Here is a 44,633-nt window from a genome sequence, read left to right as displayed (position 1 = left end):
TCAGCTCGCCCCGCTCCTCCGGCGCCCGCCGGCCCGGCGCCGAGCGCCTCCGGCGGCCAGCTGCGCGGCCCAGCGCCCCCCGCGGTCACCCCCGCGGCAGCGTCAGGCCCCACGCCTCAGGCCGCACCGTCCAGGTGCGTCGGCGGACCGGGCCCGAGAGGACCGTGTCCGCGCGGTAGCGGAAATCCGGGCCCGAGACCGTCACCGCCGTCGCCACCGCCCGAAGCGGTGAGCCCGCGGGCGGGCGGACCACCACCTCCGCGCGGCCCGACGTGGAGCGGACGCTCACCGCCTCCACCGGCTTGTCCACATCGCTCAGCAGCACCCCGTCCGCCTCCACCCGCAACCGGTGAGTACGCACCGCCGCCAGGACCGGCGTGGGGCGCACCAGCGTGCGTACCAGCGAGCGGCAGGTGTCCCAGACCGACGGGGGATGGTCGGACGACGAGCCCGGCGAGCCGGTCGTCGCCGGGATCCGCAGCCCGCCGACCACCACCCCGTCGCTCTCGTCGACGAGCAGGTCCAGCCGCCGGGCGGACCCCTCCAGCACCGTCCGCGCCGCCGCCACCGCGCCCATCGGCACGCCGAGCGAACGGGCGATTTCCAGCGAGCCCGCCGCCCCCACCGGAACCATCGACAGCGCCCCAGCCGACAGCTCCCGCTCCCGGTGCAGCAGGGTCACCATCCGCAGCAGCGACCCGTCGTCACCGATGACGACGGGCCTGCGCGAACCCCGGCGCGCCAAGGCTCTCGCGTACTCCTGCGGGCCGTCCGGGAAGCAGATCTTCGCCGACGATCCGGCACTCAGGACATCCTTCGCGATCCGTACGGATTCGCCGTCGCTGCGGCGCGCGACCGGGTCGATGACCACCAGGAGCTGGTCGGGAGCCGACACCTCGGTCCTTCCTCGGGTAGCATCTTTGTGCAAGAGCCCCTTGCGCTATTGCGCCAGGGGCTTCGTCTATTCCGGGGCAACCGGTTCGACGGCTCAGGCTGTGTCGTACACCGTCGTACGACGTTTTACTGCCCCCTGACCTTGGACATGCCCCACCCGGAAGGGGTGTACGCCTGTGCCCGCACTTGTGCTGCTCGGTGCTCAGTGGGGTGACGAGGGCAAGGGAAAGGCCACCGACCTCCTCGGTGGATCCGTTGACTATGTGGTGCGCTACCAGGGCGGCAACAACGCCGGCCACACGGTCGTCGTAGGCGACCAGAAGTATGCGCTGCATCTGCTCCCTTCCGGAATCCTCTCGCCGGGATGTACTCCGGTCATCGGCAACGGTGTCGTCGTGGACCCGGCGGTCCTGCTCTCCGAGCTGAGCGGGCTCAATGACCGCGGCGTCGACACGTCCAAGCTGCTGATCAGCGGAAACGCCCACCTGATCACGCCGTACAACGTCACCCTCGACAAGGTGACGGAGCGCTTCCTCGGCAAGCGGAAGATCGGCACCACCGGCCGCGGCATCGGCCCGACCTACGCGGACAAGATCAACCGCGTCGGCATCCGCGTCCAGGACCTCTACGACGAGTCGATCCTGGAGCAGAAGGTCGAGGCGGCCCTGGAGCAGAAGAACCAGCTCCTCGCCAAGGTCTTCAACCGCCGCGCCATCGAGCCCGGCAAGATCGTCGAGGAGATGCTCCAGTACGCGGAGCAGATCCGGCCGTACGTCGCGGACACCACCCTGATCCTCAACAACGCCATCGACGAGGGCAAGGTCGTCCTCTTCGAGGGCGGCCAGGGCACCCTCCTCGACGTCGACCACGGCACGTACCCCTTCGTCACCTCCTCGAACCCGACCTCGGGCGGTGCCTGCACCGGCGCCGGTGTCGGCCCGACGAAGATCAGCCGGGTCATCGGCATCCTGAAGGCGTACACGACCCGCGTCGGCGCCGGCCCGTTCCCGACGGAGCTGTTCGACGAGGACGGCGAGGCGCTGCGCCGCATCGGTGGCGAGCGGGGTGTCACCACCGGCCGTGACCGCCGCTGCGGCTGGTTCGACGCGGTCATCGCCCGCTACGCGACCCGCGTCAACGGCCTGACGGACTTCTTCCTCACCAAGCTGGACGTGCTCACCGGCTGGGAGCAGATCCCGGTCTGTGTCGCGTACGAGATCGACGGCAAGCGCGTCGAGGAGCTGCCGTACTCGCAGACCGACTTCCACCACGCGAAGCCGGTGTACGAGATGCTGCCGGGCTGGTCCGAGGACATCAGCAAGGCGAAGACCTTCGCCGAGCTGCCGAAGAACGCGCAGGCGTACGTGAAGGCGCTGGAGGAGATGTCGGGCGCGCCGATCTCCGCGATCGGCGTCGGCCCGGGCCGGGACGAGACGATCGAGATCAACTCGTTCCTCTAGACCCGCGGCCCTCGGGCACACGTGGACGAAGGGCGTCCGGCTTCCGAGCCGGGCGCCCTTCGCGCGTACCCGTACCTCCTACAGGCGGAAGAACTCGCCCGGCTCCCCGTCCGACCCCATCCCGTACACCAGCAGCCGCTCCTTACCCTGGTAGCGGTCGACCCGGAGGTTCGAGGCGGGCGATTCGGCGCACTCCGGGTCCCAGGCGTCCGGGTCCCGGGTCGTCGGGCCCACGACCAGCAGCGACCCGGCCGCGCCGACGACCGCGGTGCTCGCGCAGTGGACCGTGCCCGCCACCGGGGCGCCGGTCTCCTCGTCCCGCTTCGGGAAGGTCTGCTCGAACCGGACGAGCGGGGCGCCGACCGGGCCCTGGGTGACGGTGACCCGGTAGTCGTAGCGCTCGGCGTCCTTCTTGGACATCTCGGCGAACGCCGGCGCCTTCCAGTGGCCGACCAGCGACGCCGGGACGATGTCGGGGCCCGTCTTCGCCCGGCGGAACGCCGTGGTGACCGCCCCGGAGGTCCAGTCCAGGACGTCGGGGGAACGGAACGTCAGCGTCTGGTGGGCGGCCGGGGTGCAGCGGGTCGCCGGGACGCTGGTGGTCACGTCGCTCTCGCCGAACACGATCCGGTTCTCGTCCGCGGAGACGAGCGTGGCACGGCCCATGCAGAGCCGCTCGCCGGTGATGTGGGTGTAGACGGCCGTCTTCGCGCCCGTGCGGCCCTGGGTGATCTCGATCCGTACGGTCTCGTGCGGGATGTCGGCGGTGCCCTTCAGCACCCCTTCCCACGCGCCGATGAACGCGGCCGGCACGACACCGGCGGGCTTCGCCGACGACGAGGAGGAGCCGCCCCCCTTGCCCTCGGGCGACTGCCGGCCGTCCTTCGGCCAGTACGTCGCCGTCAGCGCCCCGGCGGCGGCCAGCACCAGCGCCACCGCCCCCGCCACGAACGCGGTGCGCCGCCGGCCCCCGCCGCGGGGCGGGCGCGGCGCCCCCGGCACCGGAGTGACCGGCGTGTCGGCCGCCTCGCCGGAGACCGCGCCGACGGCCGTGCCCACGCCCGTGCCGTCACCGGATCCGTCTCCGGCGCCATCGGTGTCCAGGATCCGGGCCGCGTGCCGGCCGAGCGCGGCGAGGACCCCGGCCGGCAGCCAGGGGTCGGCGACGGGGTGCGCCGAGGCGATCTCCTCCGCGCTCGGCCGGTCGCCGGGGCTCTTGGCGAGACACGCCCGGACCAGCCCCTGGAGCTCGTCGGGCAGCCCCTCCAGATCCGGCTCGTCATGGGCGATCCGGAACATCGTGGCGTGCACCCCGCTGTCGGCCGTGCCGAACGGGGAGCGTCCCGTCGCCGCGTACGCCAGCACCGAGCCCAGGCAGAAGATGTCCGACGCGGAGGTGAGCTTCTCGCCCCGTACCTGCTCGGGCGACATGAACCCGGGCGAACCGACCACGGCGCCGGTGCTGGTCAGCCCGCCGTCGGTGACCGTGTCGACGGCCCGGGCGATCCCGAAGTCGATCAGCCGTGGCCCGTCGACGGTGAGGAGGATGTTGGAGGGCTTCAGATCGCGGTGGACGAGCCCGGCGCTGTGGACGTGGCCGAGCGCCCGGGCGAGGCCGGCGGCCAGCGACCGTACCGACTCCGGCGGCAGCGGCCCGTGCTCGTCGGCCACCACGGCCCGCAGCGACGGACCCGGTACGTATCCGATGGCGACCCAGGGCGGTTCGGCGTCGGTGTCCGCGCCGAGGACGGGGGTGGTGCCGGTCCCGCCGACCCGTCTCAGCGCCTCGACCTCCCGGGCGAAGCGTCTGCGGAACTCGTCCTGGGCGGCGAGTTCGCCGTGCACGACCTTCACGGCGACCGTACGGCCGCCCGCGGACCGGGCGAGATAGACCCGCCCCATCCCGCCCACGCCGAGCCGCCCGAGGAGGCGGAACGGTCCGACGGCGGCCGGGTCTTCACCAAGCAAGGGCTCCACGCGAAGAGAGCATGCCAGACCCGGGTCACCGGCCGGTCTCGGTCGCCGTCCCCGCCACGCCCGGTGCTCCGGTCATCGGTCCTCGCCGCAGATCCGCAGCCCCTTCGGGGTCGCGCACGGCAGATGGCCGTGTGTACGGATCACGTCCTGGCCGCTGCCCCGGCTCAGATAGGTCAGGAAGCTGGAGGTGAGCGAGTCCGCCGGCGGCTGCCCGTAGGTGTAGGCGTACTCGATCTCCCGGTACGGGTACGTGCTCTCGCCGATCTCGTCCACATCGGCCACCCGTCCGTCGATCCCGACCCGGTGCAGGCCCTTCAGCCCGCTGCCGGTGCGCAGTTCGCTGTAGCCGATCGCGCCGGGGAGCTTGGCCACGGTGCCCAGGACCTGTTCGGTGGAGTCGAGCTCGCAGCGGACGACCCGGGCCTGGAGGTCGTCCTTGGTGGCGCAGTCGCGGGAGGAATGGGCGGGTTCGTTGCGGCCGAGGACCCGGCGCTGGAAGACCTCCCTGGTCCCGGAGTTGGCGTCCCGGCTCACCAGCAGGACGTCCAGGTCGGGCCCGCCGAGCTGCTTCCAGTTGGTGACGTCGCCGCTGTAGAGCCGGCGGACGGCGTCGAGGGAGAGGTTCTTGAGCGGGACCTTGTCGTTGACGACGAGGGTGAAGAGCGAGACCGCGATGCGGCTCTCGCGCAGCTGCGGATGACCGCCGGGCTTGGGCCCGTCGGAGAGCGCCACCAAGGCCGGCGCCCCGCCGCCCTTCTTCGCGCCCTTCTCCGCCAGCTCCCTTATCCCGGCGGTGGAGCCATGGGCGTCGACCACGACGGTCGCGCCCTCGCAGTCCCGTTCGTACTTTTTCGCCAGCTCGCGCAGGACCGGCGCGAAGGCGGTCGAGCCGGTGACGGTCAGCGTGCCCCGGGCGCAGCCCATCGGCGGCGGCGAGTCGTCCCGTACGACGATGATCGAGGCGAGGGCGATGACGCAGGCGGTGAGGACGACCGTGATGGTCCGGGCCGCCCGGCTGAACACCGGCGGCTTGTCGTCGGGCAGGATCGCGTGGTTGGGCCGGACCTGTCCGTCCCGTATGCCGCCCGTGACGGTGACGGCGCCGCCGACGCCGGAGCCGGTGAGCAGTACGAGGAGCTTGAAGTGCTCGCCCTGGTTGAGCGGGACGCGCGGCAGGTGGATGGTGGAGCCGCTGTGCCGCAGCCCGGCGGCGGCCGTGAAATGGTCCATGAGGTGGGCGGCGCCGGGCGGCTGGGTGACGGCGATGCCCCGGACGGTCCGGCCGTGGAACTCCGCGGTGAGGCCGTGCGTGCCGCGCCCGGTGTAGTCGTCGCCTGCGATGGACAGGGCGCCGTCGTTCTCGATCCGGAGCAGGACGAGGGTGGCGTCGGACATGTCGGGGGTCTCGTTGAAGAGCCCGAGCCGGACGTTGGCCCGGCCTCCGCCTCCGGCGTCCCCGCCGCTGCCGATGGGGGTGTCGAGCTGGACGCGGTAGCCGATGCGCTTGCGGCGGGGGACACGCCGCTCGTACCAGAGCACACCGGAGGAGACGAGCACGCCCAGCAGGGCGGTCAGGACGGCGATGGTGTTCTCGGGGTTGACCCACTCCACGGCGCCACCGTAGGCACGTTGGGGGCGTGCGGGCGCGTGAAGTGGGCTTGTGCCGTGTGGAATTCGCCCTTCGTTCAGCTCGGCCGGCCGGGTTCCCGGGCCCGTACGTAACGAGATCTGGTCTAGACCTTGACAGGTCCATACCAATCGCGGTTCCTTGGGCTTTCCCCCACACGGAAGGAACCGCGCATGTTGCGTCGTCTCTTGAGCCTTCTCGCCGTACTCGCCACGGCGATCGGACTGGCCGTGCTCCTCCCCGCCACCGCGTCCGCGGCGGCGTGCGCCGGCGCCTGGAACGCGTCGAGCGTCTACTGGGGCGGCAACACCGCCTCGTACAACGGCCGCAACTGGCAGGCCAAGTGGTGGACCCAGAACGAGCGGCCGGGCAGCGCCGACGTCTGGGGCGACAAGGGCGCCTGCGGCGGTACGGATCCGGGCCCCGGCCCGAACCCGTCCGGATTCGTCGTCTCCGAGGCGCAGTTCAACCAGATGTTCCCGAACCGGAACTCCTTCTACACCTACAGCGGCCTGACCGCCGCGCTCAGCGCCTACCCCGGCTTCGCCACCACCGGCAGCGACACGGTGAAGAAGCAGGAGGCGGCCGCCTTCCTCGCCAACGTCAGCCACGAGACGGGCGGCCTCGTCCACATCGTGGAGCAGAACACCGCCAACTACCCCCACTACTGCGACGCGGGACAGCCCTACGGCTGCCCGGCCGGCCAGGCCGCGTACTACGGCCGCGGCCCCATCCAGCTCAGCTGGAACTTCAATTACAAGGCGGCCGGTGACGCCCTCGGCATCGACCTCCTGCGCGATCCGTACCGCGTCGAGCGCGACGCGGCCGTCGCCTGGAAGACCGGCCTGTGGTACTGGAACACCCAGAACGGCCCCGGCACGATGACCGCCCACAACGCCATGGTCAACCAGGCCGGCTTCGGCCACACCATCCGCTCCATCAACGGATCCCTGGAATGCGACGGCAAGAACCCGGCGCAGGTCCAGAGCCGCGTGAACAACTACCAGCGCTTCACCCAGATCCTCGGCGTCGCACCGGGCGGCAACCTCTACTGCTGACGGGCGGGCCTGCCGGGGCCGCCCCCGTACGCCCCCGGCAGGCACCGGCGCCGGTAGTAGGCGAAGGTGAGCGCGAGCAGGAGAGGACCGATCAGGCTGAACAGGCCACTGACGGTCATCGCCAGCTCGTACCAGCCGTCGTCGTACGGAGGCCGGACGTAGTCGCCGATCCGCAGGAACGATCGCAGCCAGTCCACGAACAGCCAGGTCAGGCCGAGCGCCGCGAGCGTCGAGGGCACGAGCGCGACGGCGGGCGGTATGCGCCGCCCGCCCAGTCCTGGCACCCAGGCGGGCACGGTCTCCCCCCACGGGCGCACCAGCCCGGAACAGAGCAGGCAGAACACTTCCGACAGCACGCTCAGTCCGAAGACGTACGGGATCATCCACCACTGCCAGGGCCCCAGCTCCTGGGTGCTGCCCATGTCGTAACCGAAGGCGTACGGCAGGCGCCAGAGACAGACGGGCAGGGCGAGCAGCGGGATGGCACGCGCGGCGGCGAAAGCCCACGGCGGGACGGTTCGTTCGGTCATACGGCCAGCCTCGTCGCCGCCCACGCGCGCGTGATCACGCCGCCGGACGAACCGGCTCCCCCGGAAGGGGGACACGTCGTCCGCCTCGAAGCCGCGCCGGGATCCACTTCTGAGCCACCGCCCGCCCGGGGCGGCCTCCGGGCCGCTTCCGCGGCGCGGTGGGAAAATTGGCCCCATGGGCCTGGCCCCCGTGACGCTGCTGCTCAGCGGCGATGTGATGCCGGGCCGGGGTGTCGACCAGATCCTCGCGCACCCCGGCGATCCGGCGCTGCGGGAGGCGTACGTCCGGGACGCCCGCGACTACGTGGCCCTGGCCGAGGCCGCCAACGGCCCGATCCCCCGGCCCGTCGGCCCCGCCTGGCCCTGGGGGGACGCCCTGGAGGTGTGCGAGGCGGTCGCCCCCGACGTCCGGGTGATCAACCTGGAGACCAGCGTCACCACCAGCGACCACTTCGACCCCGGCAAGGCCGTGAACTACCGCATGCACCCGGCCAACGTCGACTGCCTCACCGTCGCGCGCCCCGACGTCTGCGCCCTCGCCAACAACCACGTGCTGGACTTCGGCCCGCGCGGCCTGGAGGAGACCCTCGACGTGCTGCGCGCCGCCGGCCTGCGGACCGCGGGGGCCGGGCGGGACGACCGCGAGGCGCGGCGCCCCGCCGTCGTCCCCACCGACGGCGGACGCGTCGTCGTGCTGTCCTGCGGGATGGCCTCCAGCGGGATCCCCTCCCGCTGGGCGGCCGCCGAGGACCGGCCGGGCGTGGACTTCGTGCCTGACCTCTCCGTCCGGAGCGCCGACGCCCTCGTACGCCGCCTGCGGGCGGTCCGCCGGGACGGCGACCTGATCGTCGTGTCCATCCACTGGGGCACGAACTGGGGCTACGCCGTGCCCGGGAACCAGGCCACCTTCGCGCGGCGGCTCGTCGACGGCGGCGTGGACGTCGTGCACGGCCACTCCTCGCACCACCCGCGCCCCATCGAGGTCCACCACGGCCGGCTCATCCTGTACGGCTGCGGAGACCTCGTCGACGACTACGAGGGCATCACCGGCTACGAGCGCTACCGTGACGACCTGCGGCTGCTCTACTTCCCCACCCTGGACGCCGCCACCGGCGAGCTGACCGGGCTGCGCATGGCCCCGCTCCGGGCCCGCCGGATGTCGCTGCGCCACGCCCCGGAGGCCGACGCCGACTGGCTGTGCCGGGTGCTCAGCCGGGCGGGCCGGGAGTTCGGCACGACGGTGGAGCCCGAGCCGGGCTCCGACGGATTCCTGACCCTGCGCTGGGCCCGCCCGTAGCGCCGCCGTACGCCGTCGCGACCGGCCGGCCCCGGCGGAAAAACCGGCGCGGCAGGGCCGGTGCGCGCGGTTGACTGGCCCGTATGACGACCGAACGCACCGAACACACCGAACGGAAAACCGTCGAACGGACCGCCCCGCCCCTCACCGGCGGCGAACGCGAAACCCTGCGCGCCTACCTCGACTTCCACCGGGCCACTCTCGCGATGAAGTGCGAAGGGCTCACCGACGAGGAGCTGCGCCGGCGCTCGATGCCGCCGTCGACGCTCAGCCTGCTGGGGCTCGTCCGGCACATGGCCGAGGTGGAGCGGACGTGGTTCCGCAAGGTGATCAACGGTGAGGACATCCCGCTGGTCTGGTCCGACGAGGGCGACTACCAGATGGCGTACGACGCGCGCACCTCCACGCGCGCCGAGGCGTTCGACGCCTGGCAGGCGGAGGTCGAGCACGCCCGGCGGATCGAGGCGGCGGCGGAGTCCCTGGACGTCACGGTCCACGCCGCGCGCTGGGGCGAGGACGTCTCGCTGCGCCTCGTCATGTTCCATGTGCTGCACGAGTACGCACGCCACAACGGCCACGCGGACTTCCTCCGGGAGGGCGTCGACGGCACCGTCGGGGTATGAACCGCGGCGCCGGCTCGGCCGGGACCCGTCCCCACGAGGACGGCCAATGAGGACAGGGCCTGACCCATTTGTCTTCTAGCGTTGCGGTCACGTCGCATCCGGCCCACGTCAGGAGCTCCCATGCCCGAGGTCAAGCCCGTCCCCGACGGCTACACCACCGTGACCCCCTGGATCATCAGCCACGACACCGCCGGGCTGATCGACTACCTCCAGCGCGCCTTCGACGCCGAGGACCTCGGCCGCTTCGTCCTTGAGGACGGCACGATCGGCCACGCCGAACTGCGCATCGGCGACGCGCGCGTGATGGCCTTCGACAGCCCCAAGGGGTGGCCGGTCACGCCCGCGTTCCTGCGGCTGTACGTCGAGGACGCGGACGCGACCCACCGCCGCGCGGTCGAGGCCGGCGGGACGTCCGTCACCGAGGTCACGCATCTGTACTTCGGCGACCGGGTGGGCCGCGTACGGGACCCGTTCGGCAACCTGTGGTGGATCCAGACGCATGTGGAGGACGTCGAGGAGGGCGAGCTGGACCGGCGCCTGTCCGACCCCGAGTTCACCGAGGCCATGCGCTACGTCACGGGGACGCTGTACCAGCCGCCCGCCGCTCCGTGACCGCGTCCAGGGCCGCGGAGAGCCGCTCCAGGACCCGTACGGTCTCGTCGAACGCCTCCTGACCGCCCAGTTCGGCGGCGAGCTCGGCCGCGAGTGCCGCGTGGCCCGGGTCGATCCTGCTGATCGCCGCCCGGCCCTCGGCGGTGGCCGCGAGGAGCTTGGCGCGCCGGTGGGCCGGGTTGGGGGCGTACTCCGCGAGACCCTGGTCCACCAGCAGGTCGGCGATCCGCTGCACGCTCTGCCGTGTGATGCCCATGGCGCGGGCGATCCCGGCGACGGGCAGCGGCTCGGCGAGCACGGCCCCCAGGACCTGCCACCAGGCGGCGGTCAGGCCGGCCGGCCGGGCCAGTTCCTCGGACACGCCGAGGAACTGGCCGTTCAGCCGGAACACGCCGAGCGCGGTCCTGCTCAGCGCGTCCTGCTCGGAGCGGCTCACGCGTTCAGTTCCTCGTAGGCGGCCGGGTCCGAGTCGTGGAAGAGGCGGTACCACGCGTCGAGCTTCGCGCCCTCGAACGCGCCGAGCCTGCCGAGGACCTCACGGCCGAAGGCGACCGGCTCGGTCGGCCCGGCGGTGATCAGGTCGCCGTCGGTGACGGCGTCCGCGTCGACGTAGTGCTCGCCGCCCTGGTAGCCGGTGGCGGACAGGTAGAACGACACCGCGCTGGTGTGCCGGCGGTCGTCGAGCAGCCCTTCCCGGGCCAGCCCGGCCGTCGCCCCGCAGATCGCGGCGACCGGCACCTTCGCGTCCAGGAACTCCCGGGCCTTGGCGGCGAACGGCGCCAGATCGTCGCCCTCGTCCCACAGGTCGCCGCCGGGCAGGATCAGCAGGGCGCTGTCCTCGGGCGTCAGCTCTTCGAGCGCGAGGTCGGGCGTGATGCGCAGCCCGCCGATGCTGGTGACGGGCGCGGTGCTCGGCCCGACCGTCCGGATCTCGAACCCGGAGCGGGCGAGCCAGGCGGTGGCGTGGCCTGTCTCCCAGTCGGCGAGGGCGTCGTACACGGCGAGGTGGACGGTCTTGCGGGGTGCGGTGCTGGTCATGGCGGCCTCCCGATCGCTTATGACAGCATCCTGCCATGATGACAGAATGCTGTCAATGGAGGGCGGGGTCAGCTCCCCGGAGCGAATCCGCCGCCCCGTCTCGATGTCCCTCTCCAGCGCACTCAGCCGCGGCGGCGTCCTGGACGCGTCCAGGACCACCACATGCAGCCGGTCGCCCACCTCCGGCGGCGGCACCTCCTCCGACCACCAGGACGGATGCATGACCTGATCGATGAACCCCTCGACGCCTTCGGCGGTCTCGATCGTCACGAACGACCCCACCATGGTCACCGCCTTGACGACCACGTCGAATTCCTCGTTGTCCCTGATCATTCCGTCACCCCTGTCCGCCGTACGGAATCATGAAGTTGATCCTTTCGATCGCCGGGCCGCCCCTCCACCTGGGTTGCTCCCGGATGGAGGGGCGGCGCGAGGGGTGCATCGGGTCGGATGTCGCGCGCTTATGGTGCTCCCCAGGGCGCCGGCCCGACCCGCAGGCGAATCTGCTGGTCCCGGTCGACCAGGCTCACCACGGTCCCCTCGACCGTTTCACCGACATCCGGGAGTGCCACCGGAGTCTCCCCGCCCGGGTTGTACGAAACGATGTCGACGAACCCTTTCACCGCGGGCGCTTCCTGCAGTTCCAGGAATACGCCGAAGTTGAAACGGGCTTTGACGACGCCCCGCGCGATGGAGCCGACGGGGTACTTCTCCTTGGCTTTCTGCCAGGCTTCTGCATCGGTCACTTGTGCCGGATCCTCGAGCTGACCGTCGTCGGCGAGATCGTCCGCGAACTCCCGTAGCGCATCCGCCATGTCCCGGTAGGCGTCCTCGTCCACATTTGGCCAGTTCACCCCCACCAGATCCAGCAGCGTGTCAGCCCAGTCCGGAACCGTGACAGCCCATGACCCCAAAGCCCCCGTTGCTCATTGCGGCCAGCAAAGATCCAACACACTAGTCGTACGAACCGCCGAAGCCCGGAAGATTCCCTTGTCGGAGGCCGACATCCTGCCGACGAAAGTGGCTCACTCCATACAAGGTGGCCATGTCCGCCCCGGTCCGCGCGTCCCTACCCTGGGCATATGACCCCTCATGTCGAACCCGATCCCCAGGCCGGCGCGGCCGTGAAGGCCGCCGACCGCGCGCATGTGTTCCACTCCTGGTCCGCCCAGGGCCTGATCGATCCGCTCGCCGTCGCCGGCGCCGAGGGTTCGTACTTCTGGGACTACGACGGCAACCGCTACCTCGACTTCACCAGCGGCCTCGTCTACACCAACATCGGCTACCAGCACCCCACGGTCGTCGCCGCCATCCAGGAGCAGGCCGGGAAGCTCACCACCTTCGCGCCCGCCTTCGCCGTCGACGTCCGCTCCGAGGCCGCCCGCCTCATCGCCGAGCGCACCCCCGGCGACCTGGACAAGATCTTCTTCACCAACGGCGGCGCCGAGGCCGTCGAGAACGCCGTACGGATGGCCCGGCTGCACACCGGCCGCCACAAGGTGCTCTCCGCCTTCCGCTCGTACCACGGCGCCACCTCCACCGCGATCAACCTCACCGGTGACCCGCGCCGCTGGGCCTCCGACACCGGTTCCGCGGGCGTCGTACGGTTCTGGGCGCCGTTCCTCTACCGCTCGCCGTTCTACGCCGAGACCGAGGCCCAGGAGTGCGAGCGCGCCCTCGCGCACCTGGAGGACACGATCGCCTTCGAGGGCCCCCAGACCATCGCCGCGATCATCCTGGAGACCGTGCCCGGCACCGCGGGCATCATGACGCCGCCGCCCGGCTACCTCGCCGGCGTCCGTGCGATCTGCGACAAGTACGGCATCGTCTTCGTCCTCGACGAGGTCATGGCCGGCTTCGGCCGTACGGGCAAGTGGTTCGCCGCCGAGCACTTCGACGTCATCCCCGACCTGCTGACCTTCGCCAAGGGCGTCAATTCCGGCTACGTACCGCTCGGCGGCGTCGCCATCAGCGAGAAGATCGCGGCGACCTTCGACAAGCGCCCCTACCCCGGCGGCCTGACCTACTCCGGCCACCCGCTCGCCTGCGCCGCCGCGATCGCCACGATCCAGGTGATGGAGGACGAGAAGGTCGTCGAGCACGCCGCCCACATCGGCGAGCACGTCCTCGGCCCCGGCCTGCGCGAGCTGGCCGAGCGCCACCCCTCGGTCGGCGAGGTCCGCGGTCTCGGCGTCTTCTGGGCACTCGACCTCGTACGGAACAAGGAGACGCGCGAGCCGCTCGTCCCGTACAACGCCGCGGGCGAGGCCAACGCCCCCATGGCCGCCTTCGGCGCCGAGGCCAAGAAGCACGGCCTGTGGCCCTTCATCAACATGAACCGCACGCACGCCGTCCCGGCCTGCAACATCACCGAGGCCGAGGCGAAGGAAGGCCTGGCCGCCCTGGACGCCGCGCTGAGCGTCGCCGACGAACACACGGTGTAATCATCGTCACGGTGGGGGTCCTTTCCGGCTGGTCTAGGGTGTGCCGAAAGCCGGACGGAGGGGACCACACCATGCCCGCGAGCGGAGCTGTGACCCGCAACACCTTGCGGCAGCAGATCGCGGACGCGCTGCGTGATGAGATCCTCGCAGGGCGTCTGCAGCCCGGTGAGGAGTTCACCGTCAAGCAGATCGCCGACCAGTACGGGGTGTCCGCGACGCCCGTACGTGAAGCGATGGTCGACCTCTCCGCGCAAGGGCTCCTCGATTCCGACCAGCACAAAGGTTTCCGCGTCCACCAGTTCTCGGTGGACGACTACCGCGGCATGGTCGAGGCCCGCTCGCTCATCGTCGACGGCGTCTTCCGCCGGATCGAGGAACGCGGCGAGGGCCAGCTGCCGTTCGGCCTCACCGGCCCCGCCCTCGTCTCCGTGCGCCGCCGCGCCGAAGAGGCCGCGCGGGCGGCCCGCGGCGGCGATCTGGACATCCTCATCGGCTACGACCTGCGCTTCTGGCGCGAACTCGGCGCCCTGATAGCCAACCGCTACATCGCCGACTTCCTGCACCGACTGCGCGTGCAGGCCTGGGTCTTCGCGGTGCCCTTCCTCCGCCACGACCGCGACATGCTCGCCTGGCTGTGGGGCGGCCACGAGGATCTCGTCGACGCGATCACGCTGGGGGACGTGCCCGCCGCGCTCTCCGTCATCGACGCGTACAACACGCACGCCCTCAGGTGGGCGGACCGGCTCTCCGCTGGGTAAGGGCCTGCCAGGACTGTTGTGACGACCGTGCTGACGACTGTGCGGAGCGGAGGCATGGCACTACGCTGTGCCGACCATCGTACGAACCGCACTTGACGGAGAGCGAGCCTCCCTTGGCCTGTGACCTGTGGCTGGTCCCCCTCGTCGACGTGCTGTGCCACAGCCCCGACAACCCCTTCGCCGAAGAGATCGCCGCCTACGACAAGGCACTTACGGAGTCCGGCCTGCCGACGGTCCCCGTCTTCGCCTACATGCCCGGCCTGTCCGGCGACGTGGCGCCGGTCGCCGGATTCGACTACGACGCGCTGCACTTCCTGCGCCGCGCGTACCTGCTGCAGATCTGCGGACTGGCGGTCACCCCGGTGGACGAACTCGGCGGGGACTACGAACAGCTCCTGGAGATGTTCGAGACGACCGCGCAGCAGTCGCACCTGGTCTGGCACTACGACCACGCGGGTGCCTACGTGCCCGTGGACTTCCCCACGCCGCTGTCCACCGAGGAACTCCTGGAGGGCGGCGGCCCGCTGGGCTCGTCCCAAGGGCTGCTGCGCGAGCTGGAGTTCGTCGCCCCCTCCATCGGCATCGACCCCGCCAACCCCCCGGCCGCCCCGCTCCCCCCGGAACACCCCACGTCCCTGGAGGAACCCGCGGGCCCGATCCCGTACGACGAAAGCCCCTTCGCCCGCGAACGCCACGTGTGGCTGGGCCTGCACGCGGCGGCGACGCGGAGCCTGGGCCAAGGCTCGATGATCATCTTCAGCTGACGGCAGCCAACCCCCAGCGGGCTCGTACGGGCCCGCTTCGGGGCGCCGCCGACGGCCGTGCCCGTGCGTGTATCCGCGCAAGCCACCCCGGCCCGGACGCCGCCGACGGCCGTGCCCGTGCGTATCCGTGCACGCACCCCGGCCCGGGCCCAGGGCCCCGGCACGAGGGGCTCGCCCCGGACGGCCGGGCCGGCGCCGCCCGGCCGCTAGCGCGGCTCCGGCGGGCGCTGCCGGGGCATGTTCGGCCGTGTCCCCGGCGGCAGCGGCAGCCGCGTCGACGGATGCGACTCCGGCCGTCCGCCGCCGCCCGCCCCCATCGACTGCGTCACCAGCGGCGCGGGCCCGGAGCGGAACTCCACCATCCAGTCCGCCGTCTCGGCCCGTACGAGCTCGGTCACGTCCTCCGAGAACCGCCGCAGCACCCCCAGGCACCGCTCGGCGGCCTCGCTCGCCGTGCCCTCCGTCGGGCCCAGCACCTCCCGTACGCTCTCCGACGCCCAGTCGAACTGGAGCGCCTGGAGCCGGCGGTGCACGGCCTGCGCGGTCGCCACGTCCCGCATCCAGCCGGAGGTCAGCCCGAAGTACCGGTCGCAGGCCAGGAACGCCGCCGCGAGGAGTAGCGAGAGGTAGCCCCAGGTCGCGGCCCCGCCGAGCACCCCGGTCAGGTCCAGCAGCGGCAGCGCGGCGCCGGCGATGACCCCGAGGGCCGTACCCGCCCGCAGCGCCCGCGCGCAGCGGCGCTTCCAGACCCGGTCCGCGAGATACCACTCGGTCGTCCGCAGCGCGTTCGCCTCGACCCAGCGGTACAGCTCGTCCAGCCGCTCCGCGGGCTCCCCCCAGTCGCCGAGCGGAAACGGCCTCCCGGTCAGATCACCGTGCGGTGTGCGCGACACCCGGCGCGAGGCATGGGTGTCCCCCTCCTCCCGGGCGGGTCCCCCGGGCTGCATCTCCGGCTGGCTCACCGGGGCACTCCTCTGCTCAGCGTCAGCGTCAGCGCTCTGCGGCGGCGTGCTCGGCGCTCTCCTGTTACTTAGCGTGACCCGGGGGACACGCGTGCGTGCTGGTGCGCATGCTCGCGCACCCCTTCCTACCGCCGAATGGTGGGCCAGGGCCCACGAATCCCGGGATTTCCGCCCTCACGAGGGGCTTGATCAGGTAGTGGGGCCCTGAGTTTCTCACTCGAAAGAGTTGTGGCGCACGCCGGGCGGTGACCACGTAGGCTCGGCATACCGAACAATCGTCGTCGAAATGCCAGGAGTGACCGTGATTCCCGGTGGTGGCCAGCCCAACATGCAGCAGCTCCTCCAGCAGGCCCAGAAGATGCAGCAGGATCTCGCGCGGGCCCAGGAAGAGCTGGCCGCGACCGAGGTCGAGGGCCAGGCCGGCGGTGGCCTGGTCAAGGCCACGGTCACCGGCGCCGGCGAGCTGCGCGGCCTGGTGATCGACCCGAAGGCCGTGGACCCGGAGGACACCGAGACCCTCGCCGACCTCGTCGTCGCCGCGGTGAAGGCCGCCAACGACAACGCCCAGCAGCTCCAGCAGTCCAAGCTGGGGCCGCTGACCCAGGGCCTGGGCGGAATGCCGGGCCTTCCCTTCTAACCGGTACGCAGAGCAACTACCGTAAGAAGCACGAAGCACCAGGAGAGGCGTTCCGTTGTACGAAGGCGTGGTTCAGGACCTCATCGACGAACTGGGCAGACTGCCAGGCGTCGGTCCCAAGAGCGCCCAGCGGATCGCCTTCCACATCCTCCAGGCCGAGCCCACGGACGTACGCCGTCTCGCGCACGCGCTGCTGGAGGTCAAGGACAAGGTCCGTTTCTGCGCGGTCTGCGGAAACGTGGCGCAGCAGGAGCAGTGCAACATCTGCCGCGACCCGCGCCGCGACACCTCGGTGATCTGTGTCGTCGAGGAGCCGAAGGACGTCGTCGCGATCGAGCGGACCCGTGAGTTCCGTGGCCGCTACCACGTCCTCGGGGGCGCGATCAGCCCCATCGAGGGCGTCGGCCCGGACGACCTGCGGATCCGCGAGCTGCTCGCCCGGCTCGCCGACGGCTCGGTCACCGAGCTGATCCTGGCGACCGACCCCAACCTGGAAGGTGAGGCCACCGCGACGTACCTGGCGCGGATGATCAAGCCCATGGGCCTCAAGGTGACCCGCCTCGCCAGCGGTCTCCCCGTCGGCGGCGACCTCGAATACGCCGACGAGGTGACCCTGGGGCGTGCCTTCGAGGGGCGGCGACTGCTAGATGTATGACGACAGTCGTTCGACGCTGACAGGGCTCCGCGCGCTCAAGGGAGGCATCTCCGATGTCTGACGCCACACTGCACTCCGTGACCCAGAACCCCGACGACTTCGCGGTACAGATCGCCGACTCGATCGAGTCCTTCATCGTCGCCACCACGGAAGTGGCCAAGGGCGACGAGCCCGACAGCGCCGTACCGTTCATGCTCCTGGAGCTCTCCCAACTGCTCCTCACGGGCGGCCGGCTCGGCGCTCACGAGGACATCGTTCCCGAGGAGCGCTACGAGCCCGACACGGGCCCGGACCTGGACGTGGACGACCTGCGCGAGCGGTTCGCGGCGCTCCTGGACCCGGTGGACGTGTTCTCCGAGGTCTTCGACCCGTACGAGCCGCGCAAGGCGCCGGTGCCGTGCCGGATCTCGGACAACCTCGCCGACATCGTCACCGACTTGCGCCACGGCCTGGCCCACTACCGCGCGGGCCGGACCACCGAGGCGCTGTGGTGGTGGCAGTTCTCGTACTTCTCCAACTGGGGCCCGACCGCCTCGGCGACCCTCCGCGCCCTTCAGTCCCTCGTCGCCCATGTCCGCCTCGACCAGCCTCTTGAGGAGCTGGACGGCCTGGACACGGACGAGGACCTGACGGAGGACGTCCTCGCCGAGGAGGCCGGCCGTGTGATGGCGGAGGAGATCGCGGGACCCCTGGGGCTGCGTTCCGGCCGGTAGCCGCCCGTACGTGCCCGCCGACGCGTCATCATGGGGGCGTGGCGGGACAGACAGAGGCATCGGGTGACGGGGCCGTGGCCGTCGGCGGCAACGCCGGGCGGATCAACACCGGGGACCACGTCACCCAGGTGGAGCGCGCGACCCTGCTCCCCGCGGAAGCGCTGGCCCCGTCGGAGTGCCCGGCGGGGCTGGTCCACGTACCCCTGCGTACGGACACCTTCGTCGGCCGCGAGCGCGAACTGAGCTTGCTCGACGCGGCGTTGGGAGACGGCGCGGGCGGCGTGGTGGTCCAGGCCGTCCATGGCCTCGGCGGCATCGGCAAGTCGACGCTGGCGGCCCGGTGGGCCGCGACCCGGGCGGCCGACCACAACCCCGTCTGGTGGATCACGGCGGAGACCACAGCCGAACTCGACGCCGGACTGGCCGCGCTCGCGGTGGCCATGCAGCCGGCGCTCTCGGGCGTCCTCTCCCAGGAGGCGCTGAAAGAACGGGCGTTGCAGTGGCTCGCCACCCACGACGACTGGCTGCTGATCCTGGACAACGTCACCGACCCGGCGGACGTACGGCCCTTGCTGGCCCGGGCGACCAGGGGCCGGTTCCTCGTCACGACCCGCCGGGCGAGCGGCTGGCAGGGCATCGCCCGTACGGTCGCGCTGGACGTCCTCTCCCCGTCGGAGGCGGTCGAACTGTTCACCCGCATCCGGGGCGGGGGCGAGGCGGGGGCAGTTGAGGAGCTCTGCGCGGAGCTCGGGTTCCTGCCGCTGGCGGTGGAGCAGGCCGCCGCGTACTGCGCCGAGGCCGGCATCACGCCCGGCGCCTACCTGGACCTGCTGGCGCAGTACCCGGCGGAGGTCTTCGCGGGCACGGCCGAGGGCGGCGACGCGAGCCGCGCGGTGGCCCGGGTCTGGAGCGTGAGCCTGGACCGGCTCGCGGACACCCCGCTGGCGGAGAAGATCCTGCGGATCATCGCCTGGTGGTCCCCGGAGGGCATCCCCCGCCGGTTCCTGGACCCGCTGGGCACCCCGCTGGAGGTGACGGAGGCGGTACGGCGCCTGGCCGCCCACAGCCTGATCACCCTGCGGGACGGCGAGATCGCGGTGCACCGGCTGGTGCAGGCGGTGGCGCGGACGTCGGGGGAGGGGGTGGAGGAGGCGCGGGAACGCGCGTTGCTCCTGCTGGCGAGGGCGGCGAATCCCGGCCAGGGCGTGGAGACCGCGCGCGCGATGGCCGTGCAGGCGGAGGCGTTCGCGAGCCATACGCGTGCCGAGGACGACAGCGCCAACATGGCCATGCTCTTCCGGTTCGCCACGGCGCAGTTCGGCATGGACCTGGCGTACGACCGGGCCTTGCCGCTGGCCGCCCGGGCGGCGGAGTCCATGCTGCGGCTATGCGGCCCGGACGACGAACTGACGGTCAGTTCCTTCGACGACATCGCCAACCTCCTTGCCCTGTCGGGGCACACCCGCGAGGCCGTGCGGGCGTGCGAGGCGAACCTCTCGACGCATGTGCGCGTTCTCGGTCCGGACCACCGTCGCACGCTCGCCGCGCGCGAGCAGTTGGCGGACACGCTGCCGCCGGAGGAGCATGAACTGGCTGTGCGGCTGCGTGAGGAGAACGTCGAGCGTGCCCTGCGGGTCCGAGGCGCCCGGCACCCGGAGACGATCGCGGCCCGGCTGGCTCTGGCGGAGGCGTCCTGGGAGGGGGCCGGGGACCTGGGTGAGGCGGAACAGTTCCTCCGGGACGCGATGAACGCCGAGCCGCCGGACGAATTCCTGGTGCGCCGCATCCGGGACATGATGGTGTGGCAGCTGCTGGAAGCCGGCGCGGGCGAACAGGCCCTCGCCCTCGCCGAGAGGGTGGCCGAGGAGTCGCGCGTGCGCGACGGGGACACCAACGCCATGACGCTGACGGACCGTGCCGCGTTCGTCCACCTGCTGCGGAAGCTCGGCCACGAGGACCGCGCTCGCGCGCTGTGGCCCGCCCTTCTGGCCGACTGCGAACGCGCATTGGGCGAGAGTGAGTTGACCCGGCTCGTGCGCCGCCTCATGGACTGAGTGCCCGGTCGTGCGGGGGAATTCGGTCGACAGGAGCCCGACCCGGCCGGTGGGATGAGCCCCGGACATCGGCAGTCAGTCGTAGGGGGACCAGTGACCGGCGGGAAGACGCGCCAGAAGATGCACGCCGACGAGCTCGACATCGACGAGGAGCTCGTCGAGCGGCTCGTCGCGGCGCAGTTCCCGCAGTGGGCCGGCCTCCCGGTCGTACGCGTCGAGTCGGCCGGGACCGACAACGCGATGTACCGGCTCGGCGCCGACCTGGTCGTACGCCTTCCCCGGATACCCGGCGCCGCGCACCAGGTGGAGAAGGAGCAGCGGTGGCTGCCCAGGCTCGCTCCGGCGCTGCCGCTCCAGGTGCCGGTGCCGCTGTGCAAGGGGGTGCCCGGGGAGGGGTTCCCCATGGCATGGTCGGTGTACCGCTGGCTGGAGGGGGCGAACGCCTTCGACGAGCCGATCGCCGACCTCCCGCACGCGGCCGTCACGCTGGGCCGGTTCGTCGTGGCGTTGCGGAAGGTGGACGCGGACGGCGGCCCGCGGTCGTTCCGGGGCGGCCCGCTGAGCTCGCGGGACGACGACGTACGGCTCGCGATCCGCGACCTCGGCGCGGACGGCACGCTCGACGCGGCCGCCGCGACGGAGGCCTGGGAGACCGCGCTGGCGCTCCCGCAGTGGCAGGGCGCGCCCGTCTGGGTCCACGGTGACCTGCTGCCGGGCAACCTCCTGGCCAGGGGCGGCCGGCTGAGCGCCGTCATCGACTTCGGCGCGGTCGGCGTCGGCGACCCGGCCTGCGACACGATCCCCGCCTGGACGCTGCTGGACGCCGGGACGCGCGACCTGTTCCGCGCGGAGGCCGACGTCGACAACGCGACCTGGGGCCGCGGCCGCGGCTGGGCCCTCTGCTTCGGCCTCACCGCGTACCACTACTACCGCGTGACGAACCCGGCCCTCGCCGCCGTGGGCCTCCGCTCGGTCACGGAGATCCTGGCCGCCCGGGGCTGAGGGCCGGTGCCATGGCCCCGTTCCACCACCTCCGTGACCCCGCCCTCCGAGTGACATGCCGCACATCTCCGCGTACCGCCGCCCACCCCGGGCAGAGGGGCTCCTGCGGGCAGCCCCAGGAATCACACCAACCTCCCCGTGATCACTTCTTGAGCGGGACATCTCAGGATGCGATACGACGGGGGCGATTCCGGGCTGCTCGTTAGACTGAGCCGACCGCAAGTCTGCGGCGCCGAACAGCGGTGACCGCAGTACATGGACTGAGCGAGGAGCGCACGTGGGCCTTGTCGTGCAGAAGTACGGAGGCTCCTCCGTAGCCGATGCCGAGGGCATCAAGCGGGTCGCCAAGCGGATCGTCGATGCCAAGAAGAACGGCCACCAGGTGGTCGTCGTGGTCTCGGCGATGGGTGACACGACGGACGAGTTGATCGATCTCGCCGAGCAGGTATCCCCGATGCCTGCCGGGCGTGAGTTCGACATGCTGCTGACCGCCGGAGAGCGGATCTCCATGGCCCTGCTGGCCATGGCGATCAAAAACCTGGGCCACGAGGCCCAGTCGTTCACGGGCAGCCAGGCCGGTGTCATCACCGACTCGGTCCACAACAAAGCGCGCATCATCGATGTCACGCCGGGCCGGATCCGTACCGCCCTCGACGAGGGCAACATCGCCATCGTCGCCGGCTTCCAGGGTGTGTCCGCGGACAGCAAGGACATCACCACCCTCGGCCGCGGCGGATCCGACACCACGGCCGTGGCCCTCGCGGCCGCGCTCGACGCCGAGGTCTGCGAGATCTACACGGACGTCGACGGCGTCTTCACCGCCGACCCGCGCGTCGTGAAGAAGGCGAAGAAGATCGACTGGATCTCCTTCGAGGACATGCTGGAGCTCGCCGCCTCCGGCTCCAAGGTGCTGCTGCACCGGTGCGTCGAGTACGCACGCCGATACAACATCCCCATCCACGTCCGCTCGTCCTTCTCCGGACTGCCGGGCACATGGGTCAGCAACGAGCCGCTTGGAGATCAGCAGGTGGAGCACGCCATCATCTCCGGAGTCGCCCACGACGTCTCCGAAGCCAAGATCACGGTCGTCGGCGTGCCCGACAAGCCGGGCGAGGCCGCGGCCATCTTCCGCGCCGTCGCGGACGCCGAGATCAACATCGACATGATCGTGCAGAACGTGTCGGCCGCCTCCACCGGTCTCACGGACATCTCCTTCACCCTCCCCAAGGCCGAGGGCCACAAGGCCATCGACGCCCTGGAGAAGGCGAAGGGCGCGATCGGCTTCGACTCGCTGCGCTACGACGACCAGATCGGCAAGATCTCCCTGGTCGGCGCCGGTATGAAGACCAACCCGGGCGTCACCGCCTCCTTCTTCCAGGCGCTCTCCGACGCGGGCGTGAACATCGAGCTCATCTCGACCTCCGAGATCCGCATCTCGGTCGTCACCCGCGCCGACGACGTCAACGAGGCCGTCCGCGCCGTCCACACCGCCTTCGGCCTGGACAGCGACAGCGACGAGGCCGTCGTCTATGGAGGAACCGGCCGATGACCCGCCGGCCGACGCTCACGGTCGTGGGAGCGACCGGGGCCGTCGGCGCGGTGATGCTCCAGATCCTGTCGCAGCACGCCGACATCTGGGGCGAGATACGACTCGTCTCCTCCCCGCGTTCGGCCGGCCGCAAGCTGGCCGTGCGCGGGGAGGAGACCGAGGTCCTGGCGCTCTGCGAAGAGGCGCTGGAGGGCACGGACGTCGCGCTCTTCCTCGTACCCGAGGAGATCGCCGCCCAGTGGGCCCCGATCGCCGCCGCCAAGGGCGCGGTGGTCGTCGACAACTCGCCCGCGTTCCGGATGGATCCGGACGTGCCGCTGGTCGTGCCCGAGATCAACCCTCATGCCGTACGGGTCCGCCCGCGCGGCATCGTCGCGAGCCCGGGCTGTACGACCCTGGCCCTGATCGTCGCCGTCGGCGCGCTGCATGCCGAGTTCGGGGCGAGCGAGCTGGTCGTCTCCGCGTACCAGGCGGCCAGCGGCGCAGGACAGGACGGCGTTGCCGCACTGCGCGCCCAGCTGTCCGTGGTGGCCGGTACGGAACTGGGGTCGCACCCCGGAGACGTACGCCGCGCGGTCGGCGACGACACCGGCCCCTTCCCCGGTCCGCTCGCGCTCAACGTGGTGCCGTGGTCCGGGACGCCGGGCGAAGACGGCTGGTCCTCGGAGGAGCTGCGCATCCGCGAGGAGACCCGCAAGATCCTCGCCCTGCCGGAGCTGCGGGTGTCCGCGACATGCGTACGGGTGCCGGTCGTGACCGCCCACTCCGTCTCCGTGCACGCGCGGTTCGAGCGCCCGGTGACGGTCGCGCGGGCCCACGAGATCCTGGCCACCTCGCCGGGTGTGGTGCTCTACGACGACCCGGCGGCCGGGGACTTCCCGACCCCGGCCGATGTCGTGGGCACGGACCCCACCTGGGTGGGGCGGCTGCGGCGGGCGCTGGACGACGAGAACGCCCTGGAGTTCTTCGTCTGCGGCGACAACCTGCGCAAGGGCGCGGCCCTGAACACCGCGCAGATCGCCGAGGCCATCGGGGCGGAGCTCGCGGCCCCCTGATTTCCGCGACTTGATTTATACGTCCGGAATTCGATGCCGCCTGATCGGCAAGGTTTGTAGGATCTGTGAACGCCCTGTGAGCAAAACCCTGGTCTATGCCACTTGAACTGGGGCGATGGCATGTTCGACGATGCTCTTCCCCCTTTCTGCAACCGGTAGTTGGGCGGGGAGCGTCTATGCGGTCGCCCTTCGTGGTGTCGCGAAAAACGGGGCATTGGGGAAGAGCGGGTACGCATGAGGGCAATCTACGCACCGTCAAAAACGGTGGCGTACGCGTACAACCCTGACGGGGGGCAGCGTGTCCAACAGGCGTGGCAGAGGTACTCGACATCACGGCGGTGGTCCCGCTCCGCGGCGCGTCCGTGGTCCCGCTCCGGAGTGCGACAGCGGCTCCGGCCCGCGGTGCTTCCGTGCGCCCGCTCCGGCGGCCCCGTACGCCCGGCGGCATGCCGGTGATCGCTCCGATGCCCGCCACCCGGCCCGCCCGCGTACAGGCCCAGCGCGAGGGCGCTGACGCGGCCATGACCGGGACCATGACTGCGGGCACCACCGTCGACCACCTCACCGAGACCTACCGCGCCCACTACCGGTCGCTGCTCGGCCTCGCCGCGCTCCTCCTCGACGACACGGCCTCCTGCGAGGACGTCGTCCAGGAGGCCTTCATCCGGGTGCACTCGGCGCGCAACCGCGTACGGGACCCGGAGAAGACGCTCGCGTACCTCCGCCAGACCGTGGTGAACCTCTCGCGTTCCGCGCTGCGCCGCCGCATCCTCGGGCTGAAGCTGCTCTCCAAGCCGATGCCCGACATGGCGAGCGCCGAGGAAGGCGCCTACGACCAGCTGGAGCGCGACGCGCTGATCAAGGCGATGCGGGGGCTGCAGCGCCGGCAGCGCGAGGTGCTGGTCCTGCGGTACTTCGCCGACATGACCGAGGCGCAGGTCGCCGAGACGCTCGGCATATCGCTCGGGTCCGTGAAGGCTTACGGCTCGCGCGGCATCGCCGCTCTGCGCGTCGCCATGGAGGCGAACGCATGAACAGGCGCGCTGGCGGCAAAGGACCCGGGGGGACAGAGAGATACGGGCCGGACGGGCCGTTGGACGACGACCGGACTGGGAACGGAATTGTGAACGACGGGCCGGACAAGAAGCGGCACGGGCAGGACGGCCAGGTGGGCCCTGACGGCTTCGGCCATCCTGAGAGCCCGAGCGGGCCGGGTGGAGCGGGAGTTCCGGGAACTCCGGGAGGTCCGCGCGAGCCTGGCGGCTCTGACGGATCGGACGGACCGGACGAGCTCCGTGGAGTCACCGGACTCGCTGGACTTGGCGGACTCGCTGGACTCGGCAAGGCTGCCGGGGCGGGTGGCTCGGGCAGCGGGAGCGGTTCCGGCGGCTCGGACGGACTGGACGGATCGGACGGACCGGACGAGTTCCGTGGACTCGCTGGACTTGGCGGACTCGGCGCGGCTGCCGGGGCGGCTGGTTCCGGCGGCTCGGGCAGTGGCCTGGGTAGCTCGGGTGGCTTCGGTGGGCCCGGCGACGCGTTCGGGGACGAGCTGGCGCTGCGTCGGCTGCTCCATGAGGCCGTGGCCGATGTGGCGCCCTCCGAGGGGGCCCTGGACCACCTGCGCAAGGCCGTCCCGGCCCGCCGTGCCCGTAAGCGGCAGGCCGTGGTCGGCCTCGCCGCGGCGGTCGTACTGATCGGCACCGCCGTCCCCGCCTTCGTCCACGTCGCCGGCTCCGGCGGCCTCTCCTCCGACGACCGCCCGGTCAACGCCGGCCACGGCCAGGAGGCCCAGGGCGGTACGGGCGAGGGCGAGGAGCCCGAGAAGGACGACGCCGGCAAGCAGCCCGGCAGGCCCACCGCCGGGCCGTCCGCGTCGACGAGCGTCGCCCCCGGCGAGCAGAAGCCCGACGAGACGGCCTCCGGCATCGGCGGCGGTACGGCCGACGCGAGCGTGGCTCCGTCGGACTCCGCCGCGGTGTCGATCCCGGTCTGCGCCGCCGACCAGCTCGGCGTCGTCTCCGCGCAGGCGGACAAGCCCGACGCGGAGGGCAAGGTCTACGGCACCTTCCGGATCTCCAACATCTCCGGCATCGAGTGCGCGGTCAGCGGCGAGGGCAAGGTCGACTTCGAGGCCAAGGGCGCCGCGAACTCCGCGAAGATCAGTGTCGTGGCACACGCGGCGGGCGACGCGGCGACCGGCCTCCCGGACCCCTCCCAGGAGACCAGGACACTCGTCCTCAGGCCGGACACGGCGTACGAGGTGAAGTTCGCCTGGGTACCCACGGAGACCTGCCCGACGGTGAACCCCTCCCCGGACCCGTCCACGCCGACCGACGCGGGCGGCACGTCCACCGGCTCGACCGGCTCGACCGGATCGGACGCCGGCTCCACGGCTACGAACACGGCCCCGCAGCTCGGCACGGAGGACGGCACCCCGCAGGACGGCAGCGTCGCGGTCACCCACACCGCCGAACCGGGCGCCCCGTCCGCCGAGACCACGATCCCCAACGCCTGCGCCGGCACGATCTACCGGACCGGCGTCCTGGACGCCTCGTAGCGGATACGGGCTGTGGCGGCCGGGTCCCTGGGCGGACCCGGCCCGGCCCGGCCCGCCCGGCCCGCGTCTGGATCAGGCCGCGCCCGGATCCGGGTGCCTCTGGATCACACCGCGCCGGATCAGGCCGCGTCCGTCAGGCCCAGCGCCTCGTCGCGGGCCGCTTCCGCCTCGCGGCGCAGGAGGCGGAACCACATGAAGAGGACGAAGCCCGCGAAGACGAACCACTCCGCCGTGTAGCCCAGGTTCTGGAACGCCTTGATGTCGAGGCCCGTACCCGCCGCCACCTTCGCCGGGACCGGGGTCATCCCCTTCGGCGAGTCGGTGAGCGTGACCCAGGCGTCGTACACCTCACCCGGCACCACGTTCACCAGCGACGCCGCGCTGATGATGCCCAGCTGGCCATCCGGCAGGGCCCCGCCCCCATGGACGCCGGCGGCGCCCGCGCTCTCGGAGGCCTGGAGCGCGCCGACCACCGTGACCTCGCCGGCCGGCGGGGCCGGAGCCTTCGCACCGGCCGGGAGCCAGCCCCGTACCACCGGCAGCGACTTGCCCTCGTCGGTCGTCAGCAGGGTGAGGACGTACGCGCCCCGGCGGCCGTCCAGCTCACGGTCCGGTACGAGGAACTGTGCCCCGTACCGCCCGCTCGCCGACGCGTGGCGTCCCGACGTCTCCTTGTCGACCGGCAGCAGCTCGGCCAGGGGCCTGGCCGACAGCGTCCCGGGCTCGGGCCGCCGCTCGGCCTCCCGGTGGGTGTCGACCCGGTCCTCGAACTTGCCCAGCTGCCAGGTACCCATGAACACGCACACCGGGATCGCCAGCAGGACGAAGATGTTGATCCCCCACCAGCGGGGCGTTCTCAGGAACCCGTACACCCCTCCACGGTACGGAACGCGCTCACCTCCCTTCCGCCCGGGTCCCCGCCTGCCGCAGCTGCCGCAGCTGCCGCAGTGCGAAGTCGAGCTCCAGCCGGACCTGCTTGATCCGTTCGTCCACCACCAGCGAGCCGTGACCCGCGTCGTACCGGTACACCTCGTGCACCGCGCCCCGGGCCGCGAGCCGGTCCACGTAGTTCTCGACCTGGCGGATTGGGCAGCGCGGGTCGTTCACACCCGCCGAGATGTACACGGGCGCCTTCACCGCGTCCACGTACGTCAGCGGCGACGACGCCTCGAAACGCTCCGGCACCTCCTCCGGCGTACCGCCCAGGAGCGTGCGGTCCATCGCCTTCAGCGCCTCCATCTCGTCGTGGTACGCCGTGACGTAGTCGGCGACGGGGACCGCCGCCAGCCCCAGCGACCAGTCGTCCGGCTGCGTGCCGAGCCCGAGGAGGGTCAGATAGCCGCCCCACGAGCCGCCGGCGAGGACCAGCCGCGCCGGGTCGGCCAGGCCGGAGGCGACCGCCCACTCCCGGACCGCCGCGATGTCCTCCAGCTCGATCAGCCCGACCCGGTGCTTGAGGGCGTCCGTCCACTCCCGGCCGTATCCGGTGGACCCCCGGTAGTTGACCCGTACGACCGCGAAGCCGTGGTCCACCCAGGCCGCCGGGCCCGCCGCGAAGGCGTCGCTGTCGTGCCAGGTCGGCCCGCCGTGGATCTCGAAGACGGTCGGGTACGGCCCCTCTCCGGCCGCCGGCTTCTGCACGAGCGCGTGGATACGGCCGCCGGGCCCCTCCACCCACACATCCTCGACCGGCACCGACCCCGGAGCCGCCATCCCCGGGGCGTCGAGGACCACCCCTCCGGCCGTCGAACGCACCACCGGCGGATGCGCGGCCGACGACCAGAGGTACTCGACCGTCCCGTCCGGGCGGGCCGTGGCGTCCGTCACCGACCCGGCCGGGGTGTCCACCCGCACGAGCGCGCGGGTGGCGATGTCGTACCGGAACATCTCGCTGCGCGCCTCGTAGCTGTGCACGATCAACAGACCCGTGCCGTCCGGGTACCACTCCGCGGACACGTCGCCGGACAGCCCGAGGGCGAGATCGGTCTCCTCGCCCGTGCCGACGTCCCACAGCATCGGCTCCCAGCGGCCCCGCCGCTGGTGACCGACGAGCAGCCGGGTGTCCCCGTCGACCGGCGCGAAGCCCAGCACCGCGAGCCCCAGCTCCTCCTGGCCGCCCTTGGTGTCGTCCAGCTCGGCCACGACCGAGCTGTCCGCCCGCACCACCCGCAGCGCGGAGTGCATCGCGTCCCCGTGCTCGGTGTGCTCGACGGCGATCAGTGTCCCGTCGTGCGACAGGTCGCCGACCCCGGCGGACTCGCGGTGCCGGTAGATCTCCGCGGGCTCCTGGCCCGCCCGCGCCACATGGATCGTCGAGCCCTCCTCGTCGGTGGAGCGGCCGATCACCACCGTCCCGTCCCGCCCGATCGCCAGCCCCGCCGGGTAGGACGCAGCGAGGCCCGGCACCGCCGGCACGTCGTCCCCGCCGCCGAACGGCTGCTTCATCCAGACGCCGAACTCGTCGCCGTCCGTGTCCGAGAACCACCAGATCCACTCGCCGTCGGGCGACAGCGTGCCGTCCGTCGTGCCGTTCGGCCGGTCGGTCACCTGCCGTCGGCCGCCCGTCGCCCGGTCCCAGGCGTACAGCTCGTACGTGCCGGTCGCGTTGGAGACGAACAGCGAGCGGTCCGGTGCGTCCTCGGCCCACTCGGGGAGCGACACCCGCGGCGCCCGGAAGCGCTTCTCCCAATCCGGCATCTCGGTTGCGTCGTCAGCGCCGGTCACGTCGGTCATGTCGGGCTCAGTGCTCTCTGTCATGGGCCCCATGATGCTCCGCCCCTCCGACAAACCGCTCGCGTCGTCCGCAGCCTGTGGATAACCTCCCGGGCATGTACTCACCGACCCCGGCCGACTGGCGCGAGGCCAACCGCGCACGCTGGGACGAACGCGTCCCCATACACGTGGCGAGCGACTTCTACGAGGTCGAGGCGTTCCGGGCCGGCAAGGACGCGCTGCGCGACTTCGAGCTCACCGAGGTCGGCGATGTCACCGGCCGCTCGCTGCTGCACCTCCAGTGCCACATCGGCCTCGACACCCTCTCCTGGGCCCGCCGCGGGACCTCGCACGTCGTCGGCCTCGACTTCTCCGAGCCCGCCGTCGAAACCGCCCGCTCCCTCGCCGCGGAGATCGGACTCACCCCCGACCAGGCCGCCTTCGTGGCCGCCGACGTCTACGACGCCGCGCAGGCCGTCCCCGACAGCGCGTACGACATCGTGTACACGGGCTGCGGCGCGCTGAACTGGCTGCCCGACATCGAGCGCTGGGCCGAGACGGCCGCCTCCCTCGTGGCGCCGGGCGGTTTCCTCTACGTCAGCGAGTTCCACCCGCTGACCGACGCCCTCGACGACGCCGGTTCGCGGCTCACGTACGACTACTTCTCCCGCGACCCCTGGGTCGACGAGGCACCGGGGACGTACACCGACCGCGACGCGGGCACCGTCCACAACCGCAGTGTCGAGTGGACGCACACGATCGGCGACGTCGTCTCGGCGATCGCGGCGGCCGGGCTGCGGATCGAGCTCCTCCACGAGCACGACGTAACCCTCTTCGAGCGCTTCGACGGGCTGCGCCGCCACGACGACGGCTTCTACCGCTTCCCGGGCGACCGTCCGCGCATGCCGCTGATGTACTCGCTCAGGGCGTCCCGCCCCTCGGCGTAGCTCCCCGGGACTCCGATCAGAGCTGGGTGAGGCGGCGTTCCAGGGGCGTACGGAACCGAGGGGTGATGCGTGCGCCGCCGAGCCATGAGGCCAGCCGCCCCGCTTCGGCCTCGATGGCATCGAGCACCTCCCGGCCCTGCGGAGCGAAGAGGTGCCACACGATCTCGCCGTCGGCCGCCCGCTGAGCCCAGCTGCCGATGACGCGGCCGTTCCACCACACGGTGGGGCCGATGTTGCCGCTGCGGTCGAAGAGCTCGGCGCGGTGGTCGGGATCGAGGAACCAGTCCCGCTGCTGCCAGCCCATCGCGGTCGGATCGAGCGCGGGCAGCAGGGCGGCCCACGGCTCGGGCTCGGGGGCCTCCTCCGTGTCTCCCGCCAGTACGAACCCGGTGGTGCCGTCCTCCAAGCCGACGGCTTCGGCGCCGATCGCGGCGAGGGCCTTGCGTACGTCGGTGACCTTCCACCCCGTCCACCACTTGAGGTCGGCCTCGGTCGCCGGACCGCAGGTGGCGAGCCAGTGCCGCACGAGCTCCGACTGGGCATCGGCGGCGGGCAGTTCGGGCATCGGGGGAGCGATGGCCCAGCGGAACTGGCTGGAGGTCCAGCTCCCGAGCGGCCGCCCGCGCACCACTCGGCCCTCGGTCCCCAGTGTGCGCAGAAGCCTGGTCGATACGGACTGCGTCACCTCGCGCGCAGTCCCCGCCTCGTACACGAGCTTCTCCCTCAACCGCGGCACGTCCGACCCGAGTTGGACGGCCGTAGCCTCTCCCCGCGCGGCGAGCGCGGAGAGCGTCTCGCGCTCGGTCTGCTCCAGCCAATGAGCGTCGAATCCGCCGGCGGCCGCGAGGTGCTTCAGGAACACGGCGCGCTCGCGTACCGCGACGGCGTGAGTGGTGGAGGCCTGTACGACCGGCGCGATGCCGACCGGAAAGACGAAGAGGGTGTGCCGCATCCCATGCATCCGCGCCAGCGTCCGCTCCTCGTACAGCGCCCGCTCCACCGCGGCGACGGTCCCCCGGCTGTCCTGAAGCCGCGCCCCCACGGCGAGGAACACCGTCGCGGCATCGGTGGCGTGCAACGCCACGAGCGCCTCGGCCACGTCCTCGACACTCGGCCCCCGAGCCCCCGAGGCCAACCGGTGTCGCACCCCGACGCGCCGCCGCCGCTCCCCGTCCTCGATCAACCGCCGCGCAGCACCCACACCAGTCCCCTTCCCGTCCGCCACGCCACTCCCGTTCCGTACCGACTACGCCCCCTGCTTCCGCAGCCAGCGCACCACCTCCTCCGCGCCCGATTCGCGCGCGACGTCCAGGGGGGTCTTTCCGTCCCAGCCCACCCACCGGATGTCCGCGCCCCGGTCCCGCAGGTACCGCGCCGTTTCCAGTTGGCCTCCGTGGCAGGCGCCCCAGAACCCCTCGGTGATCTCCTGCGGGGTCGGCGACTGCTGCTCCGCCCCGCTGACGTACGCCTTCACCCGGTCGAGGAGACCGAGCGTCGCGGCGTCGTGGAAGTCGGCGTGTGCCCCGAGGGCGAGCAGCCGCCGGGCCGCCTCCCACTGGCCGAACCCCCGCGCGTCGGCCAGTGGCGTGCCGCCCCCGATGACCGCCCCGTCCGCCTCGACGTCCGCGCCGGCCTCGACCAGCGCGTCGAGCGCCGCGAGGTCGTTGGTGCTGGCGGCCCAGTGCAGCGGCGTCTCCCGGTGGTCGCCGGTGAAGCGGGCGCCGGGGTCGGCGCCCGCGCCGGCCAGGGTGGCCACCGTCGCCGCCACGCCGGGGAAGTGCCCCGGCCAGTCGGTGGCCACATGCAGCAGGCTCCGCGGCCCGATCCTGGCCGCGGCCAGGCCGGGGTGCCGGTCGAGGAGGTCCCGTAGCGTCCGGGTGTCGCCGCCCTGGATCGCTTCGCGGAGGGCGACGGCCAACGGCTCCTGCGGGTCGAGGATCTGCATGGTCAGCTCCTGCGGATGCGGCGGTCTGGGCGGCGTCGACGGCCCGCCGCGCCAGGGACGCCGGGCGCATTTCATCCTGCCGGACGCCACTGACAATCAGGCGGGCACAGGCGCCGCGCCCAGCTCCGACGCGGTCGTCCAGCGTCCTCAACTCCGGCCGGCCTCCCCGGCCCTGCCCGGCCGCTCCGGCCCAGCACCGCGACCGGCCTTCCTGGCCCAGGCCCGCTTGGCCGCCTCAGGACCGGCCCGCCGGCCGTCCTCCAGGCCGAGCCGCCCGGCCGCCTCCGGCTAGCCGCCGCCAGGCATCAGGACCCGGTACCGCACATGGGTGACCCCCGCCGCCGCGACCACCCGGTCCGGCTCCAGCCGCAGGTCCGTACGGACCCCGTCGAGCAGCCGGACGCCGTCGCCGAGCACGATCGGCGCGAGATGGATCTCAAGCTCGTCGACCAGCCCGGCGTCGAGGTACTCCCGTACGGTCTCCGCGCCGCCCGAGACCTGCACGTCCTTCGCCCCCGCGGCGGCACGCGCCCGGTCGAGGGCCGCCTCGATCCCGTCGGTGACGAAGAAGAAGGTCGTCCCGCCCTGCCGCACCCACGCCTCGCGCGCGTGGTGCGTGAGAACGAAGACCGGCGCCCGGAACGGCGGCGGGTCCGGCCACCCCAGCTCACCCTCGTCGAACATGCGCCGGCCCATCACATACGCGCCCGCCCGCGCGAAGTTCTCCTCGACGATCTCGCCGGACGGGTTGCTCGCCCCGCCCGTCATGCTCTGCCGCTCCCGCCAGGCCTCGACCTCGTAGAGCCACTGGTGGATGCGGGTGCCGCTGTCGCCGAGCGGGTTGCCGGGGCGGGCGTTCGGCCCGGCAACGTACCCGTCCAAGGTCATTCCGATCGATACGAACACCTTGCCCATGGCAACGCTCCCCGCCGACGTCGTGGTCGTGGTCCTGCCCGTCGAGCCTCCGGCCGATGGGACCGGCCGGCAACTCGACGCGGACGGACACCGCCCCGGCCGCGGTCAGCCGGTGAAGACCTCGACCAGGGACCAGATCGCCAGAGCGAGCATGCACATCCCGCCGATGCGCTGAACCGTCTTCAGCGGCACCCGCTTGGCGATGAACCGCCCCGCGACCAGCGCCAGCGCCGACACGCTCATCAGGGCGGCCAGCGAACCGATCGCGGTGGACCAGGTGCCGTTGGTGGCCGCCAGGTTGGCCGTGGTGATCTGCGTCAGATCGCCCCACTCGCTGATGAAGACGGCCATGAACGCGGTGGTGAAGACCGGCCAGAAGCCCGTCACCGTCTTCCCGGCCGTGTCCTCCCCCTCGCCCTCGTCACCACTGCCCCGCAGCAGCATGAAGGCGCCGAACCCGAAGAGCGTGGCCGACACCAGCTTCACGCTCCACCCGGGCAGCAGCCCCAGCAGCCCGCCCGCGGCAACCGCGATCGCCACGTGCGCCAGGAAGGCGGCGGACGTGCCGAACCATACGTACAGAGGGCGCATCCGCGTGCCCATGGCCAGCGACGCGAACATGGTCTTGTCAGGCAGTTCGGCGAGGAAGATCAGCCCGAAGGCGGTGATGATCGCCAGGGGGTCGAGAGACATCCGGGGGCTTTCTGTTCAGGGCCGGGCCCGGGCTTCGCTCGTCGCGCGGAGGCGACAGGAGGACCACTCGGCCCGGCATGTCAAAGTGCCGCCCGCCAAGGAATGACGGGCGTCTCATGCCGTAGCCGAAGGTCTCGTCCACCACCGCACCCAGTGCGGCGGCCCGGCAGCCGGGCCCCCCGAGGAGCCAGTATGTCGACCGACCGGCGATACGGGACTACTCCCCTTCGCTGCCCCAAAGGGTACCTGAGGCACACCGAAGAGGGTCTAGACCACGGACCGCTCAGACATCGGCCGCTCCACCCCGTCCATCTCGAACACGCACGCGGCGCGGAGGGGAGCCAGCCGCGGTTGACGGACCCGGACGTGGAAGAGCCGTGGCGGGTCCTCCGGCAGCTCGCCGGTCAGCACGGTCGTCCCGGTGTCATGGTGGCCCACATACCCGATGACCTTGCCGTTCACGAGCAGCTCGATCTCGCCGCTCCGGCCGGGACCGACGTTGACCGTGACCGAGTGGCCGCCCTGATCCAGGTGGAAATGGCGGGTCCGTGCCATGACTCACCTCCACGCCACGGGTGGTACGTCCAGGCTACGCGCCGAAGCGGAACGCGCGCCTCAGAGCGACCCCGCTCCCCGTCACCGCAGCCCGTAAGCATTTCGTCATCACCAGGAGCATGGCGCTCACACCCTCGGCCACGTTGAATGCGAGCCATGGACAACCGGCCAGGGAGGCAGGCAGTGACAGGTACGAAGCGGCGCGGCAAGGTCGTGACAGGGGTGCTCGTCGCCGCGGTCCTCTTGGTGGGCGCTGGGCTGTACTGGTTCCAGCCGTGGAAGCTGTGGCAGGACGACACGGTGAGCGAGGCCCTGCCGGCGGTGTCCGCACCCCCGAGCGCACCGGAACCGGCCACCTCCACCCCCGGCTCGCCCGCCGCTCCGGCCGCTCCGGCCGCTCCGGCCGCTCCGGCCGCTCCGGCGACCATCGCCGAGGGAAAGCTGATCAGCCACGAGCACACCACCACCGGTACGGCCAAGCTGATCCGGCTCGCCGACGGCAGCCACACCCTGCGCCTCGAGAACCTGGACACCAGCAACGGCCCCGACCTGCGCGTGTGGCTCACCGACGCCCCGGTCAAGGAGGGCACGGCCGGGTGGCGCGTCTTCGACGACGGCAAGTACGTCAGCCTGGGCAAGCTCAAGGGGAACAAGGGCGACCAGAACTACGCCATCCCTGCGGACGTGAAGCTCAGCGACTACAGCAGCGTCTCCATCTGGTGCGACCGCTTCGACGTCTCCTTCGGCGCCGCGCGTCTCGCGACCACCTGACACAGCACGCCCACCGCCCGTCCGGCGACAGCTGCCTTCCTCAGCGTTTTCCACAGGCCGAGCGCGTTCTCGGACCGGCGTGGCACCCTGATCACGGTTCGAACAACGCATCGTGGACAGGTCAGGATCGGGGGACAGCCGTGGTGAGCTCGGGGGCGATGGACCGCGAGGCGATGGACAGCCATGTGACGGGGTACGCCGAGATCCTGCGCAGCGCCTGCGCGACGGGCCGTCGGCTCACCCGCGCCGAGCTGGAATCCCGGCGTGCGCAGGGGGAGCGGGCCGCGGAAGCCGGGCTCGCCTGGCGCGCGCTGATAAGGGACCACTTGGCCGCGGCGCGGGACCTGCCGCCACATCTGGCCTCCGGCTCGACCGAGCACCTGCTCGCGGCCGTGGAGCAGGCGGTGGACGCCTTCGCGGAGGGATACGAACGGGCGCAGCACCACGCGATACGTCAGGAGGAGGCGGCACGCCGGGAGTTCATCGACGACCTGCTGCACGGGCGCAGTGACCTGGGCCGCCTCGCCGAGCGGGCCGAGCGGTTCGGGCTGCGGCTCGCCCAGGCGTACGCGGTGGCCGTCGCCACGGGCCCGGAGCCGTACGGCGACGGTGACCGCGTGGCCCGCCGGATCGAGGACTCCCTGCTGGCCAGATTCGGCAACCGGCGGATCCTGCTGGCGACGAAGGACGGCCGTCTGATCTGCGTCGCCCCGGGTGACGAGCCGGAGGTGCTCACCCACTTCGCCAAGCAGGCGTACGCGGCGACGGACGGCGGCCGGGTGGGCATAGGCCGTTCCCATCAGGGCGCGGGCGGGGTCGTCCGCTCGTACGAAGAGGCCCGCAACGCCCTCGACCTCGCGGAACGGATGGGGCTGGACGGCCCGGTGCTGCGCGCCGCCGATCTGCTGGTCTACCCGGTGCTCACCCGGGACCGGCAGGCCATGGCCGACCTGGTGGAGAGCGTTCTGGGCCCGCTCGCCGAGGCCCGCGGTGGTGCCCGGCCCCTCATCGACACGCTCATGGCGTATTTCGACAGCGGCTGTGTCGCCACCGAGGCCGCGCGCCGACTGTCCTTGAGCGTCCGGGCGCTGACGTACCGTCTGGAGCGCATTCACAGCCTCACGGGCGCGGATCCGGCCGACCCGCTGCACCGCTACACGCTGCAGACGGCAGTGATAGGGGCCCGCCTGCTGGGCTGGCCGGCCAACGAGTCCTGACGCCCGGCGGCCGACGCTTCAGGCGCGTCAAAGAGGCGTCAAGATTGCCGACCGCAGGCAATGTGCGCGGGGTGGTGGCTTTGACACGATGCCCTCGTCCGGCGGAAACGCCAGTCAGATGAGGGAGGGCGGTCATGGGTCTGTTTCTGGGTCTCGGCATAGCCGGGGTCATCCTCCTGGTCTGCTCGCTGGTGTTCGACGGCGTGCTGGAAGGCCTCTTCGACGGTGCCCTCGACGGCCTCCTCGACGGCTGGCTGTCGCTCCCGGTCGTCGCCGGCTTCGTCTCGATGCTCGGCTTCAGCGGAGCTCTCGTCCTCGGGATCACTGGCCTGGGGCCGGTCCCGGCCACTGCCGCGGGGGCCGTGGCCGGGGCGGGCGCCGGCTGGCTGACCTACCGGCTGAGCCGCGTGCTCATACGGGACCGCAGCGGCGCCGCGCCGCGCCAGGACGAGCTCGTGGGAACAGCGGGGACGGTCGTCACCGCCATCCCTGCGGGCGGCTACGGCGAGGTGCTGCTACGGCTGGCCGGGCAGCCCGTGAAGTACGCGGCGACCGCCGACGGACCACTCGCCCGCGGCGCCGAAGTCTGGGTGACGGCGACGCCGTCCGCCACCTCGGTCGACGTCCGGGCCGTCGAGCGCTGAAACGCGCCCTCACCCGGCCCGTCACCGTCCCCACATCTGTCAGTCCATAGTCGATCTGCTCCCTCGGGGGAGGCAGGGAGGATCCAGCATGAGTCCAGTCGTCATCGCGGTCGTGGGAGTGGTCGTACTCCTCGTCCTGCTCGCCCTGGTCGTCGTCACCCGCTACAAGGTCGCCGGACCCAGCGAGGCATTCATCATCACCGGCCGGCGGGGCAAGAAGTCCACCGACCCGGAGACCGGGCGGATATCGACGGACAACAGCGGCCAGAAGGTCGTGGTCGGCGGCGGGGTGTTCGTCGTCCCGTTCGTGCAGCAGCGCTACACCCTCGAACTGTCCAGCCGGCACATTCCGATCGCAGTCCGCGGCGCCGTCACCCTTCGCGGCATCAAGGCGAACCTCGAGGGCGTGGCGATCGTCAAGGTCGGCGGTAACGAGGACGCCATCCGCGCCGCCGCCCAGCGCTTCCTCCAGCAGCAGGACGGCATCGTCGGCTTCACTCAGGAAGTACTGTCCGGCGCCCTGCGGGCCATCGTGGGCCGGATGTCGGTGGAGGACATCATCCGCGACCGCGCCGCCTTCGCCGGGCAGGTCGCCGAAGAGGCCGAGGCCAGCCTCTCCGGGCAGGGCCTCGTCCTCGACGCCTTCCAGATCCAGGACATCACGACCGAGGGCTCGTACCTGGAGGACCTCGGCCGGCCGGAGGCCGCCCGCGCCAAGCAGGAGGCGGACATCGCCGAGGCCAACGCCCGCCAGGCGGCCGAGCAGGCGCGCCTCAAGGCGGAGGAGGAGATAGCCGTCGCCCAGCGCACGCTGTACCTGCGCCAGGCGGAGATCAAGGCGGAGACCGACGCGGCCGCGGCCCAGGCCAACGCCGCGGGCCCGCTCGCCGAGGCCGACCGTCAGCAGCAGATCCTGACCGAGCAGGAGAAGGTGGCCGAGCGCCAGGCGGCCCTCACCGACCGCCAGCTCGACACCCAGGTCCGTAAGCCCGCCGACGCCCGGCGCTATGAGGCCGAGCAGGAGGCCGAGGCCAAGCGTGTCGCCCGGGTCAAGCAGGCCGAGGCCGAGCGCCTCGCGGCCATCGCCGCCGCCGAGGCGGAGGCCGAGCGTGCCCGCCTGACAGGTGAGGGTGAGAAGCAGCGCCGTTCCGCCCTCGCCGAGGCGGAGGCCATCGAGGGCGCCAAGCGCGGCGAGGCCGAGCGGGCCCGGCGCGCGGCCATCGCCGACGCCGTCCGCCTGGAGGGCGACGCGGAAGCCGCTGCCATCGCCGCCAGGGGCACCGCCGAGGCCGAGGCGATGCAGAAGAAGGCAGACGCCTTCAGCCGCTACGGCGAGGCGGCCCGGCTCCAGATGGTCGTCGACGTGCTGCCGCAGGTCGTCGCCAAGGCCGCCGAACCGCTGACCGCCATCGACAAGATGACCGTCATATCCACCGACGGCGCCTCGAAGCTGTCCCGGACCGTCGCCGACAACGTCGCCCAGGGCATGGAACTCATCGGCTCCACCACCGGCGTCGACCTGGCCGGGCTCCTGAAGCAGCTCACCCCCACGGAGCCGGTCCCCGCCCAGGCCCCCGCCCCGGCTTCGCCCAACGGCACGATCGCCATCACCGACTAGTCACGACGACGGAGGCCAGGGGTTCCCGCCACGGGGGTGCGGGAACCCCCGCCGTCCGTGGGCCGCCCGTCAGTGGCCGGCCGCGAGTTCGCCGCTGAGCTTGCCGTGCAGGTGGGCACTGGGGTCGTTGAGGCCGGTGATCTCGACCTTCTTGCCGCGCTGGGCGTACTTCGTCTCGATGGCATCGAGGGCGGCGACGGAGGAGGCGTCCCAGATGTGGGCGGCGGACAGGTCGATGACGACCCGGTCGGGGTCGGTGGCGTAGTTGAACTGGCCGACCAGATCGTTGGAGGAGGCGAAGAACAGCTCGCCGGTCACCCGGTAGACGACGGTGGTGTGGTCCGGGTCGGTGACGGCCGTGACTTCGGCTAGGTGGGCCACTCGCATGGCGAAAATGACCATGGCGGTCACCGACCCGGCGACCACACCCACGGCGAGATTGTGGGTCGCGACCACACACGCCACGGTCACCACCATGACGGTGGTCTCCCCGACCGGCATCCGCTTCAGCGTCTTCGGCGCGATCGAGTGCCAGTCGAAGGTCGCGAAGCAGACCATGACCATGACGGCCACCAGAGCGGCCATCGGGATCTCGGAGACGACGGGCCCGAAGACGATGCACAGCACCATCAGAAAGACACCGGCGAGAAAAGTCGACAACCGCGTGCGGGCCCCGGACACCTTCACGTTGATCATCGTCTGGCCGATCATCGCGCAGCCGCCCATGCCGCCGAAGAACCCGGTGACGATGTTCGCGACGCCCTGACCGACGGACTCGCGCGTCTTGCTGGAGGGGGTGTCGGTGATGTCATCGACGAGCTTCGCCGTCATCAGGGACTCCATCAGCCCGACCAGCGCCATGGCGAAGGCGTACGGAGCGACGGTCGTCAGGGTGTCCATGGTGAACGGCACGTCGGGCAGCCCGGGCACAGGCAGCGCCGACGGCAGGGCGCCCTTGTCCCCGACGGTCGGTACGGCGATCCCGGCCGCGACCGTGATGGTGGTGAGGATGACGATCGACACCAGGGGCGCGGGGACCACCGTGGTGACCTTCGGGAAGAACACCATGAGTGCCAGACCGGCCGCCACCAGCGGATACACGGCCCACGGCACGTCCCGCAGTTCCGGCACCTGCGCCAGGAACACCAGGATGGCGAGCGCGTTGACGAAGCCCACCATCACCGAGCGGGGTATGAACCGCAGCAGCCGCGCCACACCGAGCCCGCCGAGCACGATCTGGAACACGCCCCCCAGGATGACCGCCGCCACGAGATAGCCGAACCCGTGCTCCCGGTTCAGCGGGGCGATGACCAGAGCCACGGCCCCGGTCGCCGCCGAGATCATCGCCGGCCGCCCACCCACGATCGCAATGGTCACAGCCATCGTGAACGACGCGAACAGCCCGATCGCCGGATCCACCCCCGCGATGATCGAGAACGAGATGGCCTCGGGTATCAGAGCCAGCGCCACCACAAGCCCGCCGAGCACCTCGGTCCGCAGCACCTTCGGCGCGAACCAGGACGGACGACGACGGCCACGCGGCCACAGCGACGGCAAGAGGGCAGAGGAGGGCATGGGCGGGGCTGACCTGTCCTGTCATGGGCGCGAAGAAGCCAACGCTCCGCGCGAGCTGGGCAATTGCCGGAGGGACACCGACCGTCCCGGGAAGAGGGCACACCGGGAGACGCCCTCGGGTCCCTCCCCCAAACGGTTTCCGGAAACCACTCAAGGGCCTGATCCATATGGATCAAGCCCTTGACCTGGTCTTACGAAGTCGGGGTGGCGGGATTTGAACCCACGACCTCTTCGTCCCGAACGAAGCGCGCTGCCAAGCTGCGCTACACCCCGATGTCACTGCTCAGGCATTCCGTCGCGGCGACATCGATTACTTTAGCCCACCCTCGGCCGGAGACGAAATCCGGTTTTCGGGGCGCCGCAGGCCCTGCGGGCCGGTGGACTCAGTCGCGCGCCGTGAGTGTCAGGAGCGTGGCCTCGGGTGGGCAGGCGAATCGGACTGGGGTGTACCGGTTCGTACCGCACCCGGCCGAGACGTGCAGGTACGAGACGTTGCCGCCGGACCGGTGGGTCGAGAGGCCCTTCACGCGGTCCGTGTCCAGGTCGCAGTTGGTGACCAGCGCCCCGTAGAAGGGGATGCACAGCTGCCCGCCATGGGTGTGGCCGGCCAGGATCAGCGGGTAGCCGTCCGTGGTGAAGGCGTCCAGGGAGCGCAGGTAGGGGGCGTGGACCACGCCGATGGAGAAGTCGGCGGCGGTGTCGGGGCCGCCAGCGACGCGTTCGTAGCGGTCGCGCTTGATGTGCGGGTCGTCCAGGCCGGTGAACGCCACGTCCAGTCCGTCCAGCTTCAGCCGGCCCCGGGTGTTGGTCAGGTTCACCCAGCCCGCCGCGTCGAACGCGTCCCGCAGCTCCTCCCACGGGTTGTGCACGGCGCCCACGACCGGTGCGTTGCCGTTCAGGCCGTGCCTGCCCTGGACCTTCTCCAGCAGATAGCGGCCGGGGTTGCGCAGCCGGGGGCCGTAGTAGTCGTTGGAGCCGAAGACATAGACGCCCGGGAACTCCATCAGCGGACCGAGCGCGTCCACGACCTCCGGCACGCCCTCCGTGTCGGAGAGGTTGTCGCCGGTGTTCACGACGAAGTCGGGCCGCAGGCCCGCCAGCGACTGGAGCCACGCCCGCTTCTTGCGCTGCCCGCTCACCATGTGGATGTCGGACACCTGGAGGACGCGCAGGTCGCGCATGCCGGGCGGCAGGACCGGGACGGTCACCCGGCGGAGCCGGAACGAGCGGGCCTCGAATCCCGCCGCGTACGCCAGGCCGACCGCGCCGACCGCCGCCACACCTGCCGTGACTTTCAAGGGAATCCCGTATTGCGCGCGCATCCCCACATCGTCGCAGACCGCGCCGTACGGCAGAAATGGACGGGCGGCGCCGACCTCGTACCTGCCACACTTGTGCCATGACCACGCTCAAGGCCAAGCTCCAGGACGACCTCACCGAGGCGATCAAGGCGCGCGACGAACTGCGCTCCTCGACGCTCCGGCTCACCCTCTCCGCCATCGCCTACGAGGAGACGGCCGGCAAGGACTCGCGTGAGCTGACCGACGACGAGGTGCTGAAGGTTCTCACCAAGGAGGCGAAGAAGCGCCGCGAGGCCGCCGAGGCCTTCGACAAGGGCGGTCGCGCCGAGTCCGCCGAGCGTGAGCGGGCGGAGGGCGTCATTCTCGACGCGTACCTCCCGCAGCAGCTGAGCGACGACGAGCTGCGCCAGATCGTGGCCCAGGCCGTCGAGGAGGCCAAGGCCGCCGGTGCCGAGGGCCCGAAGGCGATGGGCGCCGTCATGAAGATCGTTAAGCCGAAGGTGGAGGGCCGCGCGGAAGGCAGCCGGGTCGCCACCGCCGTCAAGCAGCTCCTCGCGGGCTGACACCCGGCCCCACCAGGGCAGACGCCCGGGGGCAGCGAACGTCGACGAAGGGGTGGACCGCGTGACGCGGTCCACCCCTTCCGCCGTGCGAGCTCAGTGCCAGCTCAGTGCGAGGTCAGTCGTTGTTGTTGCCCTGGCCCCGGCCGTTCCCGCCGCCGATCACGTCCGGCGGGAAGATCCCGGGCCAGCCGTCGCCGGGCTTGCCCGGGCGGTTGCCGCCCGGCTTGTTGTCCCGGTCGCGGCCCTTGTCGTCGCGCGGCTTGTCCGGGTCCGGCTGCGCCGCGTCAGGGATGGAGACGTCCACGAACGACGGCGCCGGCTGACCGCTCAGCGCGCCGTTCATCGCGTCCTTCCAGATCGGACCCGGGACCTGGCCACCGAAGACCTGGGCGTGGTACTCGCCGCCGATGGTGATGCGCTCCATCGAGACCTGCTGGCTGGGGCTGCCGACCCACACCGCGCTGGACAGGTTCGGGGTGTACCCGGCGAACCAGGCGTTCTTCCGCTCGTCGGTCGTACCCGTCTTACCCGCGCTGTCGCGGCTGCTGAGACCCGCCTGCTGACCGGTACCGGAGTCGATCACACCGCGCAGCAGTGTGTTGATCGTGTCCGCGGTCCGCTCGTTCATCGCCTTGCTGCACGACGTCTGCGGGACGTCGAGCCGCTTGCCGTCCGGCGTCTTGATCGACTCGATCGCGGTCGGGGTGCAGTACGTGCCGCGGTTGGCGAACGCCGCGTACGCCGTCGCCATCGTCAGCGGCGAGATACCGGTCGAGCCGAGCGTGAGCGGCGAGGGCGAGACCGGCAGCTTGGTGCCGTTGCCCTGGACCACGCCCAGCTTGTCGGTCATCTGGACCACCGGGCAGAGCCCGATGTCCTCGATCATCTGGACGAAGTAGGTGTTGACCGACTTCGCCATCGCCTCCTTGAGCGCGTACGGACCGACCTCGGCCTCGTTCTCGTTCTCCAGCTTGGCCCCGTCGTTGACCCAGGGGTTGCCCCCGCAGGTCGGGATGGAGGCGGGGTACGGCATGGAGAACGGCGACGGGTACGACTGCGTCGGCGGCCTGCCCTGCTCTATGGCCGCCGCGGCCACGAACGGCTTGAAGGTCGAGCCGACCGGGAAGCCGAAGTTCGAGCCGCCCATCCGCTTGTTGACCGAGTAGTTGATCGTGGTCTCGTGCTCGCCGAAGCCGTACGGCCTGGACTGGCCCATCGCCAGGATCTTGCCGGTGCCGGGCTGGACCATGGTGATGGCCGCCGCGACCTTGTCGTCCTGGTAGACGTGGTTCTTGAGGGAGTCCTGCGCGGACTTCTGCGCCTGCGGGTCGAGCGTCGTCTTGATCTTCAGCCCGCCGCGGTTCCAGACCTTGGCCCGCTCCTCGCGGGTCTTGCCGAAGACCGGGTCGGAGAGGAAGACCTGCTTCACGTAGTCGCAGAAGAAGCCGGCGCCGTCGACGGCGGTGATGCAGCCGTTCTTGGGCCTGCTGACCTTGAGCTTGATCGGCGTGGCCTTCGCGCGGTCGGCCTCTGCCTGGCTGATGTCCTTCACGTCGGCCATCCGCTGCAGCACGATGTTGCGGCGCTGGGTCGCCTCGGTGGTGTCGTTGACGGGGTCGTAGCGGCTCGGCGACTGGACGATGCCGGCGAGGAGCGCGGCCTCTTCCAGGGTCAGGTCCTTGGCGGACTTGGAGAAGTACCGCTTGGAGGCCGACTCGATGCCGTAGGCCTGCTGCCCGAAGAAGGTGATGTTGAGGTAGTTCTCGAGGATCTTCTTCTTCCCGAGCTCCTCCTCGACCTGGATCGCGTACTTCAGCTCGCGGACCTTACGGCCGATCGTCTGCTGGGTGGCCTGGGCGACCTTGTCGGGGTCGTCGCCGGCCTCCTCGACGAAGACGTTCTTCACGTACTGCTGGGTGAGGGTCGAGGCGCCCTGGGCGACGCCGCCCTCCTGGGCGTTGCGGTTGATGGCCCGCAGCACGCCCTTGAGGTCGATCGCCCCGTGCTCGTAGAAGCGCGAGTCCTCGATCGCGACGATCGCCTTCTGCATATAGGGGGAGATCTTCTCCAGCGGGACGACGGTCCGGTCCCGGGAGTAGACGGTGGCGATCTGGCCGCCCTTCGAGTCCAGGATCGTGGTGCGCTGACTCAGCGGGGGCCGCTTCAGATTGGCGGGGATCTCGTCGAACCCCTCGACCGTTCCCTTGGCGCCAAGTCCCAGGGCCCCGGCGGCAGGCAGCGCGATGCCTGCCAGTACTGCTCCGGAGAGCACACTGACACCGAGGAACTTGGCGGCCTGCTGGGCCCCGGTGAGGCCTCCGCCCGAGCGCTTCTTTGCCATGGGGGCAGCCTAATCCGTAGGTAGTGGCGTTCCGTAGGAGCAGGGGCTTCTCGGAGCGTTCGAGTACCAGACCGTGACATCCGGGCGCGGCCGGGCCGTCGGCGTCTCGACCAGGTGCCTACGTTCTCATTCGCCGGACACGCGTACAGGCCTTGGCCTAAGCTGCTCTCAACTGTCACAGCAGTGTGGATTCGTATCAAGGCGTCAAGGCCCGGCGTGACATCGACGGTGACTCCCACGGAACCCGAGCCGTGTGACGTCCTGTCCGATTGCGCCTCGTGTGTCGTCCCGCGCCCGTTGTGGCTCAACTGAACTGTCCCGTTTTGCCGGGAATGTCGCGCATGTCCATCGGTCACTCCCCTGGGTGATCTGCCGCGTACGCATAGTCCGTTCGGGCCATTCAAGATTGGGCCCGAAGGGGGTGTTGCGCTGTGTCCACCTTCCGTAACGTCCTCAACTGGCAGCGGTGAATATGCCGCTGCCGCCGTGGGGGAGCCTCGATTCGGGAGAGGACGGCGCCGTGATGGGCTGGGTAACCGACTGGAGTGCGCAGGCAGCCTGCCGCAC

At 71.3% G+C, this 44,633-nt stretch carries 41 protein-coding genes, 1 tRNA gene and 1 pseudogene; 24 read left to right on the top strand and 19 right to left on the bottom strand.

Annotation, left to right across the window (positions count from 1 at the left end; genetic code table 11):
• Positions 1 to 85: 85 nt before the first annotated feature.
• Positions 86 to 895 carry a diacylglycerol kinase family protein gene (locus IEZ01_RS17635; RefSeq protein WP_019888211.1) on the bottom strand — a complete coding sequence of 270 codons (810 nt, stop codon included), beginning with the start codon at positions 893 to 895 and terminating at the stop codon, positions 86 to 88.
• Positions 896 to 1,070: 175 nt separating this feature from the next.
• Here IEZ01_RS17635 and IEZ01_RS17630 point away from each other — a divergent pair, with 175 nt between their 5' ends.
• Positions 1,071 to 2,354: an adenylosuccinate synthase gene (locus tag IEZ01_RS17630; RefSeq protein WP_028797780.1), complete on the top strand. Its 1,284-nt coding sequence runs from the start codon at positions 1,071 to 1,073 to the stop codon at positions 2,352 to 2,354.
• Positions 2,355 to 2,432: 78 nt separating this feature from the next.
• Here the strand turns inward: IEZ01_RS17630 and IEZ01_RS17625 are convergent, their stop codons facing one another.
• Positions 2,433 to 4,331, bottom strand: coding sequence for a serine/threonine-protein kinase (locus IEZ01_RS17625; protein ID WP_229833031.1), 1,899 nt, complete (start codon positions 4,329 to 4,331; stop codon positions 2,433 to 2,435).
• Between the two features lie 72 nt (positions 4,332 to 4,403).
• Positions 4,404 to 5,942 (bottom strand): substrate-binding domain-containing protein, encoded by a 1,539-nt coding sequence (locus IEZ01_RS17620; RefSeq protein WP_019888215.1) that lies wholly within the window; start codon positions 5,940 to 5,942, stop codon positions 4,404 to 4,406.
• Between the two features lie 189 nt (positions 5,943 to 6,131).
• Here IEZ01_RS17620 and IEZ01_RS17615 point away from each other — a divergent pair, with 189 nt between their 5' ends.
• Positions 6,132 to 7,016, top strand: coding sequence for a glycoside hydrolase family 19 protein (locus tag IEZ01_RS17615; RefSeq protein ID WP_028797781.1), 885 nt, complete (start codon positions 6,132 to 6,134; stop codon positions 7,014 to 7,016).
• Here IEZ01_RS17615 and IEZ01_RS17610 read toward each other — a convergent pair.
• Positions 7,007 to 7,546: a hypothetical protein gene (locus IEZ01_RS17610; protein ID WP_019888218.1), complete on the bottom strand. Its 540-nt coding sequence runs from the start codon at positions 7,544 to 7,546 to the stop codon at positions 7,007 to 7,009. The two genes, IEZ01_RS17615 and IEZ01_RS17610, sit on opposite strands and share 10 nt — an antisense overlap.
• 175 nt (positions 7,547 to 7,721) lie before the next feature.
• Between IEZ01_RS17610 and IEZ01_RS17605 the strand changes: the two genes are divergently transcribed.
• From IEZ01_RS17605 to IEZ01_RS17595, 3 genes are all read left to right on the top strand, one after another.
• A complete protein-coding gene (locus IEZ01_RS17605; protein ID WP_019888220.1) occupies positions 7,722 to 8,843 on the top strand; it encodes a CapA family protein in 1,122 nt (373 codons plus the stop codon).
• Positions 8,844 to 8,926: 83 nt separating this feature from the next.
• Positions 8,927 to 9,466, top strand: a complete 540-nt coding sequence (locus IEZ01_RS17600; protein WP_019888222.1) for a DinB family protein — start codon at positions 8,927 to 8,929, stop codon at positions 9,464 to 9,466.
• 120 nt (positions 9,467 to 9,586) lie between these two features.
• The gene (locus IEZ01_RS17595) at positions 9,587 to 10,078 is read left to right on the top strand and encodes a VOC family protein (protein ID WP_019888224.1); all 492 of its coding nucleotides are present in this window, start codon (positions 9,587 to 9,589) and stop codon (positions 10,076 to 10,078) included.
• On the opposite strand, the gene IEZ01_RS17590 is transcribed toward IEZ01_RS17595, so the two are convergent.
• The 3 genes from IEZ01_RS17590 to IEZ01_RS17580 form a co-directional block, all read right to left on the bottom strand.
• Entirely contained in the window at positions 10,041 to 10,514 is a 474-nt protein-coding gene (locus IEZ01_RS17590; RefSeq protein WP_019888226.1) for a MarR family winged helix-turn-helix transcriptional regulator, read from the bottom strand. The genes IEZ01_RS17595 and IEZ01_RS17590 overlap by 38 nt on opposite strands.
• Positions 10,511 to 11,116 (bottom strand): type 1 glutamine amidotransferase family protein, encoded by a 606-nt coding sequence (locus tag IEZ01_RS17585; protein ID WP_028797782.1) that lies wholly within the window; start codon positions 11,114 to 11,116, stop codon positions 10,511 to 10,513. Before IEZ01_RS17585 ends, IEZ01_RS17590 begins: the two co-directional genes overlap by 4 nt.
• A 461-nt stretch (positions 11,117 to 11,577) precedes the next feature.
• Positions 11,578 to 11,955, bottom strand: a complete 378-nt coding sequence (locus IEZ01_RS17580) for a hypothetical protein (protein WP_019888230.1) — start codon at positions 11,953 to 11,955, stop codon at positions 11,578 to 11,580.
• 243 nt (positions 11,956 to 12,198) lie between these two features.
• On the opposite strand from IEZ01_RS17580, the gene IEZ01_RS17575 reads away from it, so the two are divergent.
• From IEZ01_RS17575 to IEZ01_RS17565, 3 genes are all read left to right on the top strand, one after another.
• Positions 12,199 to 13,560: an aspartate aminotransferase family protein gene (locus IEZ01_RS17575; protein WP_019888231.1), complete on the top strand. Its 1,362-nt coding sequence runs from the start codon at positions 12,199 to 12,201 to the stop codon at positions 13,558 to 13,560.
• Positions 13,561 to 13,631: 71 nt separating this feature from the next.
• A complete protein-coding gene (locus IEZ01_RS17570; RefSeq protein ID WP_028797783.1) occupies positions 13,632 to 14,318 on the top strand; it encodes a GntR family transcriptional regulator in 687 nt (228 codons plus the stop codon).
• 113 nt (positions 14,319 to 14,431) lie between these two features.
• Positions 14,432 to 15,082 carry a putative DNA-mimic protein gene (locus IEZ01_RS17565; protein WP_019888233.1) on the top strand — a complete coding sequence of 217 codons (651 nt, stop codon included), beginning with the start codon at positions 14,432 to 14,434 and terminating at the stop codon, positions 15,080 to 15,082.
• A 206-nt stretch (positions 15,083 to 15,288) separates the two neighbouring features.
• Here the strand turns inward: IEZ01_RS17565 and IEZ01_RS17560 are convergent, their stop codons facing one another.
• Positions 15,289 to 16,044 carry an SLATT domain-containing protein gene (locus tag IEZ01_RS17560; RefSeq protein ID WP_019888234.1) on the bottom strand — a complete coding sequence of 252 codons (756 nt, stop codon included), beginning with the start codon at positions 16,042 to 16,044 and terminating at the stop codon, positions 15,289 to 15,291.
• Between the two features lie 301 nt (positions 16,045 to 16,345).
• Here IEZ01_RS17560 and IEZ01_RS17555 point away from each other — a divergent pair, with 301 nt between their 5' ends.
• The 9 genes from IEZ01_RS17555 to IEZ01_RS35890 all read left to right on the top strand — a co-directional run bounded on the left by IEZ01_RS17555 (position 16,346) and on the right by IEZ01_RS35890 (position 26,269).
• Complete coding sequence (locus IEZ01_RS17555) at positions 16,346 to 16,681, top strand: YbaB/EbfC family nucleoid-associated protein (protein ID WP_028797784.1); 336 nt, start codon at positions 16,346 to 16,348, stop codon at positions 16,679 to 16,681.
• Positions 16,682 to 16,736: 55 nt separating this feature from the next.
• Entirely contained in the window at positions 16,737 to 17,336 is a 600-nt protein-coding gene (recR, locus tag IEZ01_RS17550) for a recombination mediator RecR (protein ID WP_019888236.1), read from the top strand.
• Between the two features lie 53 nt (positions 17,337 to 17,389).
• Complete coding sequence (locus IEZ01_RS17545) at positions 17,390 to 18,049, top strand: DUF5063 domain-containing protein (RefSeq protein ID WP_019888238.1); 660 nt, start codon at positions 17,390 to 17,392, stop codon at positions 18,047 to 18,049.
• 38 nt (positions 18,050 to 18,087) lie between these two features.
• Complete coding sequence (locus tag IEZ01_RS17540; RefSeq protein ID WP_189202506.1) at positions 18,088 to 20,103, top strand: NB-ARC domain-containing protein; 2,016 nt, start codon at positions 18,088 to 18,090, stop codon at positions 20,101 to 20,103.
• 93 nt (positions 20,104 to 20,196) lie between these two features.
• Complete coding sequence (locus IEZ01_RS17535) at positions 20,197 to 21,105, top strand: aminoglycoside phosphotransferase family protein (protein WP_019888241.1); 909 nt, start codon at positions 20,197 to 20,199, stop codon at positions 21,103 to 21,105.
• A gap of 277 nt (positions 21,106 to 21,382) precedes the next feature.
• On the top strand, positions 21,383 to 22,654 hold the full coding sequence (locus IEZ01_RS17530) for an aspartate kinase (protein WP_019888242.1): 1,272 nt from the start codon (positions 21,383 to 21,385) through the stop codon (positions 22,652 to 22,654).
• A complete protein-coding gene (locus IEZ01_RS17525; RefSeq protein WP_019888243.1) occupies positions 22,651 to 23,709 on the top strand; it encodes an aspartate-semialdehyde dehydrogenase in 1,059 nt (352 codons plus the stop codon). Before IEZ01_RS17530 ends, IEZ01_RS17525 begins: the two co-directional genes overlap by 4 nt.
• A 311-nt stretch (positions 23,710 to 24,020) precedes the next feature.
• Entirely contained in the window at positions 24,021 to 24,743 is a 723-nt protein-coding gene (locus IEZ01_RS17520) for a SigE family RNA polymerase sigma factor (protein WP_019888244.1), read from the top strand.
• A gap of 548 nt (positions 24,744 to 25,291) precedes the next feature.
• Complete coding sequence (locus IEZ01_RS35890; RefSeq protein WP_019888245.1) at positions 25,292 to 26,269, top strand: hypothetical protein; 978 nt, start codon at positions 25,292 to 25,294, stop codon at positions 26,267 to 26,269.
• Between the two features lie 119 nt (positions 26,270 to 26,388).
• On the opposite strand, the gene IEZ01_RS17510 is transcribed toward IEZ01_RS35890, so the two are convergent.
• On the bottom strand, positions 26,389 to 27,141 hold the full coding sequence (locus IEZ01_RS17510) for an SURF1 family protein (protein ID WP_019888246.1): 753 nt from the start codon (positions 27,139 to 27,141) through the stop codon (positions 26,389 to 26,391).
• 22 nt (positions 27,142 to 27,163) lie between these two features.
• Positions 27,164 to 29,026, bottom strand: a complete 1,863-nt coding sequence (locus IEZ01_RS17505; protein WP_078513359.1) for a S9 family peptidase — start codon at positions 29,024 to 29,026, stop codon at positions 27,164 to 27,166.
• 71 nt (positions 29,027 to 29,097) lie between these two features.
• On the opposite strand from IEZ01_RS17505, the gene IEZ01_RS17500 reads away from it, so the two are divergent.
• A complete protein-coding gene (locus IEZ01_RS17500) occupies positions 29,098 to 29,928 on the top strand; it encodes a class I SAM-dependent methyltransferase (RefSeq protein WP_019888248.1) in 831 nt (276 codons plus the stop codon).
• A gap of 16 nt (positions 29,929 to 29,944) precedes the next feature.
• Here the strand turns inward: IEZ01_RS17500 and IEZ01_RS17495 are convergent, their stop codons facing one another.
• From IEZ01_RS17495 to IEZ01_RS17475, 5 genes are all read right to left on the bottom strand, one after another.
• Positions 29,945 to 31,129 carry a winged helix DNA-binding domain-containing protein gene (locus tag IEZ01_RS17495; protein WP_189202504.1) on the bottom strand — a complete coding sequence of 395 codons (1,185 nt, stop codon included), beginning with the start codon at positions 31,127 to 31,129 and terminating at the stop codon, positions 29,945 to 29,947.
• 45 nt (positions 31,130 to 31,174) lie between these two features.
• Positions 31,175 to 31,873 (bottom strand): ankyrin repeat domain-containing protein, encoded by a 699-nt coding sequence (locus IEZ01_RS17490; protein WP_189202502.1) that lies wholly within the window; start codon positions 31,871 to 31,873, stop codon positions 31,175 to 31,177.
• 288 nt (positions 31,874 to 32,161) lie between these two features.
• The gene (locus tag IEZ01_RS17485) at positions 32,162 to 32,788 is read right to left on the bottom strand and encodes a dihydrofolate reductase family protein (protein ID WP_019888251.1); all 627 of its coding nucleotides are present in this window, start codon (positions 32,786 to 32,788) and stop codon (positions 32,162 to 32,164) included.
• 105 nt (positions 32,789 to 32,893) lie between these two features.
• Positions 32,894 to 33,481, bottom strand: a complete 588-nt coding sequence (locus tag IEZ01_RS17480) for a TMEM165/GDT1 family protein (RefSeq protein ID WP_189202500.1) — start codon at positions 33,479 to 33,481, stop codon at positions 32,894 to 32,896.
• Positions 33,482 to 33,748: 267 nt separating this feature from the next.
• Positions 33,749 to 34,036: a hypothetical protein gene (locus tag IEZ01_RS17475; protein ID WP_019888253.1), complete on the bottom strand. Its 288-nt coding sequence runs from the start codon at positions 34,034 to 34,036 to the stop codon at positions 33,749 to 33,751.
• A 156-nt stretch (positions 34,037 to 34,192) separates the two neighbouring features.
• Here IEZ01_RS17475 and IEZ01_RS17470 point away from each other — a divergent pair, with 156 nt between their 5' ends.
• The 4 genes from IEZ01_RS17470 to IEZ01_RS17455 all read left to right on the top strand — a co-directional run bounded on the left by IEZ01_RS17470 (position 34,193) and on the right by IEZ01_RS17455 (position 38,286).
• A complete protein-coding gene (locus IEZ01_RS17470) occupies positions 34,193 to 34,807 on the top strand; it encodes a DM13 domain-containing protein (RefSeq protein WP_373287628.1) in 615 nt (204 codons plus the stop codon).
• Positions 34,808 to 34,965: 158 nt separating this feature from the next.
• Positions 34,966 to 36,024, top strand: a complete 1,059-nt coding sequence (locus IEZ01_RS17465) for a PucR family transcriptional regulator (RefSeq protein ID WP_019888255.1) — start codon at positions 34,966 to 34,968, stop codon at positions 36,022 to 36,024.
• Positions 36,025 to 36,158: 134 nt separating this feature from the next.
• Positions 36,159 to 36,668, top strand: coding sequence for an NfeD C-terminal domain-containing protein (locus IEZ01_RS17460; protein WP_189202496.1), 510 nt, complete (start codon positions 36,159 to 36,161; stop codon positions 36,666 to 36,668).
• 88 nt (positions 36,669 to 36,756) lie between these two features.
• Complete coding sequence (locus IEZ01_RS17455) at positions 36,757 to 38,286, top strand: flotillin family protein (protein WP_019888257.1); 1,530 nt, start codon at positions 36,757 to 36,759, stop codon at positions 38,284 to 38,286.
• A 69-nt stretch (positions 38,287 to 38,355) separates the two neighbouring features.
• Here IEZ01_RS17455 and IEZ01_RS17450 read toward each other — a convergent pair whose 3' ends face one another.
• From IEZ01_RS17450 to IEZ01_RS17440, 3 genes are all read right to left on the bottom strand, one after another.
• Positions 38,356 to 39,861 carry a SulP family inorganic anion transporter gene (locus IEZ01_RS17450; protein WP_189202494.1) on the bottom strand — a complete coding sequence of 502 codons (1,506 nt, stop codon included), beginning with the start codon at positions 39,859 to 39,861 and terminating at the stop codon, positions 38,356 to 38,358.
• 199 nt (positions 39,862 to 40,060) lie between these two features.
• A tRNA-Pro gene (locus IEZ01_RS17445) sits at positions 40,061 to 40,134 on the bottom strand.
• A gap of 110 nt (positions 40,135 to 40,244) precedes the next feature.
• Positions 40,245 to 41,183, bottom strand: coding sequence for a metallophosphoesterase (locus IEZ01_RS17440; RefSeq protein ID WP_028797788.1), 939 nt, complete (start codon positions 41,181 to 41,183; stop codon positions 40,245 to 40,247).
• A gap of 77 nt (positions 41,184 to 41,260) precedes the next feature.
• On the opposite strand from IEZ01_RS17440, the gene IEZ01_RS17435 reads away from it, so the two are divergent.
• Positions 41,261 to 41,725 carry a GatB/YqeY domain-containing protein gene (locus IEZ01_RS17435; protein WP_019888261.1) on the top strand — a complete coding sequence of 155 codons (465 nt, stop codon included), beginning with the start codon at positions 41,261 to 41,263 and terminating at the stop codon, positions 41,723 to 41,725.
• Between the two features lie 115 nt (positions 41,726 to 41,840).
• Here IEZ01_RS17435 and IEZ01_RS17430 read toward each other — a convergent pair whose 3' ends face one another.
• Positions 41,841 to 44,066, bottom strand: coding sequence for a transglycosylase domain-containing protein (locus IEZ01_RS17430; RefSeq protein WP_019888263.1), 2,226 nt, complete (start codon positions 44,064 to 44,066; stop codon positions 41,841 to 41,843).
• A gap of 472 nt (positions 44,067 to 44,538) precedes the next feature.
• On the opposite strand from IEZ01_RS17430, the pseudogene IEZ01_RS35015 reads away from it, so the two are divergent.
• A pseudogene (locus tag IEZ01_RS35015) lies at positions 44,539 to 44,633 on the top strand (WhiB family transcriptional regulator); the annotation flags it as partial.

Source organism: Streptomyces purpureus, assembly GCF_014648195.1.
In the GTDB taxonomy this organism is placed as follows: domain Bacteria; phylum Actinomycetota; class Actinomycetes; order Streptomycetales; family Streptomycetaceae; genus Streptomyces; species Streptomyces purpureus.
Note: the sequence above shows the minus strand (reverse complement) of the source record. Positions and strands in the feature narration are given on the sequence as shown.

Bases quoted from the DNA above. Each gene is read 5' to 3' on its own strand.
- IEZ01_RS17485 (WP_019888251.1), bottom strand. From the start codon at position 32,788: ATGGGCAAGGTGTTCGTATCGATCGGAATGACCTTGGACGGGTACGTT.
- IEZ01_RS17435 (WP_019888261.1), top strand. From the start codon at position 41,261: ATGACCACGCTCAAGGCCAAGCTCCAGGACGACCTCACCGAGGCGATC.
- IEZ01_RS17605 (WP_019888220.1), top strand. From the start codon at position 7,722: ATGGGCCTGGCCCCCGTGACGCTGCTGCTCAGCGGCGATGTGATGCCG.
- IEZ01_RS17500 (WP_019888248.1), top strand. From the start codon at position 29,098: ATGTACTCACCGACCCCGGCCGACTGGCGCGAGGCCAACCGCGCACGC.
- IEZ01_RS17585 (WP_028797782.1), bottom strand. From the start codon at position 11,116: ATGACCAGCACCGCACCCCGCAAGACCGTCCACCTCGCCGTGTACGAC.
- IEZ01_RS17545 (WP_019888238.1), top strand. From the start codon at position 17,390: ATGTCTGACGCCACACTGCACTCCGTGACCCAGAACCCCGACGACTTC.
- IEZ01_RS17610 (WP_019888218.1), bottom strand. From the start codon at position 7,546: ATGACCGAACGAACCGTCCCGCCGTGGGCTTTCGCCGCCGCGCGTGCC.
- IEZ01_RS17475 (WP_019888253.1), bottom strand. From the start codon at position 34,036: ATGGCACGGACCCGCCATTTCCACCTGGATCAGGGCGGCCACTCGGTC.
- IEZ01_RS17480 (WP_189202500.1), bottom strand. From the start codon at position 33,481: ATGTCTCTCGACCCCCTGGCGATCATCACCGCCTTCGGGCTGATCTTC.
- IEZ01_RS17440 (WP_028797788.1), bottom strand. From the start codon at position 41,183: ATGCGCGCGCAATACGGGATTCCCTTGAAAGTCACGGCAGGTGTGGCG.
- IEZ01_RS17450 (WP_189202494.1), bottom strand. From the start codon at position 39,861: ATGCCCTCCTCTGCCCTCTTGCCGTCGCTGTGGCCGCGTGGCCGTCGT.
- IEZ01_RS17505 (WP_078513359.1), bottom strand. From the start codon at position 29,026: ATGACAGAGAGCACTGAGCCCGACATGACCGACGTGACCGGCGCTGAC.
- IEZ01_RS17615 (WP_028797781.1), top strand. From the start codon at position 6,132: ATGTTGCGTCGTCTCTTGAGCCTTCTCGCCGTACTCGCCACGGCGATC.
- IEZ01_RS17525 (WP_019888243.1), top strand. From the start codon at position 22,651: ATGACCCGCCGGCCGACGCTCACGGTCGTGGGAGCGACCGGGGCCGTC.
- IEZ01_RS17600 (WP_019888222.1), top strand. From the start codon at position 8,927: ATGACGACCGAACGCACCGAACACACCGAACGGAAAACCGTCGAACGG.
- IEZ01_RS17465 (WP_019888255.1), top strand. From the start codon at position 34,966: ATGGACCGCGAGGCGATGGACAGCCATGTGACGGGGTACGCCGAGATC.
- IEZ01_RS17455 (WP_019888257.1), top strand. From the start codon at position 36,757: ATGAGTCCAGTCGTCATCGCGGTCGTGGGAGTGGTCGTACTCCTCGTC.
- IEZ01_RS17595 (WP_019888224.1), top strand. From the start codon at position 9,587: ATGCCCGAGGTCAAGCCCGTCCCCGACGGCTACACCACCGTGACCCCC.
- IEZ01_RS17470 (WP_373287628.1), top strand. From the start codon at position 34,193: ATGGACAACCGGCCAGGGAGGCAGGCAGTGACAGGTACGAAGCGGCGC.
- IEZ01_RS17460 (WP_189202496.1), top strand. From the start codon at position 36,159: ATGGGTCTGTTTCTGGGTCTCGGCATAGCCGGGGTCATCCTCCTGGTC.
- IEZ01_RS17570 (WP_028797783.1), top strand. From the start codon at position 13,632: ATGCCCGCGAGCGGAGCTGTGACCCGCAACACCTTGCGGCAGCAGATC.
- IEZ01_RS17575 (WP_019888231.1), top strand. From the start codon at position 12,199: ATGACCCCTCATGTCGAACCCGATCCCCAGGCCGGCGCGGCCGTGAAG.
- IEZ01_RS17490 (WP_189202502.1), bottom strand. From the start codon at position 31,873: ATGCAGATCCTCGACCCGCAGGAGCCGTTGGCCGTCGCCCTCCGCGAA.
- IEZ01_RS17430 (WP_019888263.1), bottom strand. From the start codon at position 44,066: ATGGCAAAGAAGCGCTCGGGCGGAGGCCTCACCGGGGCCCAGCAGGCC.